The organism is Croceivirga radicis (assembly GCF_002072105.2).
In the GTDB taxonomy this organism is placed as follows: Bacteria; Bacteroidota; Bacteroidia; order Flavobacteriales; family Flavobacteriaceae; genus Croceivirga; species Croceivirga radicis.
The window spans coordinates 1-57,671 of record NZ_MTBC01000006.1 but is presented as its reverse complement, the minus strand read 5'-3'; the positions used below and the strand labels follow the sequence as shown (position 1 = coordinate 57,671).

46 protein-coding genes (1 of these 46 running past the window's edge) are annotated in these 57,671 nt (G+C 37.4%); 34 read left to right on the top strand and 12 right to left on the bottom strand.

Annotated elements, in window-relative coordinates:
• The 14 genes from BUL40_RS10100 to BUL40_RS10035 form a co-directional block, all read left to right on the top strand.
• Positions 1-332: the 3' end of an efflux RND transporter periplasmic adaptor subunit gene (locus BUL40_RS10100; protein ID WP_080319164.1), read on the top strand. The gene continues 799 nt to the left of window position 1, outside the view; the window shows 332 of its 1,131 coding nt (coding positions 800-1,131); the start codon falls outside the window, past its left edge; its stop codon occupies positions 330-332.
• Positions 332-3,532 carry an efflux RND transporter permease subunit gene (locus BUL40_RS10095; RefSeq protein WP_080319163.1) on the top strand — a complete coding sequence of 1,067 codons (3,201 nt, stop codon included), beginning with the start codon at positions 332-334 and terminating at the stop codon, positions 3,530-3,532. Before BUL40_RS10100 ends, BUL40_RS10095 begins: the two co-directional genes overlap by 1 nt.
• Entirely contained in the window at positions 3,525-4,904 is a 1,380-nt protein-coding gene (locus tag BUL40_RS10090) for a TolC family protein (protein ID WP_244901855.1), read from the top strand. The genes BUL40_RS10095 and BUL40_RS10090 overlap by 8 nt, the downstream gene beginning before the upstream one ends.
• A 9-nt stretch (positions 4,905-4,913) precedes the next feature.
• A complete protein-coding gene (locus tag BUL40_RS10085; RefSeq protein WP_010519445.1) occupies positions 4,914-5,096 on the top strand; it encodes a CPXCG motif-containing cysteine-rich protein in 183 nt (60 codons plus the stop codon).
• Between the two features lie 190 nt (positions 5,097-5,286).
• The gene (gene kduI, locus BUL40_RS10080) at positions 5,287-6,117 is read left to right on the top strand and encodes a 5-dehydro-4-deoxy-D-glucuronate isomerase (protein WP_080319162.1); all 831 of its coding nucleotides are present in this window, start codon (positions 5,287-5,289) and stop codon (positions 6,115-6,117) included.
• A 4-nt stretch (positions 6,118-6,121) separates the two neighbouring features.
• Positions 6,122-6,877 carry an SDR family NAD(P)-dependent oxidoreductase gene (locus BUL40_RS10075; RefSeq protein WP_010519443.1) on the top strand — a complete coding sequence of 252 codons (756 nt, stop codon included), beginning with the start codon at positions 6,122-6,124 and terminating at the stop codon, positions 6,875-6,877.
• 9 nt (positions 6,878-6,886) lie between these two features.
• Positions 6,887-8,290 (top strand): glucuronate isomerase, encoded by a 1,404-nt coding sequence (gene uxaC, locus BUL40_RS10070; protein WP_080319161.1) that lies wholly within the window; start codon positions 6,887-6,889, stop codon positions 8,288-8,290.
• Positions 8,291-8,319: 29 nt separating this feature from the next.
• On the top strand, positions 8,320-9,360 hold the full coding sequence (locus BUL40_RS10065) for a sugar kinase (RefSeq protein ID WP_010519441.1): 1,041 nt from the start codon (positions 8,320-8,322) through the stop codon (positions 9,358-9,360).
• A gap of 24 nt (positions 9,361-9,384) precedes the next feature.
• Positions 9,385-10,056, top strand: a complete 672-nt coding sequence (locus BUL40_RS10060) for a bifunctional 4-hydroxy-2-oxoglutarate aldolase/2-dehydro-3-deoxy-phosphogluconate aldolase (protein WP_080319160.1) — start codon at positions 9,385-9,387, stop codon at positions 10,054-10,056.
• Positions 10,057-10,085: 29 nt separating this feature from the next.
• Entirely contained in the window at positions 10,086-11,030 is a 945-nt protein-coding gene (locus BUL40_RS10055; RefSeq protein ID WP_080319159.1) for a TRAP transporter substrate-binding protein, read from the top strand.
• Positions 11,030-11,485 carry a TRAP transporter small permease gene (locus BUL40_RS10050; RefSeq protein ID WP_010519438.1) on the top strand — a complete coding sequence of 152 codons (456 nt, stop codon included), beginning with the start codon at positions 11,030-11,032 and terminating at the stop codon, positions 11,483-11,485. Before BUL40_RS10055 ends, BUL40_RS10050 begins: the two co-directional genes overlap by 1 nt.
• A 1-nt stretch (position 11,486) precedes the next feature.
• Complete coding sequence (locus tag BUL40_RS10045) at positions 11,487-12,785, top strand: TRAP transporter large permease (RefSeq protein ID WP_080319158.1); 1,299 nt, start codon at positions 11,487-11,489, stop codon at positions 12,783-12,785.
• Between the two features lie 9 nt (positions 12,786-12,794).
• Positions 12,795-14,231, top strand: a complete 1,437-nt coding sequence (locus BUL40_RS10040) for a tagaturonate reductase (protein WP_080319157.1) — start codon at positions 12,795-12,797, stop codon at positions 14,229-14,231.
• Between the two features lie 19 nt (positions 14,232-14,250).
• Complete coding sequence (locus BUL40_RS10035) at positions 14,251-15,858, top strand: UxaA family hydrolase (RefSeq protein ID WP_080319156.1); 1,608 nt, start codon at positions 14,251-14,253, stop codon at positions 15,856-15,858.
• Between the two features lie 2 nt (positions 15,859-15,860).
• Here BUL40_RS10035 and BUL40_RS10030 read toward each other — a convergent pair whose 3' ends face one another.
• Positions 15,861-16,880 carry a LacI family DNA-binding transcriptional regulator gene (locus tag BUL40_RS10030; RefSeq protein ID WP_080319155.1) on the bottom strand — a complete coding sequence of 340 codons (1,020 nt, stop codon included), beginning with the start codon at positions 16,878-16,880 and terminating at the stop codon, positions 15,861-15,863.
• Between the two features lie 260 nt (positions 16,881-17,140).
• Between BUL40_RS10030 and BUL40_RS10025 the strand changes: the two genes are divergently transcribed.
• The 16 genes from BUL40_RS10025 to BUL40_RS09950 all read left to right on the top strand — a co-directional run bounded on the left by BUL40_RS10025 (position 17,141) and on the right by BUL40_RS09950 (position 39,047).
• The gene (locus BUL40_RS10025) at positions 17,141-18,574 is read left to right on the top strand and encodes a glycoside hydrolase family 28 protein (protein ID WP_244901854.1); all 1,434 of its coding nucleotides are present in this window, start codon (positions 17,141-17,143) and stop codon (positions 18,572-18,574) included.
• 33 nt (positions 18,575-18,607) lie between these two features.
• Positions 18,608-21,766 carry a SusC/RagA family TonB-linked outer membrane protein gene (locus BUL40_RS10020; protein WP_080319154.1) on the top strand — a complete coding sequence of 1,053 codons (3,159 nt, stop codon included), beginning with the start codon at positions 18,608-18,610 and terminating at the stop codon, positions 21,764-21,766.
• A gap of 13 nt (positions 21,767-21,779) precedes the next feature.
• The gene (locus BUL40_RS10015; RefSeq protein WP_029511554.1) at positions 21,780-23,402 is read left to right on the top strand and encodes a RagB/SusD family nutrient uptake outer membrane protein; all 1,623 of its coding nucleotides are present in this window, start codon (positions 21,780-21,782) and stop codon (positions 23,400-23,402) included.
• Positions 23,403-23,532: 130 nt separating this feature from the next.
• Positions 23,533-24,522: a DUF4861 family protein gene (locus tag BUL40_RS10010; RefSeq protein ID WP_080319153.1), complete on the top strand. Its 990-nt coding sequence runs from the start codon at positions 23,533-23,535 to the stop codon at positions 24,520-24,522.
• 4 nt (positions 24,523-24,526) lie between these two features.
• Complete coding sequence (locus BUL40_RS10005) at positions 24,527-24,940, top strand: cupin domain-containing protein (protein ID WP_080319152.1); 414 nt, start codon at positions 24,527-24,529, stop codon at positions 24,938-24,940.
• Between the two features lie 43 nt (positions 24,941-24,983).
• Positions 24,984-26,162 carry a glycoside hydrolase family 88/105 protein gene (locus BUL40_RS10000; RefSeq protein WP_244901853.1) on the top strand — a complete coding sequence of 393 codons (1,179 nt, stop codon included), beginning with the start codon at positions 24,984-24,986 and terminating at the stop codon, positions 26,160-26,162.
• 10 nt (positions 26,163-26,172) lie between these two features.
• Positions 26,173-27,408, top strand: a complete 1,236-nt coding sequence (locus tag BUL40_RS09995) for a glycoside hydrolase family 88/105 protein (RefSeq protein WP_080319150.1) — start codon at positions 26,173-26,175, stop codon at positions 27,406-27,408.
• Between the two features lie 17 nt (positions 27,409-27,425).
• Positions 27,426-28,823 carry a Gfo/Idh/MocA family oxidoreductase gene (locus BUL40_RS09990; RefSeq protein WP_080319149.1) on the top strand — a complete coding sequence of 466 codons (1,398 nt, stop codon included), beginning with the start codon at positions 27,426-27,428 and terminating at the stop codon, positions 28,821-28,823.
• 15 nt (positions 28,824-28,838) lie between these two features.
• Positions 28,839-29,882 (top strand): Gfo/Idh/MocA family oxidoreductase, encoded by a 1,044-nt coding sequence (locus BUL40_RS09985; protein WP_080319148.1) that lies wholly within the window; start codon positions 28,839-28,841, stop codon positions 29,880-29,882.
• On the top strand, positions 29,879-31,483 hold the full coding sequence (locus BUL40_RS09980; protein ID WP_080319147.1) for a DUF5060 domain-containing protein: 1,605 nt from the start codon (positions 29,879-29,881) through the stop codon (positions 31,481-31,483). The genes BUL40_RS09985 and BUL40_RS09980 overlap by 4 nt, the downstream gene beginning before the upstream one ends.
• 2 nt (positions 31,484-31,485) lie before the next feature.
• The gene (locus BUL40_RS09975; RefSeq protein ID WP_080319146.1) at positions 31,486-33,090 is read left to right on the top strand and encodes a glycoside hydrolase family 43 protein; all 1,605 of its coding nucleotides are present in this window, start codon (positions 31,486-31,488) and stop codon (positions 33,088-33,090) included.
• A complete protein-coding gene (gene pelA, locus BUL40_RS09970) occupies positions 33,083-35,104 on the top strand; it encodes a pectate lyase (RefSeq protein ID WP_080319145.1) in 2,022 nt (673 codons plus the stop codon). Before BUL40_RS09975 ends, pelA begins: the two co-directional genes overlap by 8 nt.
• Positions 35,091-35,834: a rhamnogalacturonan acetylesterase gene (locus BUL40_RS09965; RefSeq protein ID WP_080319144.1), complete on the top strand. Its 744-nt coding sequence runs from the start codon at positions 35,091-35,093 to the stop codon at positions 35,832-35,834. The genes pelA and BUL40_RS09965 overlap by 14 nt, the downstream gene beginning before the upstream one ends.
• Positions 35,834-37,195, top strand: a complete 1,362-nt coding sequence (locus tag BUL40_RS09960; protein WP_080319143.1) for a glycoside hydrolase family 28 protein — start codon at positions 35,834-35,836, stop codon at positions 37,193-37,195. Before BUL40_RS09965 ends, BUL40_RS09960 begins: the two co-directional genes overlap by 1 nt.
• A 4-nt stretch (positions 37,196-37,199) precedes the next feature.
• Positions 37,200-38,168 carry an alpha/beta hydrolase gene (locus tag BUL40_RS09955; protein ID WP_244901852.1) on the top strand — a complete coding sequence of 323 codons (969 nt, stop codon included), beginning with the start codon at positions 37,200-37,202 and terminating at the stop codon, positions 38,166-38,168.
• A 66-nt stretch (positions 38,169-38,234) separates the two neighbouring features.
• Positions 38,235-39,047, top strand: coding sequence for an SDR family oxidoreductase (locus tag BUL40_RS09950; protein ID WP_080319141.1), 813 nt, complete (start codon positions 38,235-38,237; stop codon positions 39,045-39,047).
• Positions 39,048-39,072: 25 nt separating this feature from the next.
• Here the strand turns inward: BUL40_RS09950 and BUL40_RS09945 are convergent, their stop codons facing one another.
• From BUL40_RS09945 to BUL40_RS09915, 7 genes are all read right to left on the bottom strand, one after another.
• Positions 39,073-41,094, bottom strand: a complete 2,022-nt coding sequence (locus BUL40_RS09945; protein ID WP_080319140.1) for a DUF2264 domain-containing protein — start codon at positions 41,092-41,094, stop codon at positions 39,073-39,075.
• Between the two features lie 29 nt (positions 41,095-41,123).
• Positions 41,124-42,302, bottom strand: coding sequence for a glycoside hydrolase family 88/105 protein (locus BUL40_RS09940; RefSeq protein WP_080319139.1), 1,179 nt, complete (start codon positions 42,300-42,302; stop codon positions 41,124-41,126).
• 2 nt (positions 42,303-42,304) lie between these two features.
• Positions 42,305-45,412 (bottom strand): glycoside hydrolase family 2 TIM barrel-domain containing protein, encoded by a 3,108-nt coding sequence (locus BUL40_RS09935; protein WP_080319138.1) that lies wholly within the window; start codon positions 45,410-45,412, stop codon positions 42,305-42,307.
• 20 nt (positions 45,413-45,432) lie between these two features.
• Positions 45,433-47,580 carry a family 43 glycosylhydrolase gene (locus BUL40_RS09930; RefSeq protein ID WP_080319137.1) on the bottom strand — a complete coding sequence of 716 codons (2,148 nt, stop codon included), beginning with the start codon at positions 47,578-47,580 and terminating at the stop codon, positions 45,433-45,435.
• 306 nt (positions 47,581-47,886) lie between these two features.
• The gene (locus BUL40_RS09925; RefSeq protein WP_080319136.1) at positions 47,887-48,795 is read right to left on the bottom strand and encodes a sensor histidine kinase; all 909 of its coding nucleotides are present in this window, start codon (positions 48,793-48,795) and stop codon (positions 47,887-47,889) included.
• A 280-nt stretch (positions 48,796-49,075) separates the two neighbouring features.
• A complete protein-coding gene (locus BUL40_RS09920; RefSeq protein ID WP_010519409.1) occupies positions 49,076-49,516 on the bottom strand; it encodes a hemerythrin domain-containing protein in 441 nt (146 codons plus the stop codon).
• 10 nt (positions 49,517-49,526) lie between these two features.
• Positions 49,527-49,988: a hypothetical protein gene (locus BUL40_RS09915; RefSeq protein ID WP_080319135.1), complete on the bottom strand. Its 462-nt coding sequence runs from the start codon at positions 49,986-49,988 to the stop codon at positions 49,527-49,529.
• Between the two features lie 292 nt (positions 49,989-50,280).
• On the opposite strand from BUL40_RS09915, the gene BUL40_RS09910 reads away from it, so the two are divergent.
• From BUL40_RS09910 to BUL40_RS09900, 3 genes are all read left to right on the top strand, one after another.
• Complete coding sequence (locus BUL40_RS09910) at positions 50,281-51,375, top strand: DNA topoisomerase IB (RefSeq protein WP_080319134.1); 1,095 nt, start codon at positions 50,281-50,283, stop codon at positions 51,373-51,375.
• A 176-nt stretch (positions 51,376-51,551) separates the two neighbouring features.
• Complete coding sequence (locus tag BUL40_RS15900) at positions 51,552-52,241, top strand: LuxR C-terminal-related transcriptional regulator (RefSeq protein WP_317044016.1); 690 nt, start codon at positions 51,552-51,554, stop codon at positions 52,239-52,241.
• Between the two features lie 680 nt (positions 52,242-52,921).
• A complete protein-coding gene (locus tag BUL40_RS09900; protein ID WP_080319133.1) occupies positions 52,922-53,299 on the top strand; it encodes a hypothetical protein in 378 nt (125 codons plus the stop codon).
• A 1-nt stretch (position 53,300) separates the two neighbouring features.
• Here the strand turns inward: BUL40_RS09900 and BUL40_RS09895 are convergent, their stop codons facing one another.
• The gene (locus tag BUL40_RS09895) at positions 53,301-54,257 is read right to left on the bottom strand and encodes a hypothetical protein (protein WP_080319132.1); all 957 of its coding nucleotides are present in this window, start codon (positions 54,255-54,257) and stop codon (positions 53,301-53,303) included.
• 294 nt (positions 54,258-54,551) lie between these two features.
• On the opposite strand from BUL40_RS09895, the gene BUL40_RS15755 reads away from it, so the two are divergent.
• Entirely contained in the window at positions 54,552-54,722 is a 171-nt protein-coding gene (locus tag BUL40_RS15755; RefSeq protein ID WP_176465470.1) for a hypothetical protein, read from the top strand.
• Between the two features lies 1 nt (position 54,723).
• Here BUL40_RS15755 and BUL40_RS09890 read toward each other — a convergent pair whose 3' ends face one another.
• The 3 genes from BUL40_RS09890 to BUL40_RS09875 form a co-directional block, all read right to left on the bottom strand.
• A complete protein-coding gene (locus BUL40_RS09890; protein WP_080319131.1) occupies positions 54,724-55,680 on the bottom strand; it encodes a hypothetical protein in 957 nt (318 codons plus the stop codon).
• Positions 55,681-56,144: 464 nt separating this feature from the next.
• Positions 56,145-56,633: a hypothetical protein gene (locus BUL40_RS15645; RefSeq protein ID WP_141239656.1), complete on the bottom strand. Its 489-nt coding sequence runs from the start codon at positions 56,631-56,633 to the stop codon at positions 56,145-56,147.
• Positions 56,634-57,164: 531 nt separating this feature from the next.
• Positions 57,165-57,584 (bottom strand): family 43 glycosylhydrolase, encoded by a 420-nt coding sequence (locus tag BUL40_RS09875; RefSeq protein ID WP_080319276.1) that lies wholly within the window; start codon positions 57,582-57,584, stop codon positions 57,165-57,167.
• Positions 57,585-57,671: the final 87 nt, after the last annotated feature.

The window sequence follows — 57,671 nt, the reverse complement described above, 5'->3', positions numbered from 1 at the left end:
TGGATCAAACCTCCCAGACCATTACCAGTTTTATAGAGGTTTCTGGAGATAACTTAAGGGAAGGGCAATATTTAGAAGCTGCTTTATCGGGAGAAACCGTAACCAAGGCCATAGAGGTAGATCGGTCTTTGCTAACCCAAAACGACAAAATTTTTGTAGTAAAAGATTCCATTTTGGATTTGTTAGATGTAACACCCGTTTATTATTCTGATAAAAAGGTTGTCCTTAAAGATGTGCCCGATGGTACTACAATTGTTTCCAAACCTATAATAGGGGCATATGCAGGTATGTTGGTAAAGGTGTTTGAAGAACCAACAGAAACCGGCAAGTAATGAAAAAAATAATAGAATACTTTATTAAGTACCATGTTGCCGTAAATGTGGTAATAATTGCTTTTGTGGTTTTTGGTGTTGTGGGTATGTTATCCCTTAATTCCTCTTTTTTTCCACTAGCAGATTCTAAAAATGTACTTATAACCATTACTTACCCAGGTGCCTCTCCACAAGAGATAGAAGAAGGTGTGGTACTTAAGATAGAAGATAATCTAAAAGGGCTACAAGGCGTTGATCGTGTAACCTCTACCTCTAGAGAAAACTCTGGTTCTATTAACGTAGAAATAGAAAAGGGTTATGATATAGACTTTATGCTTCTAGAGGTAAAGAATGCCGTTGATCGGGTGCCCACATTTCCTACAGGTATGGAGCCACTTGTTGTTGCCAAATTAGAAGCGGTAAGGCAAACTATAAGTTTTGCGGTTAGCGGTGATAATATTTCCTTATCGGTCTTAAAACAAATAGGCAGACAAATTGAAAATGATTTGAGGGCCTTGGATGGTATTTCTCAAATTGAAATTTCGGGCTATCCAGATGAAGAGATAGAAATTGCAGTTAATGAGGCAGACCTATTGGCTTATAACATTTCGTTTACAGAAGTTTCGCAGGCTGTTGCCAATGCCAATATTTTGGTAACCGGTGGTAATATTAAAACAGACGAGGAAGAGTATTTGATTCGAGCAAATAATCGTTCGTATTATGGAGATGAGTTGAGCAACGTAATTGTTAGGGCAGATGTAAGTGGTAGAACCATTAGATTAAAAGACGTGGCTACTATTAGAGATCGTTTTTCAGAAACACCCAATGCCTCATATTACAATGGAAATTTATCTGTTACCGTTTCTATAACCAGTACCAATACAGAAGATTTAATTGGAGCTGCAGATCAAGTTAAAGAATATGTAGAAGACTTTAACCAAAAGTACAATAATGTAGAGCTAAACGTTGTAGATGATCGTTCTAAAACATTAAACCAAAGAACCCAATTGCTTACGGAGAATGCAATTATGGGAATGATTTTGGTGCTGATATTCTTGTCTTTGTTCTTAAATACAAGATTGGCTTTTTGGGTAGCTTTTGGTTTGCCAATTGCCTTTTTGGGTATGTTCATATTTGCTCCATTATTTAATGTAACGATCAACGTATTGTCCTTGTTCGGGATGATTATTGTAATTGGAATTTTGGTAGATGATGGTATTGTAATAGCCGAAAATATATACCAGCATTATGAAAAAGGGAAAAAACCGGTACAAGCGGCATTAGATGGTACCTTGGAGGTGATTCCACCCATAGTATCTGCTATAATAACCACTATTTTGGCTTTTTCTGTATTTCTTTACTTAGAAGGAAGGATTGGAGAGTTTTTTAGTGAGGTTTCTGTCATCGTTATTTTAACCTTGGTGGTTTCTCTTGTAGAGGCTTTGGTAATTTTACCGGCTCACTTGGCCCATTCCAAGGCCTTGAGCAAACAAAATAAAGAACCTAGAACCGCAGCAGGTAAATTTTTCTCCAAGTTGCGAGAAATTAATAGGATGGGAGACCGTGCCATGTCCTGGATGCGAGATAAGCTCTATGCGCCAACGCTTAATTTTGCTTTAGAATATCGTTTTTTAACCTTTTCATTTTTTATCCTTGCCCTAGCATTAACCTTTGGTTCTATGGGTGGTGGTATTATAAAAACCTCATTCTTTCCAAGGGTGGCCAGTGATCGGGTAACTATTAGCTTGCAAATGCCCAATGGAACCAATGAAAAAGTTACGGATAGCATCATTTCTTTGATCCAGGATAAGGCAATAATCGTAAACCAAGAATTAACAGCTGAGTATTTAAAGGGAGAAGGTAAAGAGCTCTATGTGAATATGATCAAGAAGTTAGGTCCTGGAACTTCTACCGCTAGTTTAGAAATCAATTTATTGCCAGGAGAGGAACGGCCAGATGCAATAGTTTCTGATATGGTATCTAATAGACTAAGGGAACTTGTAGGCCCAGTTATTGGAGTGGAAAGTTTAATATACGGTTCAGGCGGTAATTTTGGTGGTAGTCCGGTTTCAGTTTCTTTATTGGGTAACAATATTGAGGAGCTTAAAGCGTCTAAAAGAGAACTAAAAACCGCATTGGAAGAAAACGCACTCTTAAAAGATGTTAGTGATAATGATCCCGCAGGGATTAAAGAAATACAATTACAACTTAAAGACAATGCGTATTTGTTAGGTTTGGATTTAAGAACCATAATGAGTCAGGTTAGAGCTGGATTTTTTGGCGTGCAGGCCCAGCGTTTTCAAAGAGGGCAAGATGAGATTAGGGTGTGGGTCCGTTACGATCGCCAAAATAGAGAATCTATAAACCAATTGGACGAAATGCGCATAGTTACCCCTTCTGGTTCTAGGGTGCCTTTAAAAGAAATAGCTACCTATACCATAGCTCGTGGCGATGTAGCAATAAACCACTTGGATGGGCAAAGAGAAATTCAAGTAAGTGCAGATTTAAAAGACGCAAAAAACACAAGTGCCCCAGATATAATGAGCTGGATAAAAGGCGAAATAATGCCAGAAATCCAATCTAAATATCCAACGGTGACCGCATCTTATGAGGGGCAAAGCAGGGAACGCAACAAGTTAACGGATTCTCTTAATTATGTTGGTCCAATTGTATTGTTTTTAATCTACATAACTATTGCGTTTACCTTTCGTAGTTTTAGTCAGCCACTGTTATTAATCTTATTGATTCCGTTTAGCTTAACTGCTGTTGCTTGGGGGCATTTTATCCATGATTTTGCCGTGAATTTATTATCCATGTTAGGTATTATTGCCTTAATAGGTATTATGGTAAATGATGGTCTGGTGTTGATAGGTAAATTTAATAGTAACCTTAAAGAAGGTATGAAGTATGATGATGCATTGTACGAGGCGGGTAAATCAAGATTTAGGGCAATATTTTTAACCTCGGTAACTACTATAGCAGGTCTAGCGCCACTATTATTAGAGAAGAGCAGGCAAGCACAATTTTTAAAACCAATGGCAATATCCATAGCCTATGGTATAGGTTTCGCTACCATACTTACCTTGGTGATGCTGCCTATTTTCCTTTCTTTCAGCAATGAGGTTAAAGTGGGTGCTAAATGGCTTAGAACAGGAAATAAAATAAGCAAAGAAGAAGTTGAGCGTGCAATTAAGGAGCAAGAAGAACATAATCATGAATAAGACCAAAGGCTATAGTATGTTTATATTTTTATTTGCGTTGCGGTTGCAGCAGTTTATAGGGGCAAAAACATTGTTTGTTTCCCTAGTACTAATTTGCACCTTGGTTAATGCACAAGAAGAATTTTTAAGCAAAGAAGAAGCAGTAAAGCTCACGCTAGAGAATAACCTAGGTATTAAAATTGCAGAAAACAACAAAGAGATTGCCAAAAACAATAAGAGTGCTTTAAATACGGGATATTTACCAACGCTTACGGCTACAGGTAGCGGTTCTTTAGACATTAACGATCAAGAGGCTACCTTTCAAGATGGTTCTGTAAGAGAGGTAGATGGGGCGGAAACTAAAAGATATAGTGCGGCACTTAACTTGGGGTACACTTTGTTTGATGGTTTGGGAAGGTGGTATAACCTTAAACGCCTCAAAGAAGAATATAATTTGAGCGATTTACAAGCTAGACAAACAATTGAAAATTCAATAATCCAGTTATTCACGGTTTATTTTGAGGTGGCTAGGATAACGGAAAATGTGGGCGTATTAACAGAGACCAAAGCAAATACACAAGACCGTTTAAAAAGGGCAGAGTACAGTTTTGAATATGGCCAAGTAAATAAGTTAGAGGTGCTTAACGCGCAGGTAGATTTGGTTAATGATAGTATTAACTTAATGAATGAAAAGCAATTGTTGGCGAATACCCTTCGTGATTTAAATATAGTGGTTAACCAAGACATGGAACGTACTTTTAATGTAGATACCACGGTGACTTTTGTTTCGCCCTTAGATTTAGAAACGTATGTTAAAGAAGCGGAGGTCAATAATATTAGATTGCTTTTGGCCAATAGCAACATTTCCATTTCAGATTACAACTTAAAAGCTTCAAGAAGTGTCTATTTGCCAACCGTGGGTTTAACGGGTAGTTATGGTTGGAACGAAGGAAACTTCCCTGCAACCAACTTTTTAGCTTCTAATACAAGCACGGGGGTTTCTGCTGGTATAAATTTAACTTGGAATTTATTTGATGGAGGAAGTGGTATTACCAATAATAAGAATGCAAAATTAGCTCTTGAAAATCAGGAGGTTCAAAAAGAACAAGTCTTGTTAGAGGTTAAGAGGGATATTGCCAATGCAAAGGGCGACTATGAGAATAGACTTAAGGTGTACCGTTTACAAGAGCAAAATGTAATTACTGCCACCAACAATTTTGATCGCAGTAGTGAACGTTATAAGTTAGGGCAAATTACATCTGTAGAACTAAGACAGGCGCAAATAAACTTGCTTAATGCACAAACTAGTAAGAACTTGGCCAAGTATAATGCCAAGCTTGCAGAGCTACAATTACTTCAATTAACAGGGCAATTACTTAACATTCAATATTAACAGATTTAGATGGAAGAGCATTTTTTTCAATGTCCATATTGTTGGGAAGAAATATCTATGCTTTTAGATCAAAGTGTTGTTACACAAACCTATGTAGAAGATTGTGAGGTGTGTTGTAATCCTATAGAAATAACAGCTACTTTTTCAGCCTCGGAATTAACTAGCTTCAGGGCAATAGAACTGGGGCAATAACCTTTACGTAACTTATCTTCTTTTTGTTACGCAATTGCGCTATTATAAGTCTTTTTGTGTCAAAATCGTTTAGATAACCACAAAATTGCAGTAGCCACATTACGTTTTTATTAATTATTAGGATATTTTCTTGCTGAATTTCATTTTTAATTTATATTTGTGTAATCGATTACACAGATAAACCATAAAAATGACAAAACACGAATTTAGATATGCCTCTCATCCTGAGGATGCCAGAGCTTACGGTACAGAAGAGTTAAGAAAACATTTTTTAATGGATAATCTTTTTGAGGATGATTGCATCAACCTTACCTATTCTATGTATGATAGGTACATTGTGGGTGGTGCAAAACCAAGAAGTAAAGATGTGGTGCTAGAAACCATACCCTATTTAAAATCTGAAAACTTTTTGGACCGTAGAGAGTTAGGCATTGTAAATGTTGGTGGTAAAGGGCAAGTTTCTGTAGATGGTACCGTGTACGAGCTTGATAAAAAAGAAGCACTTTACGTGGGTAAAGGAGCTAAAGAAGTATTATTTAAAGGAGGTTCAGAAGCATTGTTTTATATAAATTCTGCCCCTGCGCATAAGAGTTTCCCAACAAAGAAGGTGGGTAAAGAAAATGCAGAAGTAATAAATCTAGGCGATGCTAAATACGCGAACAAAAGAATATTAAATAAGCTAATTGTAAATAGTATTGTAGAGACCTGCCAGTTACAAATGGGTATTACCGAATTGGTAGAGGGTAATGTCTGGAATACCATGCCAGCACATACACATGAAAGACGCATGGAAGCGTATTTCTATTTTGACGTGGAAGAGGGGCAAACGGTTTGTCATTTTATGGGGCAACCCCAACATACTAGACATATCTTTTTAGAAAATAACCAAGCTGTTTTGTCGCCAGAATGGTCTATACACTCTGGGTCGGGAACTACTAATTATTCTTTTATCTGGGGTATGGCTGGTGAAAATTTGGATTATGGCGATATGGATACCTGTTCTCCTAACCAATTAAGATAAGCATATGTTTGGTCTAGAAGGAAAAACAGCGTTGGTTACCGGATGTAAAAGAGGAATTGGTTTTGCAATGGCCGAAGCACTTGCAGAAGCAGGTGCCAACATTATTGGTGTTTCCGCCAGCTTAGAATTGAGTGGTTCTAAAATAGGGCAGCGTATAGAAGAGATTGGTCGCAGTTTTAAAGCTTACCAGTGCGACTTTTCTAATAGAAAATCTCTTTATGATTTCATAGAAAAGGTAAAGTCCGAAAATCCTGTAGTAGATATTTTGGTAAACAATGCCGGTACCATTTTAAGAAAGCCAGCAGCGGAACACCCAGATGAATACTGGGATAAGGTAATAGAGGTAAACCTAAACTCCCAGTTTGTACTAAGCAGGGAGCTAGGTAAGGAAATGGTCAAAAGAGGTAGCGGTAAAATAATTTTCACTGCTTCTTTATTAACTTTCCAAGGTGGTATTACCGTGCCGGGTTACGCGGCATCAAAAGGAGCTATAGGGCAATTAACCATGGCCTTGTCTAATGAATGGGCAGGCAAGGGGGTTCAGGTAAATGCAATTGCCCCTGGTTATATAGCAACGGATAACACACAGGCATTAAGGGAAGATGAGGATAGAAGCAGTTCTATATTAGCCAGAATACCAGCAGGACGTTGGGGAGAGCCTAAAGATTTTAAAGGGCCAATTGTTTTTTTGGCTTCAGAAGCAAGTAATTACATGAGCGGTTCCATCTTAACCGTAGATGGCGGCTGGATGGGTAGATAAACAACAACTATGTCAACAACAAACTTTATAACAGATAGTTTTCTGTTGCAGAATAAGTACGCAGAAGAGCTATACCATACCTATGCGGCGCCACAGCCCATAATTGATTATCACTGCCATTTGCCACCAAAGGATATTGCAGCAAATACTGTTTTTGAAAATATTACTAAGGTGTGGATAAATGGCGACCATTACAAATGGCGTGCAATGCGTACTAATGGTGTAGATGAAAAGTATATTACGGGCAGTGCATCTGATAAAGAAAAATTTGCGGCCTGGGCAAAAACAGTTCCCGCTACATTACGAAATCCGCTCTACCATTGGACGCATTTAGAACTGAAACGCTATTTTGATATAGACCAGTTACTAAATACAGAATCAGCTGCTTCTATTTATACAGCAACATCAGACAAACTAAAAACCAAAGACTACAGTGTTCAGGGGCTTTTAAATAAAATGAACGTTGAGGTGGTTTGTACAACGGAAGACCCATTGGATTCTTTGGAATATCACCAGCAATTAAAGGATTCTGGGGCCAAAACCACCATGAGTACGGCATTTAGGCCAGATAAAGCTATTTTAATCAACACACCAACGTATAACGACTATTTGAACCAATTAGAGGCGGTGTGTAATGCCAATATAGATTCGTACAAAGCACTTTGTGATGCGTTGGTTTCTAGATTAGAATATTTCCATGAAAACGGTTGTAGATTGTGTGATCATGGATTAAATTACGTGCCCTTCAGCTACGCCACCAATACTGAGATAGAAGCTATATTCCAAAAAAGAAGAGGTGGTAGCCTAGTGAGTTTGGAGGAGGATGAAAAATTCCAAACTGCACTGTTGTTGTTCTTGGGAGAACAATACCATTTGCGCGGCTGGGTGCAACAGTTTCACCTTGGTGCCATGCGTAACAACAATACTAGAATGAACAAGGTTCTTGGTCCAGATACTGGTTGGGATTCTATTGGGGATTATTCACAGGCCCATAATTTATCTCGTTTTCTAGATGCCTTAGATACTAAAGACAAATTGGCAAAGACCATCTTGTACAATTTAAACCCTGCAGATAATGAAATATTTGCGACTATGATAGGTAATTTCAATGATGGTAAGGTTAGGGGTAAGATGCAATGGGGTTCTGGTTGGTGGTTTCTAGACCAAAAAGACGGAATGGAAAAACAGATAAATGCCCTGTCAAATATGGGGTTGCTAAGCTGTTTTGTAGGAATGCTAACCGACTCTAGAAGCTTTATGTCTTTTCCTAGGCACGAATATTTTAGAAGAATTTTGTGCAATCTACTAGGCACGGAAATGCAATTGGGAGAATTACCAAAAGATATGGATTTAGTTGGTAACATGGTAAAAGACATTTGCTATACCAATGCCAAAAATTACTTTGAATTTTAACTAACAACCTAAACAAACAAAATACAAGAATGAAAAAAATAGTAACCTTTGGAGAGATAATGTTAAGGCTTGCACCTCCGGGATTTTTAAGATTTTCCCAGACCAATAGTTTTGATGTGGTCTATGGTGGTGGAGAGTCCAATGTGGCGGTATCCTTGGCCAATTATGGGCTAGACGTAGATTTTGTTACCCGTTTGCCTAAAAACGATATTGGCGATTGCGCCCTAATGGAAATGCGTAAGCGCAACGTAGGTACCGATCATATAGTATTTGGTGGTGACCGTTTAGGAATTTACTTTTTAGAGACCGGTGCTGTATCTAGAGGTAGCAAGGTGGTTTATGATCGTGCGCACTCTGCAATGGCCGAAATAAAACCTGGAATGGTAGATTGGAAATCAGTGTTTAAAGATGCAGACTGGTTTCATTGGACGGGTATTACACCAGCAATATCTCAAGGTGCGGCAGATGCCTGTATTGAAGCGGTTAAGGTAGCAAAAGAAATGGGCGTTACCATTTCTACGGATTTAAACTACAGGGCCAAACTTTGGAAATATGGTGGTGATAGGGAAGCTATAATGACGGAGCTTACATCATATTGCGATATTGTATTAGGTAATGAGGAAGATGCCGAAAAGCACTTTGGTATTAAACCAGAAGGCTTGGACATTACAACCCAGGGAGAGCATGTAAAAGCAGAAGCATTTTTATCTGTATGCAAGCAAATGACCAAGAAATTTCCAAATGCCAAAAAAGTAATAACAACTTTAAGAGGTTCACTTTCAGCATCCCACAATACGTGGGCTGGTGTACTTTATGATGGTGAAAAACTATTTAAGTCTAGAGAATATCAAATAACCCATATTGTAGACCGCGTAGGTGGTGGTGATTCTTTTATGGGTGGCTTAATTTACGGGTTAATGACCTGGCCCAATGATGACCAAAAAGCTTTGGATTTTGCTGTAGCTGCTTCTTGCTTAAAACATACCATTAAAGGTGATGCTAACTTGGCTACCATAGAGGAAGTAGAGAAACTAATGGGTGGTGATGCATCAGGTAGAGTTTCTAGATAATTAATTTAATTTCTGATTGTAAAAATGGCAGAATATACAAGAATAGAAGTGGCCAACACTATGAGCGAAACCGGTATGGTTCCCTTGTTTTATCATCCAGATATTGAGTTGGGCAAACAAGTTTTAAAGGCTTGTTATGATGGTGGGGCCAGATTGTTGGAATTTACAGCTAGGGGCGATTTTGCTTTTGAAGTTTTCTCAGCGTTGAACAAATATGCATTAGCGGAATTACCGGGAATGATTATGGGGGTGGGTTCTATAACAGATGCTGCTGCTGCTAGTCTGTTCATCCAAATGGGGGCAAACTTTATTGTAACGCCATCGCTTAGAGAAGATATTGCAATTACCTGTAATCGAAGAAAAATCATGTATGCTCCCGGTTGTGGTAGTTTAACCGAAATAAACCGTGCAGAAGAGCTGGGTGTTGAGGTAATTAAACTATTTCCAGGGAGTACCTATGGTCCCGGATTTGTAAAGGCCATAAAGGGGCCGCAACCATGGACCAGTATTATGCCAACTGGCGGTGTAAGTACGGATCCAGAAAATTTAAAAGGTTGGTTTGGTGCTGGAGTAACCTGTGTAGGTATGGGATCCCAATTGATATCTAAAGCCGTTTTGGCCAATAAGGATTATACGGGGCTGACCCAAAAGGTAAAGGAAACCTTGGCACTTATAAAAGAAATTAGAAACACTTAGTTGTGAACCTTAAGTATATAAAAATCCTAATGCTTGTGCTTCTTTTGGCCAGTTGTGGCCAAGAGGACGTTAAAGTGCTAAAGCTTGCACATGGTTTAGATGTGAATCATTCCGTGCACAAGGCAATGGTACAGATGGGGCAGGATCTAAAAGAGATTTCTGGTGGTAAAATGGAAGTACAGATTTATCCCAGTCAACAATTAGGAACAGAACGGGAAAACCTGGAACTTTTACAAATAGGAAGCTTGGATATGACCAAGGTTTCTGTTGGGGTAATGGAAAATTTTGCGCCAAAAATGAAAGTGCTGGGTTTACCTTTTATTTTTAGGGATAGGCAGCATTCTTTTACTGTTTTAGATGGGCCTATAGGGCAGCAATTGTTAGATGAAGGCCAACAATATTGGCTTAAGGGACTTGCTTATTATGATGCCGGAAGTAGGAGTTTTTATACCAAAGAAAGACCTGTTGCGCAACCAACGGATTTAGAGGGCATGAAAATTAGGGTGATGGAAAGTGTAACCGCAATGGACATGGTAAGGAGCCTTGGAGGTTCTCCAACTCCAATTTCTTGGGGAGAATTGTACACCTCACTGCAACAAGGAGTGGTAGACGGTGCAGAAAACAACCCACCAAGTTTCTATTTGTCTAGGCATTACGAAGTGTGTAAATATTATGCGTTAGACGAACATACAACCCTGCCAGATGTTTTGGTTATGGGCACACAGGCCTGGAATAATTTAACGGAACAAGAAAAGGGCTGGGTAAAAGAAGCGGTGCAAAAATCCGTTTCGGTACAAAGAGAGTTATGGGCGGCATCTGAGCAAGAAGCATTAGATGCCGTTAAAGCAGCTGGTGTTGAAGTAATCAGGCCAGAAAAAAATCCATTTATGGATAAAGTAGAAGGCATTTATGATGCATATAAAGATCAGCCCGAACTTTATGATTTAATTACCAAAATCAAGCAAACAGAATAATGGTACGCAACAAAATAGACCAGATTTTAGGTAAACTGTTAGCTCTTATTATGGGAGTAATGGTGATAAATGTACTTTGGCAAGTTGCAAGTAGGTACTTGGTAGGGGAGCCAAGTTCTTTTACAGATGAGTTGGCGCGTTATTTGATGATTTGGGTAGGTGTTTTAGGAGCAGCCTACGTTTCTGGTAGAAAAATGCACGTAGCCATAGATGTTTTGCCCTCCAAAGCTAGTGAGGGTACCCAAAGAAAAATAAAAGCTTTGGTTTACATCTTAATAATTCTCTTTGCGTTTTTTGCAATGGTCATAGGCGGTTGTAGATTGGTTTACATTAGTTACTTACTAGGTCAAAAATCTCCTGCCTTACAGATTCCCTTGGCATTGGTCTACATGGTAATTCCATTAAGTGGTCTACTTATTATTTATTACAAACTGAACGATTTACTAAAAAACTAAGATGGCAGAATATATTCCCGTATTGGTGCTGGTGATCAGCTTTATTTTTTTCCTATCTATAGGAACCCCAGTTGCATGGAGTATTGCCATGTCATCCGTTTTAACCATGTTGGTAAGCATTCCATTTTTACCTGCGGTAACAACAGTAGCCCAACGAATGGCAACTGGTTTGGATAGCTTTGCCCTTTTGGCCATACCCTTCTTTGTGCTCTCAGGGCAACTTATGAATAAGGGTGGCGTAGCGCATAGGCTTATAGCATTTGCCAAAACCTTGGTTGGTGCTTTCCCCGGCGGGTTGGCATTGATTAACGTAATTGCGGCCATGTTAATGGGTGCCATTGCAGGCTCTGCCATGGCCTCCGCATCCGCTATGGGTAGTATTTTAGGACCAGAAATGGAAAAGGAAGGTTATTCTAAAGAATTTGGCGCGGCTGTTAATATAACCTCTAGTACAACAGGTTTGGTAATTCCACCTAGTAACGTGCTTATTGTATATTCACTGGCCAGTGGCGGTGTATCTATCGCAGCGCTGTTTTTGGCAGGATATATACCAGGTATTCTAACTGGTCTATTTCTTATGGTTGTGGCTGCTTTCTGGGCAAAAAAGAAAGGCTATAAAACAGGTAAAAGGAGCAGTATAAAAGAGGTAGGTAAGGCTTTTGTAGATGCATTTCCAAGCTTGCTTTTATTGGTAGTAGTTATAGGAGGTATTGTATCTGGAATATTTACCGCTACGGAAGCGTCGGCGATCGCGGTGCTGTACTGCTTGGTGTTAGGGTTTATTTACAAAGAAATAAAGTTTAAAGATTTACCGGAAATATTGCTAGATTCCTCTGCTACCACAGCAATCGTTATGCTTTTAATTGGTGCCTCAATGAGTATGTCTTGGGTAATGTCTTATGAAAATATTCCGCAAGATATTAGTACTACCCTTTTGGGGTTAAGTGATAATCCTATTGTAATCTTATTGATTATTAACCTTCTACTATTATGTGTAGGCATATTTATGGATATGACCCCTGCCGTGCTAATATTTACCCCGATTTTTTTACCAATTGTCACCAAATTAGGAATGGATCCCATTCAGTTTGGAATTGTTATGGTATTAAACTTATGTATTGGGCTCTGTACACCCCCAGTAGGTTCTGTTCTCTTTGTTGGGGTAGGTATTGCCAATACAACCATAGAAAAAGTAGTGAAGCCGTTAATTCCTTTGTTTTTGGCAATGATATTGGCTTTGTTTTTAGTGACTTATTTTCCGCAGTTAACCCTTTGGTTGCCAAAAGTGTTTGGCGTTTAAAATTAGAATATGGAATTGTTAAATAGAAAGAACGTTTCGGCCTTGCCAAAAAGGCCGATTAAAGTTGTGCAGTTTGGTGAAGGTAATTTCTTAAGAGCCTTTGTAGACTATGCTATTCAGTTATTGAACCTTGAAAAAGATTTTAATGCGGGTGTAGCCGTTGTACAACCCATAGATCGTGGTTTGGTTTCTATGCTTAATGATCAAGATGGTCTTTATACTTTATTTTCTAAAGGCGTAGTTTCTGGTCAAGAAATAGAAGAAAAGCACTTAATAGATTCCATAGTTACAGCTATAGACCCTTACAAAGACCATCAGTCTTACTTGGCTTTAGCTCAAGAAGCAACTTTAGAATTTATAATTTCTAACACTACGGAAGCAGGAATTGCTTTTGATGCTGGCGATGCTTTGGATATGCAACCACCAAATTCGTTTCCTGCCAAGCTAACACAATTATTGTATCATAGATACCAGTTCTTTAACGGTGCAATAGATAAAGGATTGGTGGTAATTCCTTGTGAATTAATAAATTATAATGCAGATACCCTTAAAGAGGTGATGCTGAAATATATTGATTTATGGAATTTGGATGAGGGGTTTAAAAATTGGGTTTTAGAAGCAAATAGTTTTCATAACACCTTGGTAGATCGTATTGTGCCAGGATACCCTAAAGACGATATCGATGCTTACCAAGAACAATTGGCTTATAAGGATAATCTAATTGTAACTTCAGAGGTGTTTTTTCTATGGGTTATTGAGGGTGGTGAGGCTTTAAAGAAAAAGTTGCCTTTTGCAGGTACTAAACTAGACGTAAAAATTGTAGCGGATATGCAGCCGTATAGAACCAGAAAGGTACGCATATTGAATGGCGCACACACGAGTATGGTGCCATTTTCATTACTTTATGGTAATGAAACGGTAAAGCAAACCGTAGATAATGATTTTACTGGCAGGTTTGTAAAAGCTACTATTTTTGAGGAGATAATACCAACTTTAGACCTGCCCAAAGAAGAGTTGGAAGCGTTTGCTGAAGCGGTTTTAGACCGATTTAGAAATCCATTTATTAAACACCAATTGGCCAGTATTGCGCTTAACTCTATCTCAAAATTCAAGGTAAGGGTTTTACCTAGTCTGTTGGCATATTTTGAAGCGAAGGGTAAACTGCCTAAAAACCTAACTTTTGCATTTGCTTGTCTGCTTCGTTTTTATAAAGGTAGTTGGAAAGGTGAACAACTACCAGTCAATGATGACGCTGTACTCATGGATACGTTTAAGCAGCTTTGGAATAATTTAAGTATAGAAGCCTTGGTTCAAGAAGTATTGGCCAATACTTCATTTTGGGATACCGACTTAACTAAGATTCCGGGCCTTAAAAACGAAGTTATAAAAGCCCTAATGTTAATAGAAGAACATGGGGTAGAGCAGGGATACAAAGCATTCGTTTAAAATATAGAAAAGCCTTGTTATGCAAAAAATCATCAAAGTTCAAGCAGAAGATAATGTAGCGGTGGCATTAACCTCTCTAACAGAAGGAGAGTTGGTTACGCTTAACGAAGAAAAGATAACAATTGTTGAAGCAGTTAAGGCAAAGCATAAAATTGCTTTAGAACAAATACCTATTGGTGGTAAAATAATCATGTACGGTGTTCTAGTTGGTAAGGCTATCAGCGCTATTCCTAAAGGAGGTCTTTTGTCTACAGAGAATGTAAAACATACTAGTGCCCAAACCACCGGAAAAACGGCAGACTATTCATGGACCGCCCCAGATGTTTCTGGCTACCAAGACAGAACGTTTTTAGGTTATCATAGGCCAGATGGTCAGGTTGGCACAGAAAATATTTGGTTGTTTTTTCCATTGGTATTCTGCGAAAACAAGAATATAGAACGGTTAAAAGAGGTCTTTGAAAAGGAGTTGTATATAGATGAGGTAAGTGAACAAAGACAGTTGCTCCGAGGGTTAATTAGCGGAAACGCGGAAGCTGCCCAGCCGCAGGCAAAGCGCAAGTCTATTTTTGATAATATTAAGGTCAAGTTTATAACCCACCAGGGAGGTTGTGGTGGTATTCGTCAAGATTCTGAGTTATTAGCTAAACTGTTGGCAGGGTATGTAAACAACCCAAACGTTGCAGGCGCTACGGTTTTAAGTCTAGGTTGTCAAAACTTGCAGATTCAAATATTTAAAGATGCGTTAAACGCAATAAATACGGATTTTAAAAAACCGGTGCTTATTTACGAGCAGCAGCAGATGGGAACGGTTGAGCAAATGCTTAATACCACTATTAAAGATTCCTTTTTATCCATAAAAAAGGCCAATGAAATAGAACGAAAACCAGCCCCCTTATCAAAATTAAAATTAGGTTTGGAATGTGGTGGTTCAGATGGTTTTTCTGGTATTTCTGCTAACCCTACACTTGGTTACGTTTCAGATATTTTAGCGGCTCTAGGCGGTTCGCCAATTCTTTCAGAGTTTCCAGAGCTTTGTGGTGTAGAACAAGAACTGGTAAATAGGTGTGTAAACGAGGAAGATGCCAAGAAATTTTTAACCCTAATGCAGGCTTATGAACAGTCTGTGGTAGATGCTGGTTCTGGTTTTGATATGAACCCCTCGCCAGGTAATATAAAAGACGGTTTAATAACAGATGCAATGAAATCTGCTGGCGCTGCAAAAAAGGGAGGCACCTCGCCCATAACGGCGGTATTGGATTATGCAGAATATGTAACCAAACCTGGCCTTAATTTATTGTGTACACCAGGCAATGATGTAGAGAGTACAACAGGCATGGTTGGTTCTGGGGCCAATATGGTTGTTTTTACCACCGGATTAGGAACCCCAACAGGTAATCCAATTGCGCCTGTAATCAAAGTTTCTTCTAATACTGAATTGGCGGAAAAAATGTCTGATATTATTGATGTGGATACCGGAGCGGTGATTCGAGGAGAGAAGACCATTCCGGAAATGGCATCTATATTGTTAGATTATATTATTGATGTGGCCAGTGGCAAACTTGTTTCTAAGGCAGATCAGCTGAACCAAGACGATTTTATTCCTTGGAAAAGAGGGGTCTCTCTTTAAGACTATTTCTTGGTAGAAGACTGTCTAATAATTAAGGAAGGAGAGAGCACTACCTTCTTTTCAATTTTAACATTGTTTCCATCATTTACTTGCTCTAAAAATACTTGGGCGGCCATTTTGCCCATTTCTAAAGGAACTTGGTCTACAGAGCTCATAGAAAGGTCTAGAAATTGCGTAAAAGGTTCGTTACTAAACCCAACTACGCAAACATCTTCTGGAACTTTATAGCCATTAGTTTGTAGCCACTTTATGGCGCCTAGTGCCCCATAGTCTGATGTTGAAAAAATGGCATTTGGCGGATTCTCCAGGGCCATAAGGTTCTCTGCAACCCGTTTACCTTCTTCCATATCGCTTTTAAGTTTTACAACCAATTCTTCCCTAAACGGTATAGAATGGTCTATAAGGGCTTGTTGGTAACCTTCTAAACGATGTTTATAAATAGATAGTGTAGGGTCTACGGTTAAATGTGCAATGCGGTCACAACCTTGTTCGATCAAATGGATGGTTGCGTCATAACTTCCTTGGTAATCATCAATAGTTACAGAACTAACACCACCCATTTCTTGGTAACGGTCAAAGAAAATGAGCGGAATATTTTTCTTGAGCACTTGTTCAAAATGCTTGGTATTCTTAGTGAATTTGGCCAAGGAGATAATGATACCTTCTACCTGTGCATTTAGCAAATTATTTATGATATCTACCTCTCTTTCTGCAGATTCGTGGGTCTGACTAATAATTACATTATAGCCCTTTGGGAAAAGTTCTTCTTCTATGCCCCGAATAACGGACGAGAAAAAGTTTCTATTTATATAAGGAACCACAACGCCAATGTTATTGCTTTTACCTTTCTTAAGGGCAAGAGCCAGTTTGTTTGGCTCATAATTCATGTCCTTTGCTGTCTTTAAAACAAGTTCTTTGGTTGCTTGGCTTATTCTTGGATTGTTGTTCAGGGCTCTAGAAACGGTAGCTGCAGTTATGTTTAGTTTCTTGGCAATGTCATAAATAGTCGGTTTTCCCTTCATGCGGTAAAAATAGAATAATTTAACCTATTCTACGTGGATAATTATAATTGTGTTATCGATTACGTAAAATAGAAATAACTATAGTTAAAAAATACATTTGTTAATTTATAGGTATGGAAATAACAATTAATAGCCAGTCATTTTTATAATAAATGATATTTTAGACCTTTATTTTGTTAAATTAATAGCTAATCTAAACATTTTTTTGGTCTGTTAAGAAAATATTAGTAGAATTGTGTAATCGATTACATTATATAAAAATGATTGATATTTCCATGTTTGGCAGAAAGCGTACAGGTTTAATGGTGTTAACGGCTGTTTTGTTGTTTTTTTCTTGTGCGGAAAAGAAAACAGCAGTTGATGATTGGGCTGTCAATTGGGCAAAAAGAGATTCAATTGTAGCAAACATTCAATTGCCAAAATTCAAGAATCAAGAATTTAATGTAATGGATTATGGTGCTGTGGCAGATGGGTCGGTTTTGAATACAGAAGCCATTGCAGAAGCTATTAAAGCATGTAATGCTGCTGGAGGCGGTAAGGTTGTTTTGCCTGCTGGCAAATATGTAACTGGCCCTATACATCTGTTGGATAATGTAAACCTTGAAATTGGAGAGGGTGCAGAAGTTCTTTTTACTACAGATAAAAGTTTATTCCCGCTGGTACATACTTCTTATGAGGGTACGGAGCTAATGAACTTTTCCCCATTGATTTATGCAAAGGATAAAAAGAATATTGCCATTACGGGCAAAGGCGTTTTAAACGGTCAGGCTAACAATGAAAACTGGTGGCCGTGGTGTGGAAACACAAAATATGGTTGGGTAGAAGGTGATCCCAAACAACATTCTTCTTTAAAAAAACTCAAGGAAGATATGTCAGAGAAAGGGGTGCCTGTGGCAGACCGTATTTTTGGAATGGGTGAGTTTTTAAGACCAACATTTATAGAGCCTTTTGGTTGTGAAAATGTGTTGATCAAGGATGTAACCATAATTAATGCGCCCTTTTGGGTGGTACATCCAATTAAATCCAACAACGTGGTTGTAGATGGTATTACTGTAGACAGTCATGGGCCAAATAATGACGGGTGTGATCCTGAGTATGCTAAAAATGTGTGGATTAAAAACTGTGTATTTAATACTGGGGATGATTGTATTGCCATAAAATCTGGAAGAAATGAAGATGGTAGAAGGGTAAATATTCCAAGTGAAAATATAGTGGTGGAAGATTGTAAAATGATAGATGGGCACGGGGGCGTGGTCATGGGGAGTGAAATCTCTGCAGGAGTACGCAATGTGTTCGTTCAAAATTGTCAAATGGATAGCCCTAATCTAGATAGGGCCATTAGAATAAAAACCAATACCAAGCGGGGTGGTTTTGTAGAGAATGTCTACGTAAGAAATATTAACGTAGGGCAGGTGAAAGAAGCGGTTTTAAAAATTAATCTACACTATGGTATTTATGGGGTGCAAAAAGGGGGTTTTATGCCCAAAGTATCCAATGTATATCTAGAAAATATAGCGGTAGATAATGGTGGTAAGTACGGGGTCCTTGTAAATGGATATGAGGAGTCTCCGGTAAAAAACGTGTTCCTGAAAAATGTAACCATCAAAAAAGTAGATTCAATCTATTCGCTTTCAGGAATTCAAAATTTGGAATTTATAAACACAACAATAAATGGTGAATTAATTCAAAACTAGAAAAATTAACTAAACTAAAATGCAAATTAAGTTATGAGGAAAGCTAGAACTTTCAAATTAAAAAGCGCTAGATGGGCATTGTTATTGTTGCTCTTCGGGTTGTTTCTGAGTTCAGGAATGACATATGCGCAACAAGGTGCTACAGTTACCGGTACGGTTACAGATAGTGCTTTAAACGATCCTTTGCCAGGGGTTAATGTTGTAGAAAAAGGTACTACTAATGGTACCACTACAGATTTTGACGGAAACTATTCACTTAAGCTAACCACGGATAATGCCACATTGGTAATCAGCTATATTGGTTTTGCTACTAAAGAGGTCTCTGTGGGAGGTAGAAGTACGGTAAATGTTTCTTTGGCAGAAGATTTACAAGCCTTGGATGAGGTAGTAATTGTAGGTTACGGTTCCGTAAAGAAGTCAGATTTAACCGGGGCAGTAGCCAGTGTGGATTCAGAATCATTGACTGAGCGTAATTTTACGGATCCTTTAGAATCTGTACAGGGTAATATTGCCGGTGTTCAAATCTCTTCTAACTCAGGGCGAGTTGGGGATGGTTTCAGTATTCAAATTAGAGGCCAGGCATCTTTCTTGGATGATGGTAATCCACTTTTTGTTGTGGATGGTGCTCCTGTTGATGATATTGATTTTTTGAATCCGCAAGATATTGCGCAGATAGATATTTTAAAAGATGCTTCCTCTACCGCAATATATGGGTCTAGGGGTGCAAATGGGGTTGTTATTGTAACTACTAAAAGTGGAACCACTGCTAAAGGTGGTTTTAATGTAAGCTTTGATTCCTTTATTGGTATTAAAGAAACCGCTCGTTTACCTGAGTTGATGGATGGTCCAACGTGGCAGTACTATCATAATTCTGCGTATTTGGCTACCATTGATGGTGGTAATGACCCTATGGGGATTACGCCAGAACGTTTAGAAAGTACGGTTATTGGAGGTTCTAATTCGGTATTAAGAGAGCGTTTTGATAACAACCAAACTTATGATTGGTACGATGCGGTATTAAAAAGTGGTATTCAGCAAAACAACTACGTGAACATAAATGGTCGTTCAGAAAATGGTGTGGCTTATAATTTAGGTTTAGGTTACCAGCATGAAACGGGTAATGTGTTAAATGAAGAATTGGATAAGTATACCTTAAAAACAGGTCTTACCCATTCTGTTAATGATAAGTTTTCTTTTGGGGCCAACCTTACCATAACCCAGTTTGTAAACGAACGAGGTAGTAGCAGCGCTATGCAAGAGGCGTTTCGTTTAAATCCATTTTTAAGTCCATTTGCCATAGATGATAATGGTAATGAAACGGACGAATTATTTGAGCAACCGGGTAAATTGGTATTTCCAACAGAAGGTAACTTTGCAATAAATAAAACTAGTACATACAATCCATTATTGCAGATAGCTAATTCTTCAGACGAATTAAAAAGATGGAATGTGGTTGGTAGTGTTTTTATGCAATACAATTTCACGGATTGGTTGTCTTTTAGGTCTAGTTTTTCTTCTGGGTTTGATAACAGAAGAAGGGGTAGGTCATGGGGAGTCTTAACCAATGAGGGTAGAAGCAACGGTAGCCAGCCATTAGCAGATGTAGAGCGCAGGTCTACATTTAATTATACTTGGGACAATCAAATAGATATAACCAAGACCTTTAATGAAGATCATAATTTTAAATTCTTAATCCTACAGAGTTTATTTTCTGAGCAAATAGAATCTAGTTTTGCTTCTGCAAGAAATTTATCGTTTGAAAGTGGTATCTATGATTTGGATTCAGGACCACAGTCTACTTTTAATTTAGGTACGGGATTCTTGGCAGAAAAATTATCTTCTTATGCACTTAGGTTAAATTATGATTATAAGGGCAAATATTTCTTAACCCTATCTAATAGATGGGATGGTTACTCGCTTTTTAGCGATGATAATAAGTGGGATTCTTTCCCTTCTGCAGCTTTGGCGTGGCGTATTTCTAACGAAGATTTTATTGGAGAAAACAGTGCTATCTCCAATTTAAAACTAAGGGCCAGTTATGGTTTTACAGGTAATAATGCATTTAATAGAAGAACTTTTCCTTACCCAACTTTGAATATCTTAAACGAGCAATTGTTCTATGATTTTGATGAGGCGGTGAATGGATTTAGCGCTACAGCTTTGGCTAATTCAAACTTAACTTGGGAAAAAACAAAAGAATACAATATTGGTTTGGATTTTGGTTTTGCCAACAATAGAATCAATGGTAGCGTAGATTTTTATAATAGGCTGTCAGAAGATGTTATTTTTGGTAGACTACTTCCAGTAGAGGTTGGGGTTACTGATGGTATATTGGATAACGCCAGTTCTATTAGAAATAAAGGAGTTGAAGCTTTATTGAACACCAAAATTATTAACACAGATAAGGTTTCTTGGGATGTTACCCTAACATATACCAATAATAACAACTCTATTGAGTCTATTAATGGCCAAACAGAGGAAGATGATATAGGTAATGGACTTTTTATAGGGGAGTCTATTGGTGTTAGAGGTGAAAATGGAAACCGCTCTAATTACAATTATGTTTTTGATGGAATTTGGCAAGCTGGTGAAGATGCTGCGGCATTTGGACAAAGAGAAGGCCAGGCAAAGGTTAAGGACATTAATGGGGATGGCCAAATTGATCCAGAAAACGACCGAGTAATCTTGGGTTCTGTTGATCCAGATTGGATTGGGAGTTTATTTACTAGTTTAAGAGTAGGAAATGTTACGTTATCTGCCTCTGCAATAACTAATCAAGGAATATTTACCTATAGTCCTTGGTTGGCAAACTTTACAGATACTAGGGATAGAGGTAGACAAAAAGCAAATATTTCATGGTACGTTCCAGAAAATGGTGCGGGGGTTCCAGCTCAATTTTCTAACGAATATCCACAGCCTAGAAATCAGGGCGATTTTTGGAGAAGACAACAAGTAGGTTATTATGCAGATGCATCTTTTATAAAAGTAAAGAACATCTCTTTAGCCTATAACTTTCCAAGTCAAGTTTTAGACAAGTTGAATTTGAAAGGTTTAAAAGTCTATGCAAACGTTCTTGATCCATTTGTATTTACAGATTACATGGGTTACGATCCAGAAACGGCAAGTGCAAGTTTAGGTGTAGGGCGTGTAGCAGCTATTACATACCAATTAGGGTTAAATGTTAAATTGTAAAGCACTATCAATCATGAAAAAAGTATTATTCACTATAGTATTGGCCCTAATAGTTTTCACATCTTGTGAAGATACATTAGAGGTAGACAACAGGGGTTTTGCAACTGCAGAATCCATATACATAACTGCAGATGGTTATGAAAGTTTAATAAACACTAATTATGCTGTTTTAAGAGAATTGTATGGATCGGCTCCTTATGTATATTGTGCGGGAACAGATTTATATGCAGAGGGTAGCGGTAGAGCTGCAGAACCACTGGGTCTTAGTCAGTATACAGAATTAAATTCCGCTTCAGAAGATGTAGATTTAATTTATAATGCGGCTTACAAAGCCATTAGATTGGCAAATACAGCGTTGTTTTATGCAGATATTACTGAGCAGACCGCAACACTTACAGAACGTGTGGCAGAGGTAAAATACCTAAGGGCTAACGCCTATTTTCTTCTAGTGCAAACGTATGGGGGCGTACCTATTATCACAGAGGTAATTAATACCCCAGAATTAGAGTTTGATAGAGATTCTGCAGAAGATGTATACGCCTTGATTATTCAAGACCTAGAAGAGGCCTTGAACAATGTTGGAACAGGAGACTATAATGGTAGGGTTACACAAAAAGCGGTACAGCATTTACTTGCCAAAGTTCACCTAACTAGAGGTTATGAGTCTTTTGGTCCTGCTACTGATTTTGATGTGGCTGCTTCTTATGCCGATGACGCTATTGCCGGACAGGGTTTAAATTTAAGTTTTGACGAATTGTGGGATTACACCAACCAACTAAACGAAGAGGTTCTTTTTTCAGTTAGATACTCTGCTGGTTCCGTAAGTGCAAACCCTACTGATTTAGGTAATGAGCAAGGTGCATTTTTTGGGCCGTATATGGGAGGTAACGAAGTTGCGGGTCAAGCACCTGCTAAAACGTATACCCTTTTGGCAACAGATTTTGCATTGCGTTTGTTTACTCCAGAAGACGAGCGTTATGAGGGCAGTTTTATGAACGAAGTTTACAATCCTTATTATTTAGAGCACACAACAGATGATTTAACAGGAGAGGCAGTAAGGGATTTTTACGAACCTTACTGGTTTACACCAGCAGACAGTACGGCTTATGTAAATTCTATAATACAAACAGAAGATTTTGAATACCATCCATATGAGTCAACTTACGCGCAAGTAGTTAGTGGGGATTGGGAGACCATACCACTTAAAAAGTTTGATGACCCAGAGGCTCCTTATGGCAGGTCTTCTAGTACCAGGGATATTGTCTTATCTAGATTGGGCGAAACCTATTTAATTGCTGCAGAGGCTTACTTACAGGCCGGCGATGCTGCTACGGGATTGCAACGTTTAAATACGGTAAGGCAAAGAGCAGGAGTAGCTGATGCCGCATTAGCAGAATTTGATATCGATTTTATTTTAGATGAAAGAGGTAGAGAATTATTTGGAGAGTACCACAGATGGTTTGATTTAAAAAGAACTGGCAAATTGGTAGAGCGTGCCTCGGCACACCACCCACTGGTCAACGAAGCTAATTTTAACGGTGCCAATGGCGAATTAAAAATATTAAGACCCATACCGCAAGCCGCTTTGGATCTTAATCAAAATAAGAACTTCCCTCAAAATCCAGCGTATAATTAAGAGAAGTTCACATGAAAGTAGTTTTGTATTCATTTATAAAATTGTTTTGAGTTAGTTAGGAGTAAAAGGCTTGGTACTAGTACTAAGCCTTTTCTTATCTTAAAAGGAAAATTTATCAACCTATATCAATATGAAAAAAATAATAGTAAGTAGTTTATTGGCCACTCTTGTTCTATTTTCTTGTAAAAACCAAGAAAAGAAAGAGACCATAGATCAGGAGCCAGTTGCTGATCAAGTTGTTACTCAAAAGGGGGCTACGTATGCAGAGCTCTCTACAGCAGAAGGGGGAGAATGGAAAGGGCGAGTTTATGAAGGCGGTACTTCTTTTAAGAATGTAGAGGAACTTTGGGTACCACAGCAGCATACAGATCATTCGTGGTATTTACGTTACGAAGGTCCTGGTTGGGAAAGTTCCAAAGTTGGCTACAGGTTATATTTAGATTGGAGAAACGCAATAGACATTTTTGGAAAGGTTACAGACCAAATGATCTTAGATCAAGTGGGTCAAGATAATTTCGATTCTTATCACGAAGAACAACCATGGGGGCAAGATATTTTGAAAGTTGGTAAAGCTCTGGGTATTGGTTCTTATGGTCAATTGGTAAAAGATAGCGTATATCATTTTCAAAAAGTGGATAGTACCTATGCTAAGGTTTTTAACGGTGATTCAAGTTCTGGGGTAGCTATACTTTATAAAGGTTGGGAAGTTGCCGATGCAAAAACAGACCTACAAGTAAGATTGGAAATAGCACCAGATTCTAGACTAACAAGAGCTACTTTGCAACCATCAACAGCGTTAAATGGCTTGGTTACAGGTATTGTTAAGTTTGATGATGTTTCGCTAATTAAAAGTGATGGTGAGGGTGATTGGGCTTATATAGCCACCTACGGAGAACAAACTTTAGTTCCCGATGAATTGGGAATGGTAATTTTTTACAAAAAGAGCGAAGTGAATGCCATTGTAGACGGATTCTACGATCACTTGATTCACTTTAAACCAACCACAGAAGGGGTTACCTATTATTTTGGGGCTGCTTGGGTTAAAGAAAAAGACGGTATTACCAATGAGGCTGACTTTAAAACGTATTTAGAAGAGGAGTTAGCTAAATTAAACGGATAATACCATGAAAAGGTTACTGTTTTTCTTTATCATTTTAATATCCTTTATTACTTACGGTCAAAATGGACAAATACCTATTGAAGATGCCATAAACTCATTTGATATAGATAGTGTTCAAAAGACCAAGGTAGGGTATCAATATTGGTTTTTGTCTAAAGAAGAATTGGACGGGCGCACCATTAAAATGAGTGTTGTTAAGCCTGGACTATTTACGCATGCGCCACATAAACACATACAAGATGAATTTTTCTTTATTCTAGAGGGTAAGGCCAAATTTTATCTAAACGGAGAAGAACGCATTGTTGGGCCTTTAACCAGCTTGTACTGCCCTTCTTGGTCCATGCATGGTATTGCAAATGCAGGCGAAGAAGAATTAAAATATTTGGTCTTACAGAAATACCCAAAAACAGAAGAATAAATTGAATTTGTTTAAAAACATACCATTTTTAACAATTGCATTTTTGCTTGTAATTGCATGTAAAGATGTAAAAAAAGAAACGTTAGCGGCTAGGGACGAATCAAAAGTTTTAGTGTCTCAAGAATTGCCATGGTCAGAACGTATGGCATTATCCATAATGCAGCGCAATCCAAAAGCTTGGCAAACAGAAAATGATTCAATACCAAAATGGAACTATAAAATTGGTCTTTTATGTACAGCCTATGAGCAGTTGTATAAAAGAACCCAAGACGATACATATTTAGGATATATCCAAGACTATGCGGAAGCTATTATTGATTCTACCGGTATGATCTATGGTTATGAAATGAAAGAGTATAACATAGATATGATCAACTCTGGTAAAATGTTGTTCTGGTTATACAATAAAACCAAAGATGTTCGCTACAAAAAGGCTCTAGACCAATTAAGGACACAACTTATAGGGCACCCTAGAACACCATCAAACGGATTTTGGCATAAGAAAATTTATCCTAATCAAATGTGGCTAGATGGCTTATACATGGGGGCTCCCTTTTATGCACAATACAACACGGTTTTTGAAGAAGGAGATAAACTAGATGATATTGCGCATCAATTTGAACTAATTTGGGAGAAAACCTATGATGCGAAAACAGGTCTATTGTTTCATGCATGGGACGAGAGCAAACAAATGGCCTGGGCGGATAAAACTACTGGAAAATCACCCAATTTTTGGTCACGATCCCTTGGTTGGTATGTTATGGCGTTGGTAGACGTATTGGATTTTTTCCCTACTAACCATCCCAAAAAACCGGTTTTAGAGCAGCAACTAGTACAGCTTTCAGCGGCCATCTTAAAATTTCAAGACGATAAAGGGGTTTGGTATCAAGTTCCAAACTTACCAGATAAATCAGGTAATTATTTGGAGTCTTCTGGTACGTGCATGTTTGCTTATGCCTTTGCAAAAGGGTCTCAAAAAGGGTACTTATCCAAAGAATATCTAACCATTGCCAATACCATTTTTGATGGCATTGTAAAAGAGTTCATAACTGTAGAGCCAAATGGTCTGGTTAATATAAACAAAGTATGTAAGAGCGCTGGTCTTGGAGGCAATCCGTACAGGGATGGCTCTTTTGAATATTATATGAGTGAACCTGTAGTGACCAATAACCTGCATGGTACAGGTCCTTTTATACTAGCTGCAAATCAACTAAACAGATAAAACACGATTGATGAATAATTTAATAAAGACTTGCTTATCCATTTTGGTTCTTAGTTTAACCATAGGTTGTAAAGAAACCAAAAGGGAAGATACAGCCTCTAATAATGAGACTAAAGAACAAGTAGTGCCAACAGACTTAAAATGGTCTCAGCGTATGGCGCTTTCAGAAATGCACCGTTTTCCAGATCCAACGTTGTTAGATTTTCAAAAAGAGCCAAGGTGGAGTTATACCAATGGTTTGGTTTTGCAGGCCATTTCAAGGGTCATTGAAAAATATCCAGATTCCTCGCTTTACAATTACATCTATGATTATGGTAATCGTATGATTAATGAGGATGGCTCAATTAATACATATAAAATCGGCAATTACAATCTTGATATGATTAAATCTGGCGATGCAACTTTATACTTATTTGATAAGACCGGCGAGCAACGCTTTAAAAAAGCCATGGATACCTTACATGCGCAATTAGTAGACCAACCTACTACTTCAGAAGGTGGGTATTGGCATAAGAAGCGTTATCCCTACCAAATGTGGTTAGATGGTGTTTTTATGGCAGAACCTTTCCATACCAAGTATGCCTTAACATTTATGGATGGAGAAGCACAAAAAAAGGTTTTGGATAAAATTATACTGCAATTCGATTTAATAGAAAAATACAACAAAGACCCCAAAACAGGATTATATTTTCATGGTTGGGACGAGAGTAGGGAACAACGTTGGGCAGATGCCAAAACAGGGCTTTCGCAAAATTTTTGGTCCAGGGGAATGGGATGGTACGGTATGGCGTTGGTAGATATTCTAGATCATTTTCCAAAAGAACATGCTGGATATGAAAGGTTGGTTTCTTACCTAAAGGGCTATGCGGAAGCTATAATTAAATATCAAGATCAAACGGGCACTTGGTATCAAGTATTAAATATGCCAGAAAGAGAAGGTAATTATTTAGAAGCCACAGGTACCGCAATGTTTACCTATACTTTGGCAAAAGGGGTAAACAAGGGGTATTTGGATAAATCATTCATGGCTTATGCAGAAAAAGGATGGCAAGGTATACTAGATCAATTTATATCCGTAGAAGAAAATGGGGTAGTAAACCTAAATAAATGTTGTGGCGTGGCCGGTTTGGGTGGCGATCCTTACAGAGACGGTAGCTTTGACTATTACATTAACGAAATAATACGTTCCAATGATCCAAAAGGTACAGGCCCGTTTATGTTTGCGGCCTTAGAACTAAATAAATAACAGCAAAAACTTAAACCATGAAAACGACCAGAAGAAAATTTTTGACCTCCGTTAGTATGTTAGCGGCTACAACTGCATTTCCCATTAATGTATTTGAATTTGGTAAAAAAGAAAAACTGAAAGTAGCCTTGGTAGGCACGGGAATTCGTGGTACAAGTTTTTGGGGAAAACGCCTGGTAGACGAGTATTCAGATATTTTGGAATTTGTTGGCCTGTGCGATGTTAATGAGGGGAGGTTATCTTATGCACAAGAATACATAGGCACCAAATGCCCATTGTTTTTGGATTTTGACCAAATGCTGAAAGATGCCAAACCAGATTTGGTAATAGTAACCACGGTAGACGCTACCCATCACGAATTTATCGTAAAAGGCTTAAAGGCGGGCATAGACGTACTTACGGAAAAACCCTTAACTACTGATGAAGATAAGGCACAGCAAATTATAGATGCCGAGAAAAGTTCGGGCAATTCTTTAATTGTAGGTTTTAACTACAGATGGAGCCCTTACAGTACCAAGATTAAAGAATTGATTGCTTCTGGAACTATTGGTGAAATAACCTCAGTAGATTTTCACTGGTACTTAAACACATATCATGGCGCTTCTTATTTTAGAAGGTGGCACGGTTTGGTAAATAAAGGAGGGTCACTTTGGGTGCATAAGTCCACCCACCATTTTGATTTGTTGAACTGGTGGATAGATTCTGATCCAGAAGAGGTTTTTGCCTACGGGGATTTAGAGCATTACGGTAAAAACGGGCCTTTTAGGGGTGCTAATTGCCGAGACTGTTCTTTTAAGGATAAATGCGAATATCACTTTGACATCACTAAAAATAAAAGATTGATGGATTTATATGTGGCCAATGAGAATTTTGATGGCTACATTAGGGATAACTGTTTGTTTAGGGACGAAATTGACATTTATGATAAAATGTCTGCTCAAATAAAATATGCCAATAACGTCACCGTAAATTATTCGTTAACTACTTATTCCCCCTTTGAAGGGTGGCGTATCGCCTTTAATGGTACCAAGGGGCGTATAGAAGCCGCTTTAGATATACCATATCATCAAAATACTGCTATTTCACAAGAAGCGCTACACGCAAAAGAGATGGACCAAAATGCTATGGAAGAAGCAAAAACGGAAAGTATAATAGTACATAAATTGTGGAGCGATTTTGAAACGGTAAAAGTACCTGTAGAAAAGGGAGGTCACGGTGGTGGCGATAAGCGCTTACACGATAAGATATTTAAAACACCTACCGAAAAAGACCCCTATGATCGTTCTGCTGGTATCCGAGACGGTATCATGTCTGTACTTATAGGTATTGGTGCCAGAAAAAGTATTGAAAGCGGTAAACCAATAGCAATTTCAGAGCTAACAGCGTTAGAGCCTAGCGTAAAGCGTTTAAAATAATTAAACCTTAGCAAGATGCAACCAATAAAAACAGCCCTTTGTTCATTTGGTATGAGTGGGTATGTTTTTCATGCTCCCCTATTGGCCGCCAATCCTAATTTTACATTAAGTACGGTTTGGGAACGCACTAAAAACGAAGCGGAAAAACAATATTCAGATATCCATACCGTGCGCACGTTTGATGAGCTTTTATCAGATGAACAGTTACAACTTGTAGTGGTGAACACTCCAAGTATTACGCATTTTGACTATACCAAAAAAGCGCTTGAAGCGGGTAAGCACGTTGTGGTAGAAAAGCCTTTTACGGCAACTGTAAAGCAAGCAGAAACCTTAATGGCCCTAGCCAATAAGAAAAACCTACACCTTACGGTTTTTCATAATCGTAGATGGGACAGTGATTTTAAAACTGTAAAGAAAATTCTTGATGCTAAAGTTTTAGGGGAAATAACGGATGTAGAAATACATTATGACCGTTTTGAACCAGCTCTAAGTGCCAAAACGCACAAAGAGGAACCTACCGCAGCCGTAGGAAGTATTTACGATTTAGGCTCCCATTTAATTGATCAAGCATTACAATTATTTGGAAAACCCAACGCATTGTTTGCAGATGCAGATAGCTATAGGCCAAACTCTAAGGTCATTGATTATTTTGATATAAAACTATTTTACAATCATTTTAGAGTAGCACTAAAGTCTAGCTATTTTGTAAAAGAGCCTACGCCAGCATATGTGATTCACGGCACCAAGGGCTCATTTCTTAAAAGCAGGGCAGATATTCAAGAAGCAGCATTAAAAAAACGAGTCTCTCCATTGGATAAAAATTGGGGAGAGGAACCTGTAGACCAACAAGGAGTATTGCACACAATAAGTGAAGGTGAAAGCGTAAAAAAGCACATCTATAGCGAAAAGGGCAACTGTATGGATTTTTATGACCAGCTCTATGATGCTATCATGTCTAAGGGACCATTGCCCGTACAAGCAGAAGAAGCTAAGAATTGCATTGAAATAATTGAACGAGCTTACCAAAGTATCAACGAGAAACGCATGGTGTCTTTATGAAAAAGTATGTAACGTTTTTGGTCATCTTTTTTAACCTGCTTAGCTTGTCTATCACGGCACAAACTATAGAACAATGGAGTCGTTTTGAGGCCTCTTTTTCTTATGAGCATTCGGGCAATCCTTTTACCGAAGTAGCGTTATCGGGAACATTTATTCATAAAGATACCACCCTAACTGTAAAAGGGTTTTATGATGGTAACCATACGTATAAGCTTCGTTTTATGCCCATATTGCCAGGAGACTGGTACTTTAAAACCAGTTCAAATATAAAAGCGTTGCGGGGAAAGTCGGGTTCGTTTAAGTGCACCGTGGCTACCACAATAACAGATGGGCCAGTAGAGGTGGCAGATACCTTTCATTTTAAATATAAAAATGGAGGCTATTATTTTCCGTTTGGCACTACGTTATATGCATGGAGCCATATGACCGATTCGCTTAGAAAAATCACCCTAAAAAACCTTAAAAAAGCAGGGTTTAACAAAGTTAGAATGTGCGTGCTACCCAAACGATATGGTACTGCAGGGATTTTGCCAGAGCACTATCCGTTTAAACTCAAGAATACGCATACAGATAAAGCGGGTAAAACAGTATATAATTGGGATTTTTCGCACTTTAATCCAGTATTCTTTCAACAGTTAGAAGAACGTATTTTAGAATTAGATGCATTAGGTATTCAGGCAGATTTAATTCTATTTCACCCCTATGATGAGGGTATTTGGGGTTTTGACCAGATGCCGGCAGCGGTAGATAAGCAGTATCTAGAATATACGTTAGCCAGAATAGCATCTTTTAAAAACGTGTGGTGGTCTTTGGCCAATGAGTGGGCATATTTAGATACTAAAAGTATACAAGATTGGGATGCCTTAATTAAAACTACCAAGGAGAATGATCCTTACAATCATCTGATATCTATACATGGACCAACAGCTGTCTATTATGATTACACTATGCCAGAATTAACCCATGTGAGTATACAGGACGAGGCTCCTGTGTTAAACTCCGTTGGTACGGCTACATTAAGGCGCGTTTATAAAAAGCCAATAGTTCTAGATGAGGTTGGTTATGAAGGTAATTTGCCATCTAGATGGGGGCAATTAAGTGGTGAGGCATTAACACATAGAATTTGGAATGGGGTTATAGCCGGTGGATACGTAACGCATGGAGAAGTAATAGATTCTGGAGACCCAGACAATATTGTATGGGCCAATGGTGGCGAACTAAAAGGCGAAAGTTGGAAAGCGGTAAAATTTCTGAAAGAGTTGATAACAGATGATTTAGGCCCTTTACACATGGCAGATATAAGTAGAGATATAGAAACAGCAACCAATGGTAAGGGAGACTACCTAATTTATTTTGGAGAACAAGAAAGGGGTGAATGGGCTTTTTCGTTACCCAAGAAAAATGGTGAATTAGATAAGCTAAAAGAAGGAATTGAGTACGAAGCAACAATTATAGATGCCAGCAATGGTACTCAAACTCTAGTTTCAGAAAGGTTTGTTACCGCGTCTGCCGGGCGTTACCGTATGAAGGATGTTGCCGACAAAAAAATTACGTTACCCAAAAAACCGTACCTAGCTATTCGGTTAAGACCAATTAAATAAAGATGAAATTAAATAGTGTTTTGGGTTGTTTGCTGTTCGTATTTGTGGGATATGCTCAGCAGCATTCAAAAGTTTGGCAGGCAGACAATGAAGATGGTACTTACACCAATCCTATACTTCATTCTGATTTTTCTGACCCAGACGTAGTTAGAGTTGGTAAGGATTATTACATGACAGCATCTTCTTTTAATTGCGTTCCCGGTTTACCTATTCTACATTCTAACGATTTGGTAAACTGGCAATTGGTAAACTATGCTTTAAAAGAGCAAGTACCCCTAGAGGTATTTAACGTGCCCCAACATGGTAATGGGGTGTGGGCACCTTGTATTCGATATTATAAAGGGGAGTACTATATTTTTTATCCAGATCCAGATTTTGGTATTTACATGATAAAGACCAAAAATCCAGAAGATGATTGGTCTAAACCATTACTTATAAAACCAGGAAAAGGTTTAATTGATCCCACACCCCTTTGGGACGATGATGGTAAGGCCTATTTGGCTTATGCCTTTGCAGGAAGTAGAGCCCAGATAAAAAGCATGTTGATGGTTTGTTCTATGAAACCCGATGCTACAGCTGTTCTAAACGATGATGTAATGGTTTTTGATGGGCATGAGACCCACCCTACCATAGAAGGCCCTAAATTTTATAAACGCAATGGCTATTATTATTTATTTGCTCCCGCTGGTGGCGTAGCCACCGGCTGGCAAGAGGTGCTCAGGTCTAAAAATGTGTGGGGCCCCTATGAATATAAAACCGTATTGGAGCAAGGCAATACCACTATTAATGGTCCGCACCAAGGGGCTTGGGTAGATACAGTTACGGGAGAAGACTGGTTTGTTCATTTTCAAGACAAGGGTGCCTATGGCCGCATAGTGCATCTGCAACCCATGACATGGAAAAATGATTGGCCAATTATTGGTAAAGACCAAGGTAATGCTATTGGTGTTCCGTTAAAAACACATCCAAAACCTAACGTGGGTGCAACATATTCCATAAAAACCCCGCCAGATTCTGATGAGTTTAATGGCATTACAACAGGCTTGCAATGGCAATGGCATGCCAATCCTAAATTAAAATGGGGTTTTCCTACCTCAGATGGGCATTATAAACTCTTTTGCAAACCAAGGCCAGACAATGCTGAATCTTTATGGGATATCCCATTTTTATTCTTACAAAAATGGCCGGCAGAAAAATTTACCGCTACAACCAAGGTAAGTTTTACGGCTAGGGAGAATGGGGAGCATTTCGGATTTTTGATAATGGGTAGAAAATACGCTTATCTAAAAGTGTACAAAGAAAATAACAAATTATTTGCCCGTCTTGCCACCTGTTCAGATGCTGAGCAAGGAGAAGAAGAAGTACTAAGTAAACCCATTGCCGTAAAATCAGGTGAATTGTTTTTAAAAATACAAGTTGACAACGGAGGCGTTTGCCAATTTTTTTTAAGCGAAAATGGTAAACGGTTTAACCAAATAGGAGGTTCTTTTAGTGCACAGGAAGGTAAGTGGATAGGTGCAAAAATTGGATACTTTGCTATGCGAGAGGGTGTAACCAATGATTCTGGGAGTTTAGCTATAGACTATATACGTTTTACCAATGATTAAAGACCTAAAACAAGTATTAACACTCTTTTGTCTTTTAAGCTTATTGCAAGGTTTAAGAGCACAACAGTTAGACCATTCGTGGGAGAATTTAGTATTAAAATCAACAGATAATTGGTATGCCACAGAAGAAGCGTTAGTGGTTGCCAATAATGTGCTGTTGTACCAAAATGAGAACGGCGGTTGGCCCAAGAACAAGCAAATACACCAGCCCTTAAGTCCTAAAGAAATAGCACAACTTAAAAAGGACAAAACAAAAAAAACGGGAACTACCATAGATAATGGTGCAACGTTTTTAGAAATGACATTTTTGGCCAAGATATATCAACAGCAGCGTTTTCCTGTACATAAAGATGCTTTTTTAAACGGATTACAATATTTGCTAAATGCCCAATACGATAATGGGGGTTGGCCACAGTTTTATCCTTTAAGGGAAGGCTACTATTCGCACATCACTTACAATGATGATGCAATGGGTAATGTATTACAATTACTCTATGATATTATGCAAGATAAGGCGCCCTTTTCTAGTTTAATGCTAGCACCGATAACAAGAGGGAAAGTAGCTTTAGCATTCCAAAAGGGGGTCAATTGTATTTTAAAAACCCAGGTAAAACAAAAGGGTATGTTAACCGGCTGGTGTGCCCAACACGATGTGGCAACTTTACAACCCGCAAAAGCACGTGCCTATGAACTTCCTAGTTTAAGCGGAAAAGAATCGGCCCCCATAGCACTTTTGCTAATGCAGCTAGAAAACCCAAGCCCGCAAGTAGTTAAAGCTATTGAAGGAGTTGTGGCTTGGTTTAGACAATCGCAATTAAACGGTGTTGAAATCAAAAGAATTTATGGGGAAAATGGTAAAGTAATAGAAAAGCAAGTGCTTACATCGCCTAATGCCAAACCATTGTGGGGTAGGTTTATGGATTTAGAAGATAATACCCCTTTCTTCTGCGATCGGGATGGTATTAAAAAGGCAAGCTTAAAAGAAATAGGTAAAGAAAGACAGAATGGTTACCGTTGGTACACAGACCAACCACAAGCTGTATTGGACTTATATCCAAAATGGCGAGAAAAGCTATTAGATAAAAGGCAGGACCCAACTGCAGACTTGTATAATATGGTGGTAGCCCAAGATGGAATGGGGCATTTTAGTAGTATACAGGAAGCTGTTAATAGCGCAAAGGCATTTCCCTACCAACGGGTTTTTATTCATATTAAAAAAGGGATTTATCCAGAAAAGGTAACCGTTAACGAGTGGAATCCTAAAATTAGTTTTTTAGGCGATGGAGTTGACCAAACGATAATAAGTTATGATGATCATTTTTCTAAAGTAAATACGGGTAGAAACAGCACATTTAAAACACCTAGCTTGTTAGTAGAGGGAGATGGATTTATTGCCAAAAACTTAACTGTAGAAAATACGGCCGGTCCTGTTGGGCAAGCAATAGCGTTATCCGTAAATGCAGACCAGGTAGTGCTACATAATTGTAATTTTAAGGGAAATCAAGATACGGTCTATACAACCGGTACCAACCACAAGGTATATTTTAATAATTGTTATATAGAAGGTACAACAGACTTTATTTTTGGCAGTGCTACGGTATGGTTTCAAGATTGTACGTTGCACAGCAAATCGGATTCTTACATCACTGCGGCTTCAACGCAAGAAGGAATTCCTTTTGGTTTTGTTTTCAAGTCTTGCAAGTTAACCGCGGCAGAGGGGGTTCAAAACGTTTTCTTGGGTAGGCCATGGCGCTCTCATGCAAAGACCGTCTTTATAGATTGTAATATGGAAGGCCATATATCGCCTTTAGGCTGGGATAACTGGTCTAACAAAGCTGCTGAGAAAACAACATTTTACGGGGAATACAATTCTTCCGGTGCAGGTGCCCATTTAACCAATCGGGTAGCTTGGTCGCATCAACTATCAGCAAAAGAAGCACTAGATTACACCAAAGAAGTGGTTTTAGGCGGTACCGAAACAAACGCTAAAAATAAATGGTATGAGTTGGATTAAGGCTTTTTGTATTGTTCTATTCCTGTATTGCTTACAAAGTAATGCACAAGAAATAACAATTTATACTATTGGCGATTCTACAATGTCTAACAAGAAGAATCCGGATAAAAACCCAGAACATGGTTGGGCACAGGTATTATCTCAATTTTTTACAGCAGATGTGCAAATAGATAATAGAGCGGTTAATGGCCGCAGTACAAAGAGTTTTATTGCTGAAGGTAGATGGGATAGTATTGTTACCCAATTACAACCAGGAGATTATGTCTTTATTCAATTTGGGCATAACGATCAAAAGTTTAAAGACCCAGACAGATTTACCAACCCCTACACGGCTTATAGAACCAATTTAGTTCGATTTGTATTGGAAACCAGGGCACAAGGAGCCCATCCAATTTTATTTACGTCCATAGTTAGGAGAAATTTTAACGAATTTGGTGTGTTGATAGATACCCATGGCGAATATCCGTTGATAGTACGTATGGTAGCTAATGAATTAAAGGTGCCATTAATCGACTTACAAACATTAACCGAAGCTTGGGAAATAAGTTATGGGGTTGAAGCCTCAAAGCAATTACATCTGCATTTTAAGCCTGGGGAACATCCGTATTACCCTAACGGAAAAGAGGATAACACCCATTTATCTAAAAAGGGAGCAACAGCGATTGCCAAAATGGTGGTAGAGGTCATTGAACAGCAGCAAATCGATTTAAAAAAATACATAAAGCCATAATGAGAAATACTGTTTTAATGTGCTTGTTTGCGCTTTTTAGCGCTGTTTTGGCGTTAGGTCAAAACAGGTCTGTTGCTGATAGTGCAATTGCCAAAATAACAAAAGAGATAACGCTTCCTAAAATTCCAGAAATTAGCGTAGAACTACAGCAGTTTGGAGCCCTGCCCAATGATGCAAAAGATGATAGAAAGGCCATAATAAAAGCCTTGAACTATTTAAAAAAAAGAAATGGGGGTAAGTTGATCATAGGTAAAGGGATTTATGAAATAAACGGACCTATACATTTGCCAAGCCATGTTAATCTGCATTTACAGGAGGGAGCAGTTCTTAGGTTTGCTCCAAAGCCAGAATTATATTTACCTATGGTATTTACTAGTTGGGAAGGCACTTTCTTATACAACTACAGCCCTTTGATTTACGCTAAAAATGAAACAAATATTGCCATTACAGGAGCGGGAGTAATAGACGGGGAGGGTAGTAAAGTTTGGTCAACTTTTAAAGCAGAAGAACAGGCAGATAAACTTTTAAGTAGAAAAATGAATCATGAAGAGCAACCAATTGCAAATAGACAATTTGGTAAAGATTCAAAATTAAGACCGCATTTGCTGCAGTTTATAGATTGTAAGAATATTTTGATAGAAGGTGTTCATTTTGAAGATTCCCCTTTTTGGACCACGCATTTTTTACGTTCTAACGAAATAACCATTCGTGGAATTTCTTTTAATGCCCACAATAAGAATAATGATGGTATAGATTTAGAGTATGTAAACAACGTACTCATTGAAAATGTAGATTTTAACAATAGTGATGATAATATTGCCATCAAAGCGGGTAGAGACACTGAGGGTAGGGCAAATAGTGAAACACCATCTCAAAACATTGTGATACGAAACAATCGCTTCAAGGGTTTACATGCACTCGTTATTGGGAGTGAAATGTCTGCAGGTGTTAAAAACGTATTTGTAGTGGATAATATGGCGTCTGGTTACTTAAAACGAGGTGTGTATTTTAAGACCAATTCAGATAGGGGAGGTTACATCAAGTCTATTTATATAGACCAGTTAGAATTACAAAAAACGGAAGATTGTATTTATATGACGGCTAATTATCATGGAGAAGGTAGCGGAGCACATGCATCACAATTAAATGATATATTTATCTCTAATGTAACCTGTGAGGTGGCTACGGAAACCGCAATTGTAATAGAAGGTTATCCCACAAAAAAAGCACACCATATTTACTTAAGTGATATTCATGTAAAACAAGCAACGAACGGATTAACCCTTACCAATACCAAAAATGTTCATCTTAATGAAGTAATAATTGGCAAACGAGCGGGTACCCCAACAGCTGTAAAATAGAAAAGTGAAACTAGTTATATTAATTTTTTTCTGTATGGTATTTGGAGGGTTGCAAGGCCAGTCTTATGTAGGGGTTACAGGCGTTGCAGATAGTTCGTATACCAATGAAATAGCTTTTGAAAAAACGCGGAAAACCCATTCGAACATTAAATTGGTAAAGCCTTTTCAGTTGGCCAACATCACAGAGAAGTATGACATTATTTATGATACTATAGGTTATCGTAAATTAAAATTGGATGTTTTTCACCCATCTACCTTGAAAACGGATAATGCAGCAATTATTATTTTTCATGGTGGTGGATGGCGTTCGGGCAACAAAACCCAACACCACCCTTTGGCCCAACAATTGGCAAACAAGGGTTACGTCTGTTTTACACCGGAATATAGACTCTCTACAGAAGCCTTGTTCCCTGCTGCTGTTTTAGATGCTAAAGCAGCCTTACTGTGGGTACGGAACAACGCAAAAAAATACCAGATTAATCCAGATAAAATTGCAGTGCTGGGTTTCTCCGCTGGGGGCGAACTGGCAGCCTTTTTAGGTACTACCCAAAATATCCCTTTATTCCAAAGAAAGAATTCAATTGGTAGTAGTACAAAAGTAAATGCGGTAATAGATATTGATGGTACGTTAAGTTTTGTGCATACAGAATCAGGTGAAGGCAACGATACAAATGGTACTTCTGCCGCAACCTATTGGTTTGGCTATACTAAAAAAGAAAAACCGTTTTTGTGGAAATTAGCATCACCCTTGCAGCACGTAGATAAAGATACACCACCCACCTTATTTTTAAACAGCTCCGTTACCAGAATGCACGCCGGCAGGGACGATTACGTTAAATTGCTAAAAAGGTATGGTACCTATACGGAAATACGAAGCTTTAACAATGCCCCCCATGCTTTTTGCTTGTTTAAACCTTGGTTTGATCAAACAGTGCAACAAATTGACCAATTTTTACTAAAAGTATTTCGATAGAAAATATAAAATTGCATATGCTATTACACGTATTGCTGTAATATTGAAATTTAGAAAACAATTGAAATGAATTTATTTTCCTTACAAGATAAAGTTGTAGTTATAACCGGTGGTACTGGTGTTTTGGGCGGTAGTGCTGCTAATTATTTAGCACAGAATGGTGCCAAAATCGCCTTGATTGGTCGTAACCAAGAAAAATTAAATAGTGCGTGCAAAGATATAGAAGCCAATGGTGGTGTAGCCCATGGTTTTGTAGCCAATATATTGGATAAAACCTCTGTTTCTAAAGCAAAAGACGAAGTCTTGGCTGTTTATGGACAAATTGATGTTTTATTGAACGTTGCAGGTGGTAATATGCCGGGAGCCACCATACCAGATGATAAAACGGTCTTTGATATGTCTTTGGAAGACTTTAATACGGTTACAGAACTTAACTTAACAGGTACCGTTGTGCCCAGTATGGTTTTTGGAGAGGTAATGGCAAAACAGAAAAAAGGCAGTATTATAAATTATTCCTCTATGGCCTCTGATAGGGCAATTACCAGAGTTGTGGGTTATTCGGCATCTAAGGCGGGCATGGAAAACTTTACGCAATGGATGGCAGTAGAATTAGCCAAGAAATTTGGAGACGGATTACGGGTAAATGCAATTGCACCTGGTTTTTTTATTGGAAACCAGAATAGGCGCTTACTTACAAATGAAGATGGATCATATACCCAACGTGGTAATACCATAATAACCAATACCCCAATGGGCAGATTTGGAGATGCTGATGAACTTAATGGCGCTATACATTATTTAGCCACAGACGCTTCTAAATTTGTAACAGGTATAGTTTTACCAATAGATGGTGGTTTTAGTGCTTTTAGTGGTGTTTAAAATTATGTTAGCAAGGTAAAAACCCTTAATAATTAATCGTTTTTACCTTGCCACCTTTTAAAACTACCGTAACTCTATTTTCCAAGACCTTAAGAGACTCAATAGGGTAAAGTTCGTCTGGGCTCCATTTTTCTCCGGAATTTTTCCATAACAGCAAAGAAGCATAAATAGCATTTTCTTCTTGTGGATTATAGTTGTCCGTTGCATTTATAACCTCGCTAAAATCTGCTTCTGGATGTAACCCTTTAGCTCTATAAACTTCTATTTTATCCCAGCCTAAAAGATTTACCAAAGCAAGCTGATATTTGCCATTATCAATAGTAACCACCTTATGGCCATCAATTATTTGCGTAGTCTTTTTGATAGGTTTGTTAAGTTCTGGTAAGGCGTAATGCCCAAAACGCATTTTTACAGGTACTGTGCTTAATTGCTTATCTATTCTAAGAACACCATTGGGTAGTGGTATTTCTGATAACTCCATTTTTACCTCTGCATTGGTTTCTAATTGGGCCGTTCGTTGGTATATTCCCTCATGGTAGCTTTTAAAGGTATATAGCCGCCAAGGTTCCCATTCTTTATTAGAGTTTAAAAAGGTATAGTTCATAGAAATGATACCGTTTTCACCATCTGCTTGCCAAGGAAATAAAGAATGATAAGCTAGTTTGTTATAATTTTCACTAGAACGAAACTTTTGCCAGTCGTTGGCTTTTTTTTCATGACACCATGATCTCATTTCTGTTCCGCCTATGGCAGGGTACTGTGTAATTAATAAATTGGTAGCCTCTTGAAATTTGTTGTAAACAGCATTGTCATTTAAATTGTTCCAAGGTTGTTTGTTTTCAGTTGCGGTCCAAAAGGGGTCATCGTCTGGCACCAATAGCCCAAAAAACAATTTCCCCATCCAATATACGCTCCCTCTTGCGCTATAAATCTGTACGGCCGGTTCAAAATGGTCATAAAAACCTAAGGTAGGCACCCGATCTTTTAAAAACGCCGGGTGCTCTAAAAATTGTAACAAGGTGGAAGAGGAGATATACCGTAACCAACCATAATTTATGGTGTCATCTCTTAAACTAGATGCGAATGCAAATGGAGAAACAGAAGCAAAGCGATAGCTAATACTGCGGCCCCACATCATCATTTGCCCATTTTCCGCAAACATATTTGGATAATGGTACAGCATATCTTGATAGTTGGTCTTAAATTTTTGAGCCAATTCTGGATAGTGCTCTTCTCCGTACCAATTGGCCCATGTTATGCCATACAATTGAAATGCCCACATACTATAATAATCATACGCAGGGCTATCATTATACCAACCTTGCCCCCTATAGTCCAAAAGGGAATCTTCTAAATACGTTACTAATAATTTTTTGTTTACATCATAACCTTGGGTATCAAAGAAACTAAGTACAAAAATGTTAAAGAATTTCCAGTTGCTATCTACCGTTGGGCCATCTGCGTAACTTAACATAGAGGCTGCCAATTTATCTTTGGACACTTGTGGTAATGGTTCCCACAACACTTCTGGAGCTATAAATAAAGACATGGCCATAGCACCATACTCTACTAAGTTTTGGCTGGGGCCGCCATCTTGTTTTCTTGGTTTTATATAAGCTGTGCTGTTAGTATCAATAAGTTGTTCTAATTGATGCCTATAGTATTTTGCCACTGGTATGGAGTTGATTACCAAATCTGGGTTTTTGCGTAATAATGGCGAAGCAATAAAGAGCGTTCTACTAATACCTTCTAATTTCTCTGTTGGTATTTGACTATCTTTCTGCGGATAGCTTTTGCCCGGTAATTTGGGAAATTGCATTGGGTCGTCTAGGTTATTGATATAACTAAAAGCCCCTTCTAATAAATACAGAGCAGCATCTTCCCAATGTTTTTTGGTCATTCCCGTAAGCGGACTTAAACTAGTGTCTGGATTCTTAACGGTAAACAAAGGCATCTCGTTTTTAGGTATTTCTTGAGAAATACCATTGTTTGTTGCGGTTAAAAAAAGACAGAGAAAGAGTAGTGGATAGTAAAAGGTTTTATCCATAATTTGCTGCTTTATAAGTTAATTCTACTTTATTGTTGTAGGTTTTCTAGATATTGAAAATAGGCACTTGCGGCTAGTAAAAAGGCACCTGTTCCAAAATCAGAGGTGCTATTTTTATCTACTACCTGTCCAGGTATGGCCCTCTCGCCAATAGGTTGTACATAACCTACCGCACCATTTTCTTGCAGTGCAGTTTTAGATAGGTATGTCCAAGCTTTTTTAGCTACAGGGGTATACCTTTCTTTATCAAGAATACCATTGGTTATACCCCAAAAGTAGGCATAGGTAAAGAAAGCGGTGCCACTAGTTTCAGGTCCTGGAGCATGTTCTGGATCTAGTATACTTCGCGTCCAATAACCTTCTGGTTGCTGGGCTTTGGCCAAGGATGCCGCCATTTTCTTGAACTTTTCAACTATTTTTTCTCTAAACTCAGACCCTTCTGGTAAATCTTGTAAAATTTTGGCATAACCTGCAAAAACCCATCCATCTCCACGTGCCCAAAAGTCTTTTTTGTCGTTTAAACTCTTATGTTCTGGAAATACGTATTTGGCATCTCTAAAGTATAGGCCTGTTTCCTTATCTAACATAATGCTATCTGCGTATTGTAGATAAGTTTCTAGTTTCTCCAAGTACGTAGGGTTATCGGTTATTTTGTAAAGTTTTGTCATTACGGGCATTACCATATAAAGTCCATCTGCCCACCACCAATAATCGTTATTTGGTGTGCTCATTTGGTATTCCATTACTTCTTTGGCCCTTGCAATACGTTCTGGATGTTGCTTACCTTCCAATGTGTACAGGTCCGCATAGGTTTGGAAAGCAATTTGCCAATCGCCAAACAGGACGTGGTCATCGGTTTCGCCATAATCATATTTCCATTTAGATTTGTCCACACCTTTGGCACCTTTCCACTCATTGTGCTGGGCCCATTTTTTTGAGTATTCTAAAAAAGCAAGGTTTTTGGTAATCTTATATGCTTCTATATTTCCTGTGTGGTATGCCGCCGGATGCCAAAACGCATTAGCAGGTTTTGGGTGCATATCTTGCCAATGGGTATTTACCTTGTCAATTATAGCCAAGACATTTTCTTTCTCAGCGTTAAATTGCTCCTCAGATGAGCGCTCTGCTTCCTTGTTGGGTTGTTTACAATTGATGAGTAAACATACCATGGTGAAGCAAATGGTCAAAGTATTTATAAGTCTGTTCATTCTTAAGGATTTAAACTAAGGGTGAAACTATAGGAATACGTATCATCTAGAAGACGATAGTTATCTAGCGGTAATTGGCCCCAGCTGTTGGTACCTCCTACACCCCGTTGTTTTAAATCTACATGTAAGTATACCTTGTCTTCAAAGTCTAAATCACTAGGGTGCATTTGGTTTTTTGTCTCTCCTGGGTCTAATGCCTCCGTGGCTATATTAAGTGCACTAAAACCTAATGGTTGGTGTCCTAATACGGCTAGTCCGTTACTTGCATCGGTTAAGGTTAACCACCTAACGTCTGTTTTATAACCGGTTTCTTGTGGTCTAACATACGCTGTCCAGAATTGGTCTTTTACTGTACTAGAATATGTTCCAAGAAATGCAGCAGTATTTCTGTCCTGATAGTTTTCGAACGGGCCACGGCCATAGTAGTTTAGATTTTGATACGCCTTGTCCAAAACCATACGCATACCAAAACGTGGTAGTTCAGCTTCAATTTTAGATAAGCCAGAAACAGAAGCATCAATAGTAATAGCTCCATTATGCAAAAGTTGATAGCTTAATTTATATGGGGCGTTGGTATTACCAAGATGGTAGGTGAAATCTATGATTAACCCATCTTTAGAAAGCTTGCCAATTTGGGTATCTACCAATTCTAAATTCTGATGTGCATTTTTCCAGAAGGCCGATTTTTTAGGCATATGGTTGCCAAAATCATTATCTACCGGAGCTCTCCAGAAATATGGTTCAGGAAAAGATACAAAAACAGATTTCCCCGCTTTTGTCTTGTACTGGATCAACTTACCCGTATCTAGGTCTAACTTACCTTCTATATTTTTGGTTTCAAAGGTTAGTACATTCTTCTTCTTTTTAAACTTTAAACCTTTTGTTGCAATAGCATTGCTTTCCAATGAGAAGTAGTCTTTAGTACCTAATTTAAATTGTTCCTTGGCTAAAATAGTTTTTGCAGGTACCAAGGCCGTAGCATATTTGGTTTTAGCATAGACATTCAATAAAACTTCCCCTTCTAAACTAGTTGGTACGTTTAGTTCAAGTTTAGCTTGCGCTCCCGGCTTTGCTTCTAAAGATTGGGTAGCTTTTTCTACGACTTCGCCATTGTTTAAAAACTCCCATTCCAAAACAAAATCACTTAGGTTATGGTAATTATATTGATTGTTGATAGTTAATACATTGCCATCTAAGGTAAAATTGATAAACTGATATACTTTTTTTACTTCTTCCAATGAAGGGTGTGGAACCCGGTCTGCAGATACTAGCCCATTTGCATTAAAGTTTTCATCGTTTTGAAGGTTTTCACCGCCTAAATCACCTCCATACGCCCAAAATTCTTTGCCATTAGCATTGGTGGCGCGTAAACCTTGGTCTACCCAATCCCAAATAAAACCACCTTGCATGTGCGGACTGCTATTGATTACATCCCAGTATTCTTTAAAGTTTCCACTACTGTTGCCCATGGCATGGCTATACTCGCACATGATAAAAGGCCTTGTTACATCTGTACGGGCAGCGTAGCGCTCCATATAGGAGAAGTTTGGGTACATGGGCGCAACTATATCCGTGTTTCTATTTTGTTCGGCTTGTTCAAATTGTACAGGTCTTGTAGGGTCTTTTTCCTTTAACCAATCATAAGCATCGTAAAACACGGGTCCGTTGCCACACTCATTGCCCATAGACCAAACAATTATGGAAGTATGGTTTTTGTTATATTCAAACATACGTTTTATGCGATCTAGGTGTGCAGGAGCCCATTCTTCTAAATAGGCAGGGTGTTTGTCCTTATCAAACTTAGCTTGTGCTTCTGCCCCCATGGCATGGGTTTCTATGTTTGCTTCATCTACAATGTAAAATCCATATTCGTCTGCCAAATCATAAATGTATTGGCCATGCGGATAATGGCTCATTCTAATAGCATTTACATTATGCTTTGCCATTATTTCTAAATCTTTCTTGGTAATTTCTAAATCTGGCACGTGTCCTTTGTCTGGGTGGTGCTCGTGTAGATTAACCCCTTTAACCGTTACTACTTTACCATTAACCAAAAGTTGGGCATTTTTGATTTCAACCTTTCTAAAACCTATTTTTTTGCTCACAGCTGCGGTAACATTCCCTTTTTTATCGGCTAAAGAAATTACATATTCGTAAAGATTAGGTTGTTCGGCGCTCCAGAGCGCTACATTATTTATTGCGTGATTAAACTGTAGTGTGCCGCCACCTTTTTCTACTGTTTTCGTTTCGGTGTATACGGTATTGCCTTTTAAATCATTTAGATAAATGCTTACCGATTGGTTTTTTGCTTTTCCGCCTTCAAATTCTTTTATATCTACCTTGGCACCAAATAAGCCAGTTTTATAATCGGATGAAAGGTCTCCCTTGGCCCAAAAATCCCAAATCGTTGTTTTAGGCATTGCTTGCAGGTATACATCTCTTTCTATACCACTAAGCCGCCAAAAATCTTGATCTTCAAGATATTTGCCATCGTGCCAACGAAAAACCTGTACTGCCAAAAGATTTTCTCCTTCTTGTAAAAATTGGGTAATGTTGAATTCTGCAGGCGTCTTGGAAACCTTTGTCATTCCCACTTCTTGTCCGTTCACATAAATTTTTGCATAACCGGAAATAGAACCAAAATGAAGAATAATTTCTTTGTCTGACCAACTCTTATCTATGGTGAAGTTAGTTCTATAGGAACCTACGGGATTATAGTCACCATCTATATAAGGTGGATTTTTAGGAAAAGGATAGATGATATTGGTGTAGATAGGAATATCATACCCTTCTAGCTCCCAGTTAGAGGGTACTTTTATTTTGCCCCAAGAGCTGGTGTTTAAGTTTGTTTCATAGAAATTTTCTGGTCTTTTATTGGGGTGTTTTACCAAATTGAAATCCCACACACCATTTAAGCTCTTAATAAGAGTGGATTTGTTGGCGTCTTTAGTTTTAGCATTTTCCACATTGCCAAAAAGTGTGAACGCACTACGGCCTTCAATTTTATTTCTATCCAGTATAGTTGGGTCTTCCCACTTATTTTGTTGCGCCATTAAAGGGGCTGTAGTGTACAGGAGGAATATTAGAAATTTAAAAATATGCTTGATCATGATGTGTTTAGTTATAGTTTTCAATTGTGTTTAACCGGTTTTATACCTTCTAAGGTGGGTTTGGTCTTTTTTATGCTACCGTCTGTATTAAATTCTAGTTTGTCTATGCATACTTCTCTATGAAAACCAGCAGGGCTCCCCATTTTAATACCTTTTGGCCTATTAAATCTATGATAAACAATGTACCAATCATCCGTTCCGGGCACATTTATTACAGAATTATGGCCTGTACCATAAATTTCTTTTTCGGTGTCTTTTTCTATGACCAAATTGTTTTCTGGAATTTCTAAGGGGCCCATAGGGGTTTTGGCGGTAGCATATCTAACCCTGTAATTTGGACTTCTGGTATCATCTTCAGACCACATAAAGTAGTAGATTCCGTTTCTGTAGAAAACTTCGGTACCCTCTCTGAATGTTCCGTCTTTTGGTGTAAGGTCTGTAAGGGTTTCCTTTTTTAAAGAAACCATATCTGGATGTAATTCTGCTGCTGCCATAAACCCATTACCATAATAAAAATAGGGTTTTCCGCTTACTGGATCTACAAAAATATCAGGATCAATAACTTGCCCACCTTTTGCTTCTTTTGTTTTATAGTCTACAAAAACTTTACCCAAGTCTTTAAAAGGTCCACTGGGCGCATTTGCTACTGCAACGCCAATATTTTGGGCAGCGGTGTAATAGTAATAATATTTGTAGCCCGTGTCTGTCTTTTTTTCTGCGATACAAGGGGCCCATGCATTTCTGTTGGCCCAAGATACATCTTTGTTAAGGTCTAAAATGGTGCCTTCATCTTCCCAATTGACTAAATCCGTAGAAGAAAAGGTTTTAAAGTAGGTACCAGACCAACCATCAAAACCGTCACTGGTTGGGTATAAATAGAACTTGTTATCTATATTGGAATAAATAATTTCTGGATCGGCATAGAAACCTTCTAATACAGGATTGTTGTCTATTGAAGCTGTAATTGAATAGGTCTCTTTGGTGCCATCCGGTAAAATCAGGTTTGCAATTCCTTCTCCATCTTTTAGGGTAATTGGCTTTTCCATGGCCACGCCAGGAAACGTTTCCAGCTGCAGTTCATTTTCAGTTATGTTACTATTGGGTTTAAGGGGTAGGTATAGTTCTTGCGTACTACCATTAGAGTATACGTTGTTTTTTTTAATACTTTCTGCAGCAGCATCTAAAACAAGTGGTAAATCTTTAGAAGGAAATGCTTTTAGTAATCTTTTGGCTTCATTTTCTGTAATTGTAATTATGGTCCCATGTCTTGGGTGAAAATTCATGGATACCTTATCTGCTCCAAGCGCTTTAAAGTTTTGCAGGTCTCTACTTGCTGCAAATTGATACCTGCCATCCATGTACATATCATACATTAAAATGTAAGTATCAGAATTTATAAGCTTAAATACTCCAGAGCCTTCTACCGCTTTATCGGTTTGATCTTTATAATCTGGAAGTGGTTTATAACCTTCCGTTAGTTTATCTGAAATGGCAACTTTTATACCCTTATCCGCCGCACCTTCGGTTTTATAAAAAAGATGGTATTGTCCGTCTTTAAAGATAATATCACCGTCAATACAAGATTTTTTATCGGGGCTATAATAAAGTTGTTTTGGCTCTGATTCTAAATCAGAAAAGTCTGCATTGGCATAGGCATAATAGATTTTATCATAACTGCCTGGTTCCAACATAGAAAAATAGACCATCAACTTATCCTCTTTTTCATCATAAAACGTCTGTGGCGCCCATGCACGGGTAATTTCAAAGAATGCAGGAAATTTATTTGGTAAATCTATAACATGACTTTCCCAAGAAATTAAGTCATTGGAGCGCATTAAAATGATTTTTGTGTTATTCCACCCATTGTTTGTATAAAGGTCTGTGACAGTCATATAGAAATATCCATCCTTACCTCTTAAAATGTGAGGGTCCCGAACGCCACCCGTATCGCTTATGGATTTTGAAGCTATAATGGGTTCATTATCATTTAATGCGTAATAATTAAAACCATCTCTACTAACTGCGTATCTAATTGCTTCTTCGCCATCTCCATTTCCCGTAAAATAGGTAAAGAGGTAAGCAGTGTGGGGTTCATTTTTAAGGTTGCTTTGGCAAGAAATTAGTAACCCTACTAAAAGGGCTATTGAAAACGCACGTTTTGTAGACATTTAGATTATATTTTAATTGAAATTACTGTTAATTTTATAAATGTAAAAATAACACGTAAAATTATAATAAAAAATTGCCTTTTATTTATGAGTAATACCGGAGAAAACGGTAATTCAGGGAGAAAAAAATCCAATTTAATTAAATGGAATAACGGGGTAAATGGTGGAGAGATGGGCCTAAAACTAGACCTACAAGAAAAAAAATGAATACGGAAAGCAGAAATGCTACAATCTTCGTGTTTTCTATAAATTCTTTTATAGAAAGTTAAAAATGGGATTAATGTTGATTTTTGGTAAGCGTTGTGCTTACTTTCCCCTCGGCATAGAAAAGGTCATAATGGTTCCCATGCCAACCTTACTTTTTATGTCCAATGCACCACCATTTTGTTTTAAATAATAGAAACAAGTTCTAATACCAAAACCACTACCTTTTTCATCTTCCGTTCCATTGGTTGTATGCCAATTGGTACCATCCAATATTTTACTTATTTCGGCATCGGCTATACCTAGGCCGGTATCTTTTATAGCGGTATAGACTTTACCGTTTTTGGTATAGGTGTTAATGTAGATGGAGCCATTAGCAGGTGTAAATTTAATAGCATTATGTAATAAGTTTCTAAAGATAAACTCATAGCTGTTTTTGTCTGCGAATACAATTTCATTGGTACCTTCTTTATAAATTGATATCTTTTTTACCTTAGCTTGTTCATCAAGTAAGTCCACTATTGGAATAATCGTAGCTTCTGTACTAAAGTTAGACTTCTGTAACAGTTCATCTTCGGTCTGTCTTTTGGACCAATCCAGTAAACCATCTAAAAATTCCGTTAGGTTATCTAATTTTCCAGATACCTGACCAAAATAAACTTGGGCGGTTTCCATATCCATATCACCATTTACAAATAGATCTACTAAGGTTTTTAGATTGTTCAATGGTGCCCGCACGTCATGGGATATAAGGGCAAATAACTTTTTGTTTAGCGCGTTCAACTTTTCAAGTTCCTTATTTTGTTTACGATATTTCATTGCAAAATGGTCCATGCTATATGCAATAGGTATGGTAATGCATAAGGAAATCATAGCGGTAGCAAGTACACCATGCCAGAAAACGCTCCAATCTACTAGTATATCTGCAATAGCAAAACCGCAAACAGCTGCTACCACAGCTATAGCCGTAATAAAATAGGGCCGGTGTAATTTTAAATTTTTAGGTATCATAATTTGGGACTTTTAAGGTTTTGAACATGCTAAAACATTGGCAGTTATTTGTAGGTTATGATACAAATGTACCTTAGAAATGTAGGAATAAGATTACTTTTTGGTTAAAGAGAAAGCAGTTTCAGGTGAAATTCATTTTACTATAGATAAATGGAAACCTGTTTTGTAGGATTTTTTTACTAAAAACCTTTTCCAAATATTTATTTTGGACCAAAGCGGAAAGTTTTTAAATAAAAAAAGACCGCCATTTGGCAGCCTTGTAAGTTGTTTTTTCTTTTTATCAGGAAGATCTTTTGTCACTAATAAAAGTTTGGTATTCTTTTGCTAAATCTGTCAATTCTTTTTCTGGCAACACTTTACCAGCTAGTTGAAAAAAACTGTGTTCTTCATCTGCAAGATGATGCGTAACTTTTTCTTGTAAATCCTTAGCGTACTTTAGCCATGCAGAAGAACTATAGTCCGTTTTTTCCAACTTTTCTACCAACTCATCTATCTCATGATGTTCGGCAACCCCATGTCTAGCATGGTCTTGGGTTTTATCTACCTTCATCAATGGTATATAAAAATGTCTTTCTTCACCATCTGCATGTATTGCCAATTCTTTTTTTAACGTGTTAAAGGCATCTCTTCTAGACTTGCTATCGCCAGAGGTATCTACCAAAACTTCTAAAAGTTTACGCTGTACATCATGATCTTTACGTATTGCTTCAAATATTTTCATCTTTTAAGTGTTAAAATGCTTCTTTATCTGTAGTGTCTGTGTGGTTAGCGTTTTTAATGGCATCTGGTGATTTGTCCAAATTGCCGCCATCTGCCTCAAAAAACTTTCCTATGTCATATCTATTAGCAACCACCTTGGCGGTTGTATCATGTATAACAATTGGTTTTTGTAGAACTTCACTATTATTCTGTACTATTTTAAGCCAGTCGTTCTCATCAGAACTTTTAAAATCCTTCATATCATTTGACAATACGTTGGTGCTAAAAATTTTAGAGAACTCAAGGCCTAGCATTTCAGAGATTTCGGCCCAAACGGTATTAGCTATTTTTTCTTCGTCTATGTTAATTGCTCGCATGGCCATATCCGTGCTTTTGGCATACGCCAACAATTTTTTGCCAATATCTGATTGTGCAGAATATATATAGATCAGTTGATTCTTATCTGTTGCTAAAACGCCCATATCTTTCTTCATTCTTATACCCTTATTATTAGATTTAAGTGGTGGTTTACAATCTCAAAATTGCTTAAAAACTTAAAATTCTTTTATCCTAATAACTTTAAAGTTGAACGCATTTAAATAAATAAAAGGTTGATATTTAGATTACTAATTATTTAAAGAGTTACATGTTGCCGTAAATGGGTTAACTATATTTTAATGCGAGGCTTTACTTTGCAGAGTCGATAGTTAAGACACAAAATATATTGTGGTGGTAGGGAAGAAGGTTGTCTCAGGACGACCTTTTTCTTTTTTAATTGCTCTAACAATGAAAGATTTAAATGCATACGTAGCTAAATTTTACAAAGCCCCGGAAGAAGTTTTAGACGCGCACAATTTGGTATATACCACACCAGAAATATTAACAATTACCAGAAAAAAAATAAAAGACACTACGGTTTACCTAAAAGGTGAAACTCCCTATAAAGAAAGACAAACACTTGATAGAATTAAAAAGCTAGTATTACCTCCTGCTTGGAGTCAGGTAAGAATAGCAGAACTTGAAAATGCGCACTTACAGGCCACCGGCAGAGATGCCAAAAAAAGAAAACAATACAGGTATCATGAAAAATGGCTTAAGCTAAGAAAGCAAACCAAGTTCTATAAAATGTTGGCCTTTGCAGAAAAGCTTCCTCAAATAAGAAAACATAGCCAGGAAGATTTAGAAAGAAAAAATTGGAGCAAGGAAAAAGTTTTGGCATTGGTTGTTAGGCTTCTAGAAGAAAGCCATATTAGGGTAGGAAATGCCTGTTACGCTAAACAAAATAAGACCTACGGATTATCTACGTTAAGAAATAGGCATGTGTCAATAGTTAAAGATAAAATCAAATTTAATTTTATTGGCAAGAGGGGAAAAGAGCATAACATAACCATTAAAAATAAAAAGTTGGCCAAATTGGTTAATCAATGCGAGGAAATTCCAGGCTGGGAATTGTTTCAATATTTTGATGAAAATGGGGAGAAACAAAAAATAGACAGCGGTATGGTTAATGCCTATATTCAAAACATAAGCGGGGCAATTTTCTCAGCAAAAGATTTTAGGACATGGGCGGCTAGTTTAATAGTTTTTGATTTTTTAAAACAATTGCCAACAGTACACAGTCAGAAAAAGAAAGAAGAAAATTGGTCACATGCAGTTGCCGCCGCTGCCAAAGAGTTAAACAATACCAAAAATGTGTGTAAGAATTATTACGTGCATCCACTTATAAAAGAAGTGTATTTGAATGATGCTATTCTTACATATTTCAAAATGGTAGATGCCTTTCAAAAACCTACGGATAATGGCTTACAGCCAAATGAAAAGGCGCTTATGGCACTTTTAGAAAAATATAGGCCACAAGAATTACTAGATGAATGTAGTTAAACAATTATTTTATGTTGTTTAACTAATCTTTCTGCTAAATATATAGTATAAAGTCTCAATTTCATTTGAAATTTTATCTTTGCAATCGCTATAAAAAAAATCAGATCATTAAAATACCGTAAACCTTCAATCAAATACAACCGACCGTCATTGCACTAACCATAAAATGATTGAGGATGAAAAAATTGGTTCTTAAGGAAACCAAACAGTTATTTAAATTGACCCAGTTAATTAACGAAGGCGTTTTAGATTTGGACGATCTTGCAGCATTAATTCCTGGGATTTTACATGTTAATTCTACTCATGATCTTAGTTTGGAATATATTTCTAAACAGGGTCAAGACCTGATTAGATACTCCATGGAAGAGTTGTTGGAATTGGGAACAGCGGTTTATGAACGTCATCAAAGTGACTTTACTTTAAAGGTGACTTACCCTAGTTTGGTAGAAAAAATTAGCGATGGGGATACAGATAAGATTATTCCTTTTATTCAAGACTGGAAGCATTCAGAAGACGATAAACCTTTTCATTTATTTACATCTACCAGAATATTGAATGATGATCAATTGATTTCGGTTTCGATATTTCCACAAAATGTTGAAAGTTTTTCAGATAAGATTGATAGTATATTTGGCGTAGATTCTTTGTTTGAGGCATATTTTGAACGTTTTAACAGACTCACTAAAAGAGAAAAAGAAGTGTTTTTTTTATTGGGGAAAGAACTATCTAGAAAAGAGATAGCGGATTTACTTTTCATTTCAGACAAAACTGTTAAAAACCATGCGGAACGGGTATTCCAAAAACTAGGAACTAAAAAACGCACTGATTTGTACAAGTTGGCACAGGTTTTTAGTAGTTTAAAATAGGCCAATTAGCCTATAGCTTACTTATTTCATCTAAATTAGTTTTGCTTATTCGTAGCAGTAAGGGTATTCTTCCTTATACGATATACTAATAGTTGTATTTTTGTCGTTTTTATAACAGTTCTGTTAAACGGAACAGCTTTTATACTTAAACCATTTAGGTGAGGGTTGGTAAATAGTATTTAGAAAGTCTTGGGGGAGACCAACTTTATTCTTTTACCTTCCTTCCCGGGATGGTATTTTCAATCACCTATATGTACTTTACTAAATCTGTATTAGTTATTGGTTAGCCCAAAGACTTGAAATTCTTAAGCTTGGAATTCCTTATTTTGAGCATGTACTTATGCTCCTTCTACTTTTCTTATATTTTTCTGAATTACTCTTAAATCTATTGAAAGTAATCGGTTGTAAGGATATCAGATTTTGGCAGGTATTTTTAAACCTGAGCTTTTTATGAGTAAGTTTTTATAAAAAGAAAAGGGCATGAAATCCATACCCTTTTCATTACAGTGATAGTTTGTGATTAGGAGCTTATATAAAGCATTCACATCTCAAATATAGAAAAAAATCTATACAATAAATTTCTATAGGTTATTTTTTTGGGCCATTATCAACTCAAAAATCATGAAAATTGCTAGTTAAATAGTATATTTAGACTATCTCAATCTTATTTAAACTACATTATGATTAAAACTATTGATCGTTTAATGCAATTTATCGAACACGCAGGATTAAGTGCGCGCCAGTTCGATTTAAGCATTGGCGCTAGTAATGGTTATACGCTTCGCATGAGAAAAAATCATGCATCTATTGGTAGTGATGTTATCGAAAACATTGTAAAAACTTACCCACAGCTTAATTTAATATGGTTAATAACCGGTGAAGGTGAAATGCTTAATCCGGGAATTGAGGCTATACGGGTCAATAAATTACCAAGGGAAAAGGAGCTGGAAATTGAGCGAATTGTAACAGCAAAAATTAAGGAACGGCAAGAAAAGGAACTTAAGGAGCTCTTGATGGAAGTGAATAAGGAAATAAAAAAGCGAAACGAAAAAGAGTAATTTATTTTCTCAATTCGTTTTCCAGTTTTTCTCTTAGTGCTATAAGTTCATCATTATTCAAAGCTTTCTTGTTGTTTACTGATTTTCTATGGTCTTCTATGGCTTGTTGCTTTTTAGAAAACCTATTCTCTACCATTTGTTCTATATTTTTATATTGGTTTTGTAGGAATTTCTTAATTTTTTCTTGGTCATCTGCTACTTTTGCCAAAAGTAGAAGCACTATTAAAAGTGTTAGCAAAAAGGGTCCAGATTGGTACAGTTCTATTTCATCAACGGTATCAGATTCTACAAAAAGGATATTGTATATTTGGTTTCCAATCAGAAGAATTGGTGAAAGAATAGCGTAGCGCCACCACCGTTTCTCCGTTAAAAACCATATGGAATAAATAATTAGTAGGTTGAATTTAAAAACTATCATATTTAAAAATATACCAACATCGTTATAACCATAACTTGAGATAGTAAAAATAACTAAATCAAGTTGGCTTAAATTTTCTGGAACCAGAAAGGTTAATAAGTTTAAAATAGGTAGGGCAATAAGAATTAGATTGAAATAATTTTTACTGTTTAGTGCTAATAGTCCATCTTTAGAGAAATAAAATACCGTAAGAAATACACCTAAAAATTTAACAATTGCTGAATTATAGTCATTGAGATTTAAGAGGAGCTTAATTTCAGAAATTAATATCCAAATAAGAATAATTTTTATCCCTAGACGAATCTTGCCATTACAGTTATAGAGCCAAATTATGAGAGAGATGATAATTTGAATTTCTATTAAATTAGAATATACCCAAACGTTAAAATGTAAAGAATCACCATAGTTAAAAAATAGGGTTGATATTAATCTAGACTCATGATAGATTTGTGAACTATAAACATGTAAATAGGATAAAAATGGCAACAAGAAAATTGCCAAGGCTTTTAGTCCATCTCTAATTACGGGGTTTTTAAGCATTGGTTAAAAATAGAAAATATCTTCAAACCTTCTAGAATATTAACCAATGCCATGGTTTAGCATTTATTAATAGTCCCCATATGGTTTTAAGGTTTTGATGTTTCCTTCAGGATGGTGTTGTATGGACGCCATTTTCACGGACCTAAGGTGTATAACCCCCTTGGATAAGCTAGAGTCATGGTAGAAGAGGTACCACTGTCCGTCCATCTTGCAAATAGAGTGTCGGTTGGTTAGTTTCTACATCTAGCTCAAATTATACTCAAAGTAATATTGTTAATAACAGGTGAAGGTTAAATGCTTAATCCGGAAATTGAGGCTATACCGGGCAATAAATTACCAAGGGAAAAGGAGCTGGAAATTGAGCGAATTGTAACAGCAAAAATTAAGGAACGACAAGAAAAGGAACTTAAGGAGCTCTTAAAAGAAGTGAATAAGGAAATAAAGAAGCGAAACGAAAAAGAGTAATTTATTTTCTCAATTCGTTTTCCAGTTTTTTTCTTAGTGCAATAAGTTCCTCGTTATTCAATGCTTTCTTGTTGTCTACTGATTTTCTATGGTCTTCTATGGTTTGTTGCTTTTTAGAAAACCTATTCTCTACCATATGTTCTATAGTTATATATTGGTTTTGCAAGAATTGCTTAATTTTTTCTTGGTCATCTGCTACTTTTGCCAAAAGTAGAAGCACTATTAAAAGTGTTAGCAAAAAGGGTCCAGATTGGTATAGTTCTATTTCATCAATGGCATCAGATTCTACAAAAAGCATATTATATATTTGATTTCCCAATAAAAGAATGGGTGAAATAATAGCATAGCGCCACCATCGTTTTTCTGTTAAAAACCATATGGAATAAATAATTAGTAGATTGAATTTAAAAACTATCGTGTTTAAAAACATACTAACCTCGGAATAACCATAACTGGGGATAGTGAAAATAACTAAATCAAGTTGACCCAAGTTTTTTGGTACCAAAAGAGTTAACAAATTAAAAATAGGTTGGGCAATAAGAATTAGATTGGAATTGTTTTTACTGTTTAGTGCTAATAATCCATCTTTAGAAAAATAAATGATTGCGAGGAATATGCCTGTAAACTTAATGATTATATAACTGGATTTACTTAGAATAGAAACTAATGCAATTTCAGAGATTAGTATCCAAATTAGAATAGTTTTTATCCCTAGATGAATCTTGCCGTTACAGTTATAGAGCCAAATTATAAGAGAGATGATAATTTGAAATCGTATTAAGCTAAGATACATCCAAGCGTTAAAAAAGTCAAAATCACCAAAAAAGGAAAACAAGAAGGGGCTTATATTAGACTCATGATAGATTTTTGAACTATAAACATGTAAATAGGATAAAAAAGGCAACAAGAATATTGCCATGGCTTTTAGTCCATCTCTAAGTACGGGGTTTTTTGGCATTGGTTAAAAATAGAAAATATCTTCAAACCTTGTAAAATATTAACCAATGCCACGGTTTAGCATTTATTTATAGTCCCCATAGGGTTTTAAGGTTTTGATGTTTCCTTCAGGATCGTGTTGTATGGGAGCCATTTTCACGGACCTAAGGTGTGTAACCCCCTTGGATAAGCTAGCGTCATGGTAGAATAGGTACCACTGACCGTCCACCTGGCAAATAGAGTGTCGGTTGGTTAGTTTCTACATCTAGCTCAGATAATACTCAAAGTAATATTGTTAATAACAGGTGAAGGTTAAATGCTTAATCCGGAAATTGAAGCTATACGGGTCAATAAATTGCCAAGGGAAAAGCGCTTGAAATTGAGCGAATTGTAACAGCAAAAATTAAGGAACGGCAAGAAAAGGAACTTAGGAAGCTTTTGGATGAAGTAGTTCAGAAAATACAAAGCACAACGATAAAGAACAATTTATTTTCTTAATTCGTTTTCCAGTTTTTCTCTTAGTTCAATAAGTTCCTCGTTATTCAATGTTTTCTTATTGTTTACTGATTTTTTATGGTCTTCTATGGTTTGTTGTCTTTTAGAAAACCTATTCTCTACCATATGTTCTATAGTTCTATAATGGTTTTGCAAGAATTGCTTAATTTTTTCTTGGTCCTCTGCTACTTTTGCCAAAAGCAGAAGCACTATTAAAAGTGTTAGCAAAAAGGGACCAGATTGGTATGGTTCTATTTCATCAATAGCTTTTGATTTGGTAAAAAGAATGTTATACACTTGGTTTCCAAGTAAAAGAATTGGCGAAAGTATGGCGTAGCGCCACCACCGTTTTTCTGTTAAAAACCATATGGAATAAATAATAAATAGGTTGGATTTAAAAACTATCGTGTTTAAAAATATACCAACATCGGCATAACCAAAATTGGGAATAATTAATATGAGTAAATCAAGTTGAATCAAATTTTCTGGAACAAAAATGGTCGATAAGTTCAAAAATGGTTGTGCGAGAAGAAGTAGGTTGAAATAGTTTTTACTGTTTAGTGCTAATAGTCCATCTTTAGAAAAATATATTACAGTAAGGGTCAAGCCTAAAAATTTAATAATTACAGAATTAAAATAATTGAGATTTAAAAGGAGTCCAACTTCAGATATTAGCAGCCAAATAAGAATAGTTTTTATCCCTAGACGAATCTTACCATTACAGTTATAGAGCCAAATTATAAGAGAGATGATAATTTGAACTTGTATTAAATTATAATATACCCAAAAGTCAAAATGTAAAGAATCACCATAGTTAAGAAATAGGGTTGATATTAAATTAGACTCATGATAGATTTTTGAACTATAAACATGTAAATAGGATAAAAAAGGCAACAAGAATATTGCCATGGCTTTTAGTCCATCTCTAAGTACGGGGTTTTTAGGCATTGGTTAAAAATAGAAAATATCTTCAAACCTTGTAAAATATTAACCAATGCCACGGTTTAGTATTTATTTATAGTCCCCATAGGGTTTTAAGGTTTTGATGTTTCCTTCAGGGTCGTGTTGTATGGGCGCCATTTTCACGGACCTAAGGTGTGTAACCCCCTTGGATAAGCTAGAGTCATGGTAGAATAGGTACCACTGTCCGTCCACCTGGCAAATGGAATGGTGGCTCGTCCAACCCACCACGGGTTCCAGTATACGTCCGGCGTAGGTAAACGGCCCGTAAGGGCTGTCCCCAATGGCATAGCAAATGTAATGGGTGTCCCCGGTACTATAAGAGAAGTAGTACCGTCCGTTATGCTTGTGCAGCCACGCCGCCTCAAAAAAGCGTCTTTGGTTGTCCCCGGCCAAAAGGAGTTTGCCGTTTTGGTCTAGGATCTGTACGGGCCTTGGTTTTTCGTCGAACTCCAACAGGTCTTCCCGCATCTTGGCCACGAAGGGCAGAAGGGCCGGTTCATGGTCTTGTGGCAAGTGTGCCGTAGGGCTTTCGGGACTGGAGGCATCAAAGGAGCC

Coding starts and splice junctions, on each gene's coding strand:
- BUL40_RS10045 (WP_080319158.1), top strand. CDS start 11,487: ATGGCAGAATATATTCCCGTATTGGTGCTGGTGATCAGCTTTATTTTT.
- BUL40_RS10085 (WP_010519445.1), top strand. CDS start 4,914: ATGGAAGAGCATTTTTTTCAATGTCCATATTGTTGGGAAGAAATATCT.
- BUL40_RS09990 (WP_080319149.1), top strand. CDS start 27,426: ATGAAAACGACCAGAAGAAAATTTTTGACCTCCGTTAGTATGTTAGCG.
- BUL40_RS10005 (WP_080319152.1), top strand. CDS start 24,527: ATGAAAAGGTTACTGTTTTTCTTTATCATTTTAATATCCTTTATTACT.
- BUL40_RS09935 (WP_080319138.1), bottom strand. CDS start 45,412: ATGATCAAGCATATTTTTAAATTTCTAATATTCCTCCTGTACACTACA.
- BUL40_RS10010 (WP_080319153.1), top strand. CDS start 23,533: ATGAAAAAAATAATAGTAAGTAGTTTATTGGCCACTCTTGTTCTATTT.
- BUL40_RS09945 (WP_080319140.1), bottom strand. CDS start 41,094: ATGGATAAAACCTTTTACTATCCACTACTCTTTCTCTGTCTTTTTTTA.
- BUL40_RS10095 (WP_080319163.1), top strand. CDS start 332: ATGAAAAAAATAATAGAATACTTTATTAAGTACCATGTTGCCGTAAAT.
- BUL40_RS09930 (WP_080319137.1), bottom strand. CDS start 47,580: ATGTCTACAAAACGTGCGTTTTCAATAGCCCTTTTAGTAGGGTTACTA.
- uxaC (WP_080319161.1), top strand. CDS start 6,887: ATGTCAACAACAAACTTTATAACAGATAGTTTTCTGTTGCAGAATAAG.
- BUL40_RS09975 (WP_080319146.1), top strand. CDS start 31,486: ATGAAATTAAATAGTGTTTTGGGTTGTTTGCTGTTCGTATTTGTGGGA.
- BUL40_RS09920 (WP_010519409.1), bottom strand. CDS start 49,516: ATGAAAATATTTGAAGCAATACGTAAAGATCATGATGTACAGCGTAAA.
- BUL40_RS10025 (WP_244901854.1), top strand. CDS start 17,141: ATGATTGATATTTCCATGTTTGGCAGAAAGCGTACAGGTTTAATGGTG.
- BUL40_RS15900 (WP_317044016.1), top strand. CDS start 51,552: ATGAAAAAATTGGTTCTTAAGGAAACCAAACAGTTATTTAAATTGACC.
- BUL40_RS10065 (WP_010519441.1), top strand. CDS start 8,320: ATGAAAAAAATAGTAACCTTTGGAGAGATAATGTTAAGGCTTGCACCT.
- BUL40_RS09915 (WP_080319135.1), bottom strand. CDS start 49,988: ATGAAGAAAGATATGGGCGTTTTAGCAACAGATAAGAATCAACTGATC.
- pelA (WP_080319145.1), top strand. CDS start 33,083: ATGATTAAAGACCTAAAACAAGTATTAACACTCTTTTGTCTTTTAAGC.
- kduI (WP_080319162.1), top strand. CDS start 5,287: ATGACAAAACACGAATTTAGATATGCCTCTCATCCTGAGGATGCCAGA.
- BUL40_RS09875 (WP_080319276.1), bottom strand. CDS start 57,584: ATGCGGGAAGACCTGTTGGAGTTCGACGAAAAACCAAGGCCCGTACAG.
- BUL40_RS09940 (WP_080319139.1), bottom strand. CDS start 42,302: ATGAACAGACTTATAAATACTTTGACCATTTGCTTCACCATGGTATGT.
- BUL40_RS10055 (WP_080319159.1), top strand. CDS start 10,086: ATGCTTGTGCTTCTTTTGGCCAGTTGTGGCCAAGAGGACGTTAAAGTG.
- BUL40_RS09890 (WP_080319131.1), bottom strand. CDS start 55,680: ATGCCAAAAAACCCCGTACTTAGAGATGGACTAAAAGCCATGGCAATA.
- BUL40_RS09900 (WP_080319133.1), top strand. CDS start 52,922: ATGATTAAAACTATTGATCGTTTAATGCAATTTATCGAACACGCAGGA.
- BUL40_RS09910 (WP_080319134.1), top strand. CDS start 50,281: ATGAAAGATTTAAATGCATACGTAGCTAAATTTTACAAAGCCCCGGAA.
- BUL40_RS09995 (WP_080319150.1), top strand. CDS start 26,173: ATGAATAATTTAATAAAGACTTGCTTATCCATTTTGGTTCTTAGTTTA.
- BUL40_RS09965 (WP_080319144.1), top strand. CDS start 35,091: ATGAGTTGGATTAAGGCTTTTTGTATTGTTCTATTCCTGTATTGCTTA.
- BUL40_RS10030 (WP_080319155.1), bottom strand. CDS start 16,880: ATGAAGGGAAAACCGACTATTTATGACATTGCCAAGAAACTAAACATA.
- BUL40_RS10075 (WP_010519443.1), top strand. CDS start 6,122: ATGTTTGGTCTAGAAGGAAAAACAGCGTTGGTTACCGGATGTAAAAGA.
- BUL40_RS09925 (WP_080319136.1), bottom strand. CDS start 48,795: ATGATACCTAAAAATTTAAAATTACACCGGCCCTATTTTATTACGGCT.
- BUL40_RS10050 (WP_010519438.1), top strand. CDS start 11,030: ATGGTACGCAACAAAATAGACCAGATTTTAGGTAAACTGTTAGCTCTT.
- BUL40_RS09985 (WP_080319148.1), top strand. CDS start 28,839: ATGCAACCAATAAAAACAGCCCTTTGTTCATTTGGTATGAGTGGGTAT.
- BUL40_RS09895 (WP_080319132.1), bottom strand. CDS start 54,257: ATGCTTAAAAACCCCGTAATTAGAGATGGACTAAAAGCCTTGGCAATT.
- BUL40_RS09950 (WP_080319141.1), top strand. CDS start 38,235: ATGAATTTATTTTCCTTACAAGATAAAGTTGTAGTTATAACCGGTGGT.
- BUL40_RS09960 (WP_080319143.1), top strand. CDS start 35,834: ATGAGAAATACTGTTTTAATGTGCTTGTTTGCGCTTTTTAGCGCTGTT.
- BUL40_RS09980 (WP_080319147.1), top strand. CDS start 29,879: ATGAAAAAGTATGTAACGTTTTTGGTCATCTTTTTTAACCTGCTTAGC.
- BUL40_RS10060 (WP_080319160.1), top strand. CDS start 9,385: ATGGCAGAATATACAAGAATAGAAGTGGCCAACACTATGAGCGAAACC.
- BUL40_RS10090 (WP_244901855.1), top strand. CDS start 3,525: ATGAATAAGACCAAAGGCTATAGTATGTTTATATTTTTATTTGCGTTG.
- BUL40_RS10020 (WP_080319154.1), top strand. CDS start 18,608: ATGAGGAAAGCTAGAACTTTCAAATTAAAAAGCGCTAGATGGGCATTG.
- BUL40_RS10035 (WP_080319156.1), top strand. CDS start 14,251: ATGCAAAAAATCATCAAAGTTCAAGCAGAAGATAATGTAGCGGTGGCA.
- BUL40_RS15755 (WP_176465470.1), top strand. CDS start 54,552: ATGCTTAATCCGGAAATTGAGGCTATACCGGGCAATAAATTACCAAGG.
- BUL40_RS10015 (WP_029511554.1), top strand. CDS start 21,780: ATGAAAAAAGTATTATTCACTATAGTATTGGCCCTAATAGTTTTCACA.
- BUL40_RS10040 (WP_080319157.1), top strand. CDS start 12,795: ATGGAATTGTTAAATAGAAAGAACGTTTCGGCCTTGCCAAAAAGGCCG.